The organism is Micromonospora gifhornensis, from assembly GCF_016863515.1.
Classification (GTDB): domain Bacteria; phylum Actinomycetota; class Actinomycetes; order Mycobacteriales; family Micromonosporaceae; genus Micromonospora; species Micromonospora gifhornensis.
This window is the reverse complement of record NZ_BOPA01000023.1, coordinates 56,283-107,543: the sequence shown is the minus strand read 5'-3', so window position 1 is coordinate 107,543 and position 51,261 is coordinate 56,283. Positions and strand designations below refer to the sequence as shown.

The following is a 51,261-nucleotide window of genomic DNA, read 5'->3' as shown; positions in this document are numbered from 1 at the left end:
GTGCGCTTGACCACATCGCCACGTTCGCCAATACAGTGGTGAAACCACCGCTGGAAGGTCCGACCGCCGAGACGATGGAGCGCTATCTGTCGGTGGTCGTGTTCTATTCAGTGCCGGTGGTTCTGGCCGCTGTACTGGTGTGCTGTTTGAAGGTCGGGCGGTGGCGACCGTTCATCGTGAGCGTGCCGGCGCTTGTGCTGGGGCTGCTGGCGATACCTGGGCTCAGCTGGGCGGTAGAGGCGCTGGTGGGCCTGGTTCGGCTTGGGGTCTGGCTGTACCGGATCTGCGTTCGGGTCATCGACTGGCTGATCCCGTTTCTCACCGTGATTCTCGTGATCGTAGTCGGCATTGTCGTCATCTTCGGACTGTACGTGCTCGTCGAGAAGCTGCGAGCTGGGCGTTGGCTCACTGTGGGTATATGGGCAGGCGGCATGGTGCTGCTGGTGCTGGCCTACTTGTTTGGTGTCTTCGCGTTTCTCGGCGAGGTGTTGGCCCGGTACGTTGCGCCGGTCCTTGCCTTCATCTTCGTCGCGTTCTTAGTGGTGATGCTGGTCCTGCTGATAGCAGGTCTGGTGGTGGCGTTTTTCGGCCACCTTGGCCGGCTGATCGTGGTATCGGTGAAAGGTGCCGGCAGCGCTGGACGGGATCAGGCCAGTTGCGCGGACGCCGCCGCCGGCCTAGGTGTGGCGCTTTCGACGGTCCTGACCGCAGCGGCGGTAGATGCACCCTATGGCCACCAACTCATAAGGGCCTGGAACATGGATCCTTGGCTGAGTAGGTTACCGGATCCGGTCGGGGCGTACGAGTTGCTGATGCGCGACTGGGGTGAGCGTTTCCTGGCACCCGGATTCGCCGGCTTCAACCCGACGGTTGATCTGGCAATAGCGTCAGTAGTCGCTGTCTTGATGATCTTCGCGCTGCTGTTCAACAGTCGACGCTGGGTGACAGACCGCGTGCCAGGTATGGCAAGTCTGGTGATGTTTCGGGTCGGTCTGGCCATCGCATTAGCAATTCCCGCGTTGCTGATCACGGCGGCGGCGAAACACCTTACGGCAGACAGCGATAGCTGAGAATTTCCTCCTATCGGTCCGGCATACGTGGCCGCAGGGGCCGCAGGCCAGGGGCGACGGTCGTCCGTCTCGGACGACAGCGTCCCAGGCCACCGGGCCGAAGCTCAGCCGTCCGGTAGTAGGTCCCTTGGAATCGCGTACGCCGACCTCGCTGCCTCGGTCGCGGACCCCGACGCACCGGCCGTTGCTGCCGGAATGGCTCGACGTGCGCCAGACGTTACGCTCCATGCGCGCTCAGATCCTCATCCCGAGGTCGCCTGGCTCGCCGCCGACTGCGGATCACGGTGCCATGCCCGCCGCGACCGGCGCCATCGCCATCGCCATCGCCATCGCCGAGGCCCTCCGCGCCCTCGGTCACCACCGGCTCGCGCTCTCGGCCGCCCTCACCGCCGCGGACACCACCGACGACGTGCATACCCTCTTCGATCAGGTCATCTAGCGCGGACCCGCACCGGCCGATGTACGCGACTGGCCACCACCGTCGGCCTGATCCGCGCTTCCCGGAGTTGACCAAGAGGTGTCCGGTCATCTGCGCCGACTCCTGGACCCCGCGCGAGACCATCAAGATCCGCGCAACTGCGGTGATGTTGCTGCCTCGGAGGTACCTGGAGACAGCAACATCGGTGAAGCTGCGCGGATCTTACGCCGGGCAGTTGTGAGCGGGCGACCTCAGCGCCGCGCCCGCACCGTGCTAGACGAGTAAGTCCTAACGCCCCGGGCTGGAGTTAGACGAAGGGTGTTGAGGATCCGGCTGTGGCTCAGGCCCTAATCGCCTACGACCCTTTACTACTCGTCTAGGGGCGGTGGCGTTGGGTGCGGTAGCGGTGGATGAGGGTGGCGGTGGAGGAGTCGAGGGTGGTCAGGTCGGCCTCGTCGCCGGTGAGGAGGGGGGCCAGTTGGTTGGCCATGACCTTGCCTAGTTCCACGCCCCACTGGTCGAAGGGGTTGATGTCCCAGATCGCGCCCTCGGTGAGGACGATGTGTTCGTAGAGGGCTACCAGTTGGCCGAGGGTGGCGGGGGTGAGGCGGGCGGCGACGATCGAGGTGGTGGGGTGGTTGCCGGGCATCACGCGGTGCGGCACGAGCTCGGGCGGGGTGCCTTCGGCGGCGACCTGCTCGGCGGTGCGGCCGAAGGCCAGCGCGGCGGTCTGGGCGAAGAAGTTCGACATGAACAGGTCGTGCATGTCGCCGATGTCGTGGTGGGGCTCGCTGAACGCGATGAAGTCCGCCGGGATCAGCCGGGTGCCCTGGTGGATGAGCTGGTAGAAGGCGTGCTGGCCGTTGGTGCCGGGCTCGCCCCAGAAGATCTCCCCGGTGTCGTACGACACCTGCTGGCCGTCGGTGCGTACCGACTTGCCGTTGCTCTCCATGGTCAGCTGTTGCAGGTACGCGGGGAACCGGTGCAGGTACTGCGAGTAGGGCAGTACGGCGTGGGTCTGCGCGCCGAGGAAGTTGGTGTACCAGACGTTGAGCAGCCCGAGCAGCACCGGCGCGTTGCGGGCCAGCGGCGTGGTGCGGAAGTGCTCGTCGACGGCGTGGTAGCCGGCGAGCATCTCGTCGAAGCGGGCCGGCCCGATGGAGAGCATCACCGACAGGCCGACCGCCGAGGGCAGCGAGTACCGGCCACCGACCCAGTCCCAGAAGCCGAACATGTTCGCCGGGTCGATGCCGAAGTCGGCGACCCGCTGGGCGTTGGTGCTGACCGCGACGAAGTGCTTGGCCACCGCCTGCTCGTCGCCGCCGAGCCCGGCCAGCAGCCAGCGTCGGGCCTGATGGGCGTTGGCCAGGGTCTCCTGGGTGGAGAAGGTCTTCGACACCACCACGAACAGGGTGGTCGCCGGGTCCAGGTCGGCGGTGGCCTCGGCGATGTCGGTCGGGTCGATGTTCGACACGAAGCGGCAGCTGATGCCGGCGTCGCGGTACGCCTTCAGGGCCTCGTACGCCATCACCGGCCCCAGGTCGGAGCCGCCGATGCCGATGTTGACCACGGTGCGGATCCGCTCGCCGGTGTGCCCGCGCCACTGCCCGCCGCGTACCTGCTCGGCGAACTGCGCCATCCGCTGCCGTACGGCGTGCACGTCGCCGACCACGTCCTGACCGTCCACGGTCAGCGCGGCGTCGGCGGGCAGTCGCAGCGCGGTGTGCAGCACCGCCCGGTCCTCGGTGCCGTTGATGTGCTCACCGGCGAACATCGCGGCGATCCGGTCGGCGAGCCCGACCCGCTCGGCCAGCGCGGTCAGCAGCCCGAGGGTCTCGTCGGTGACCAGGTTCTTGCTGTAGTCGACATAGAGGTCGGCCACCTCGACGGTCAACCGTGCGCCCCGCTCGGGGTCGGCGGCGAACAGGTCCCGCAGGTGCGTCGCGCGGATCTCGTCGGCGTGCTTGCGCAGGGCCTGCCACTCGTCGGTGGTGGTGACGTCCGCAGCCATCGGATCGATCGTCTCCTCGCTGTGTCGGCACACCGCCGGGGTCCGACCGACGGCTGAGACCAGCCTGCCACATGAAGATCGCCGTGCCAGCCCGACGCCCGCGAGTGGTCACGATCCGCAGGTGAGCGGCGACCGGGCGGGTCCGCCGAAGGCGAGGTCAGAGGCCGCGGTACGACCTGGGCCGGGGACAGGGCATCGTAAGGACATGACGACGTCGGCCCCGATCGCCTCCCCAGCCGCTCCCGCGATGCCCACCACCACCCGCATACCGCAGACCCTGCTGGTGCTCGGCGCCAGCGGTGACCTGACCGGTCGGCTGCTCCTGCCCGGCCTGGGTCGGCTGGTGGCCAGCGGCGCGTTGCCGGGGCTGCGGCTGATCGGCAGCGGCATGGACGACTGGGACGACGAGCGGTGGCGTCGCCGGGTCACCGAGTCCTTCGCCACCGTCGGCGCGGACGGCCCCCGCGAGACCGAACTGATCGGCCGGAGCTGGTACGTGCCGGCCGACGTGACCCGCGAGGAGGATCTGCGGCGGCTGCTGGGCGACTGCACCGGCCCGTTGGTGATCTTCTTCGCGCTGCCGCCGATGGTGGCCGCCCGCTCGGCCGCCGCGCTGGCCCGCATCGGCGTACCGCCCGGCACCCGGCTGATGCTGGAGAAGCCGTTCGGTGTCGACCGGATCTCGGCCCGGTCGCTGAACAACCTGCTGGCCACCCTGGTGCCCGAGGAGCAGGTGCACCGCATCGACCACTTCCTCGGCAAGTCGACGGTGCTGAACCTGCTCGGGCTGCGGTTCGCCAACCGGATCTTCGAGCCGGTGCTCAACTCCACGCACGTGGCCTGCGTGGACATCGTCTTCGACGAGACCCTCGGCCTGGAGGGTCGGGCCGGCTACTACGACGGCGCGGGCGCGCTTGTGGACATGGTGCAGAGCCACCTGCTCCAGGTGCTCGCCCTGCTCACCATGGAACCGCCGCCCAGCCTGGAGGCCCGGGAGTTGCGGGGCCGCCTGGCCCAGGTGTTGCGGGCCACCCGGCTGTGGGGTGACGACCCGGTGATGTCCAGCCGCCGGGGCCGGTACACCGCGGGCGAGATCGCCGGTCGGCGGCTGCCGAGCTACGTCGACGAGCCGGGCGTCGACCCGGCCCGGGGCACGGAGACGCTTGCCGAACTGGTGTTGACCGTGGACACCTGGCGCTGGGCGGGAGTGCCCTTCCGGTTGCGGTCGGGAAAGGCCATGGCCGGCGTACGCAAGGAAGCGGTCATCACCTTCAAGCAGCCGGACCGGGTGCCCGACGGGCTGACCGGGTACGAGCGTCCGGACCGGCTGCGGATCGGGTTCGGCCCGGACCGGCTCGGCCTGGATCTCAACATCAACGGTCCGGGCAACCCCTTCGACCTGGACCAGGTGGACCTGCTGGCGGAGTTCGGCCCCGGTGACCTGCCGGCGTACGGCGAGGTGCTGCGCGGCGCGTTCGACGGGGACCCGACCCTGTCGGTGCGCGGCGACGTGGCCGAGGAGTGCTGGCGCATCGTCGAGCCGGTGCTGGCCGCCTGGAAGGCGGGCGCGGTGCCGCTGCGGGATTACCCGGCCGGCTCCGCCGGACCCGCCGACTCGTTGCTGGGCCCGGCGAGCGGCTGGCGTCTCCCGCGCCCGGCAGAGCGAAGCTCTCACTGAGTGTGACATGCTGACCCCTCTCAGCTATCTCTCAGCCGGCGGTGTTAGCTTGCCGACCCGACGGGATCCATCGTGGATGGCGCTGATCCCGTTGCGGCACAACGGATCTGCGTAAGAATCTCGCGTCCGCGCCGCGCCCGCCGCTGTCGAGGGAGATGCTCGTGGTGTTCAAGAAGATGCTGGGTGCCTTCGGGATCGGCGCGCCCAGCGTCGACACGGTCCTGTCGAATCCGAGCACCCGCCCCGGGCTGATGCTCGGTGGGCAGGTGAACCTGACCGGCGGCAGCCACGACGTGGACATCGACCAGATCGTCGTGGGGCTGGTCACCCGGGTCGAGATCGACGGCGAGGAGGGGGACCACGACGCCACCGTCGAGTTCCACCGCACCCCGGTCGCCGGTGGGCTGCGCCTGGCGCAGGGGCAGCAGTTGTCCCTGCCGTTCCAGGTCCAGATGCCGATCCAGACCCCGGTGACCGACGTGTACGGCCAGCGCCTGCCCGGCATGACCATGGGGCTGCGCACGGAGGTGGTCATCCGCGGCGCGGTCGACAAGGGCGACCTGGACCCGGTGCACGTGCACCCGCTGCCCGTGCAGGAGCGCATCCTCGAGGCCTTCGGTCGGCTCGGCTTCCAGTTCAAGGGCGCCGACCTGGAGCGGGGGCAGATCGCCGGGGTGCACCAGACGCTGCCGTTCTACCAGGAGATCGAGTACTTCGCCGCGCCGCAGTACGCCCACGGGGTCACCGAGGTCGAGGTGACCTTCCTCGCCGACGAGCAGGGCATGGACATCGTCCTGGAGTTCGACAGGCGAGGCGGCCTCTTCACCGGCGGCCACGACTCCTACGGCCGTTACCGGGTCGCGCACGCCGACGCCGAGCGACTCGACTGGGCCGCCGTGGTGGACGGCTGGTTCCGCGAGGCCCTGGAGCAGTACCGCGCCACCCAGCCCGGCTACGGCCAGCCGGGGTACGGGTATCCGCCGCATCAGCCCGCCTACGGCCACGACCACGACCACGACCATCATGGGCGGAGTGGGCCCGGAATGGGCGCGGTGGCTGCCGGTGTGGTGGGCGGTGCGGCGCTCGGGTTCGCCGGCGGCATGGTGGCCGAGGAGGTCTTCGACGCCTTCGGCGACGACGGTGGGGACGAGGGCGCAGACGACGGCGGCGACGAGTGACCGGAGATGTCGCACCGGCGCGTGAGCTGGGCACCAGGGGCGTGTGAGCTGGGCTTTCATCGGGTGGTGGGCTGCGGTTAACCCGGGCGTGAGCTGCGGTTTTCCGGGGCTTGGATGATGCAGGACGGCCGGGTCTGACCCCTGGTCGGCGCGGGTGGAGCGAACGTGGCAATGGCCACAGCGCGCTTTCTTGCCATGAGTTTGCAACTACGCAAGTATGGCGGTGTGGCGATCCAAGATCCCTACCCATTGGGCGGCTCACCGGCCGGTCACCTCGGGTCGGACGCCGCACCCATCGTCGCCACCCGCGAGGAGCGGTAACAGTCATGTCCCGAACGACAGGTGTCCGGCTGGCCGCCGGCACCGCACTGCTACTCGCCCTGGTCGCCTGCTCGTCACCGACCAACCCGTCGGGCGCTCCGGCCGACGCCCCCCTGATCGTGGCGACCGCCGGAGAGCCGGACACCCTCAACCCCGTACTCAACTACGGGGTCGACGGCGCAGCGCTGATCTTCGACGGTCTGGTCAGCCGGGACGAGCGTAACCACCTCGTCCCGGCCCTGGCCCGGGAGTTGCCCACGGTCTCCGACGACGGCAAGAGCATCACCGCTCGGCTCCGGGACGGAGTGCTCTTCCACGACGGCACCCCGCTGACCGCGCGGGACGTCGTCTTCACCTACCAGGCGGTGCTCGACGAGAAGGTCGACTCGACGCTGCGCAGCGACCTGGACATGCTCGCCTCGGTCACCGCGCCGGACGACACCACAGTGGTCTTCACCCTCCGGTACGCCTACGCGCCGTTCCTGCAGCGGCTGACGCTGGGCATCGTGCCGGCCGCCGCGTTCGACGGGCAGGACGTCAACAAGGCCGCCTTCAACCGGCAGCCGATCGGCACCGGGCCGTACCGGGTCACCTCGTGGACTCCGGGTGACCGGCTGGTGCTGGCCGCCAACGACCGCTACTGGGGTGGCCGCCCCACCAACAGCGGCGTCGTGGTCGCCTTCGTACCCGACGACAACGTCCGCGCCCAGCGCACCCGCGCGGGCGAGTTCGACGCCGCCGAACTGCCACCCAAGCTGGCCAGCGGCTTCGACACTCAGGCCGGCTACCGGGTGCACAAGACGCCCACCGCCGACTACCGGGGCGTCATGCTGCCGATGGGCAACCCGGTCACCGGTGACGTGGCGGTGCGGCGTGCGCTAAACGTCGCCGTCGACCGCGCCGCGATGGTCAACGGCGTCCTCGGCGGGGCCGGCGAGCCGGCGTACGGTCCGGTGCCGCCGTCGTCGGAGTTCGCCGAGCCGGCCGTGGCCGGCGCACCGACCGCCGACCCGGCCGCCGCCACCGCGCTGCTGGACGCCGCCGGCTGGCGGCCCGGCCCGGACGGCATCCGGGTCAAAAACGGCACCCGGGCCGCCTTCAGCCTGATGTACCCGGCCGCCGACAGCCTGCGCAAGGAACTCGCCCTGGCCGTCACCGCGGACGCGAAGAAGATCGGCATCGCGGTCACGCCCGAGGGCCTCACCTGGGACGCCATCACTCCCCGGATGGGCTCCGACGCCCTGATCATGGGGTACGGCACCCCGTACGACCCGGACTTCGTCTCCTACAAGCTGTTCCACTCCGACTTCGCCGGGCAGGGCTTCTTCAACCCCGGCTCGTACGCCTCGGAGGTGACCGACCGGGCGTTGCGCGACGGCCGGGCCGAGGCCGACCCCGCGCGGCGCAAGGCCGCCTACGCCACCTTCCAGCGGCAGTTGGCCACCGACGTGCCGTGGGTGTTCCTCACCTATCTGGAGCACACCTACGTGGTGCGGGACTCGGTGAACGGTGTGGTGCCCCGGGTCGAGCCGCACGAGCACGACGTCGCCAACAGCATCTGGTGGAACATCAACACCTGGACCCGACGCTCGTGACCGCCCCGACCCGGGCCCGGCGTCGACGGCGCACCGGCGCCGGCCGCATGATCCGCAACCGGCTGCTGGTGGCCGTCCCGGTGCTCTTCGCCACCAGCGCCGGCATGTTCGCCCTCGGCGCGGCCTCACCGATCGACCCCGCCCAGCAGTACGCCGGTGCGGCGGCCTTCACCACAAGCGAGGAGAACCTCGCCCAGATCCGGGCCAACTGGGGCATCGACGACCCGCTGCCGGTGCAGTACCTGCGCTGGCTGGGCAACCTGCTCCGGGGCGACCTGGGCTGGTCGACCAGCCGACACGAGCCGGTGGCCGACGTGCTGGCCGCCCGCGCCGGCTGGACCCTGCTGCTTGTCGGTGCCGCCCTGGTCGTGGTGCTGTTGGCCAGCCTGCTGCTCGGCACGCTGGCCGCGTACCGCCGGGGTGGCTGGTTCGACCGGGCGCTGCGCACGACCGCGTACGCGATCCAGTCCGTGCCGTCGTTCTGGCTCGGCCTGGCCGCGATCGCGTTGTTCGCGCTCAGCCTCGGCTGGCTGCCGGCCGGTGGCCTGACCGACATCACCGCCACCAGCACCGACGTGGCCGACGTCGCCCGGCACCTGATCCTGCCGGTCGGCGTGCTGGCAGTGTCCCAGTTGCCGTGGTTCGTGCTGTTCATCCGTGACTCGGTCGCCGACAGCCTGCGCGACGACCACGTGCTTGCCGCCCGCGCCCGTGGCCTACCGGGGCGTACCGTCCTGTTCGGTCACGCCCTGCGTACCGGGCTGCTGCCCTTCCTCACCCTGATCGGCACCCACCTGCCCGAACTCGTCGGCGGGGCGGTGCTGGTGGAGACCGTGTTCTCGCTGCCCGGCCTGGGCGCGGTGACCGTGCAGGCCGCGCTGGGCAGCGACTTCCCGCTGCTGGCGGCGACCACCCTGGCGACCACCGTCGTGGTGCTGGCCGCGAACCTCGGCACCGACCTCGCCTACGCCGCCGCCGACCCACGGGTACGGCTCGAATGACCGCCGCCGTCCTCACCCGGGTACGCCGACTGCCCCGACTCCGGCCGGGCCGCCTCGGCGCGACCGTCGCCGGCACGGTGCTCGCCGTCGCCGTGCTCGCCTGCCTGCTCGCCCCGGTGCTCTGGCCGCTGGACCAGAGCGCGATCGACCTGTCGCAGACCCGGCTGGCACCGTCGGCGGCACACCCGGCCGGCACCGACGATCTCGGCCGCGACGTGCTGCTGCGCAGCATCTACGGGCTGCGCGTCTCGCTGCTGGTCGGAGTCTTCGCAGCCCTGGTCGCCGCCGTCATCGGCGGTGCCGTCGGTGCGCTCGCCGGCACCCTCGGCGGCTGGGTCGACCGGATCCTGATGCGGCTGGTGGACACCATCGCGGCGATGCCGCACCTGCTGCTGGGCATCTTCATCGTGGCGATGCTGCGACCCAGCCTGGGCGCGGTGGTGCTCTCCGTCGGGCTCACCCACTGGCTGTCCACCGCCCGGATCGTCCGGTCCGAGCTGCTGAGCCTGCGGCACCGGCCGTTCATCGACGCGGCCGTCTCCGGTGGGGCCGGGCGGATGCGGGTGCTCACCCGGCACCTGCTGCCGCACGTGCTGCCTCGGCTCGCACTGGCCACCACCCTGATGATCCCGCACGCGGTGTGGCACGAGACCGCCCTGTCCTTCCTCGGTCTCGGCCTGCCCCCGCACCTGGCCTCCCTCGGCAACATGATCAACGACGGTCGGGGATCCCTGCTCGCCGGCGCCTGGTGGGCCAGCCTCACCCCGGGCCTGGTGCTGATCGTGGTCACGCTCGCGCTGGCCGCCCTCACCGCCCACTGGCGGGACCACCTCGACCCCCGGGTACGTGCGGAGTTGCAACTGTGACCACCACCGACCCGCTGCTGGCCGTCGCCGGGCTCACGGTCCGTTTCCGGCTGCCGGACGCCGTCGTCCACGCCGTCACCGACCTGCACCTGGACATCCGACCCGGTGAACTCGTCGCCGTCGTCGGCGAGTCCGGCTGCGGCAAGTCGGTCCTCGCCCACGCCCTGCTCGGCCTGCTGCCCCGCAACGCCACGGTCACCGGCCGCGCCCTGCTGCGCACCGACAGCGCCGGCTCGCGCAGCGGTAGCGCCGGATCGCGCGGCGGTAGCGCCCTGGCGCGCGGTGGCGACGGGGCAGCGCCGGTCGACCTGCTCGCCTGCCCGCCACGACAACTGGCCCGGCAGGTACGCGGACGGGTCGTCGGGCTGGTGCCGCAGAGCCCGGCGACCTCGCTGACACCGGTGCGTACCGGTCGTCGGCTGCTGGTGGAGACGCTGCGGGCACACGGTCACACCGGCGCCGACGCCCCTGTCGCCGCCGACCGCCTCGCCGTCGACGTCGGCCTGGACCCGGCCGACCTCGACCGCTACCCGCACGAGTTGTCCGGCGGCATGGCCCAGCGGCTGGCCACCGCTCTGGCGCTCGCGCCCGACCCGCCGCTGCTGCTTGCCGACGAGCCGACCACCGGCCTGGACCGCCCGCTTGTCGACCACACACTCGACCTGCTGCGCCGACGCTGCGACGCCGGCGCCGCCGTCCTGCTGATCACCCACGACCTGGCTGCCGCACAGCGGGTGGCCGACACCGTGGCGGTCATGTACGCCAGCCGCATCGTCGAGCACGCCCCCACCGAGGCGCTGTTCGAGGCACCCGGGCACCCGTACAGCGCGGCGCTGCTCGACGCGCTGCCGCAGCGGGCGTTCCGGCCCGTGCCGGGGCACCCGCCGATGCTTACCGACCTGCCGGCCGGCTGCGCGTTCGCCGCCCGCTGCGACCGGGCCACCCCGGCCTGCCGGGTGCAGCCCGCGTTCACCGGCATCCGCGCCGGTCAGGTCGCCTGCCATCACCCGCTGGAGCGCGCCGAACTCTGCGCCGAGGTGCCGGCGTGACCGGCCGCGCCCTGGCCGCCTGCCAGGTCAGCGCGAGCTACGGCTCGCAGCGGGTGCTCGATCGCGTCGACCTGCACATCGCCGCCGGTGAGACGGTGGGGCTCAGCGGCCCCTCCGGCAGCGGCAAGTCCACCCTGGCCCGGTTGCTGGCGCTGCTGCACCGGCCGGACTCCGGTCACGTCAGCCTCGACGGCGCCGCGGTGACCGGCACCCGGCATCAGGTGCCGGTCGCGATGCGTACCCGGGTGGCGATCCTGTTCCAGAGCCCGCGCGCCGCCACCGACCCTCGGCTCACGCTGGCGGAGATCATCGCCGAGCCGTTGCGCGCCACCGGCACCCCGGCCGAGCAGGCCCGCGAGCGTACGGCCGAACTCGCCGACACCGTCGGGCTCACCACCGACCTGTTGACCCGCCGCCCGCACGCGGTGAGCGACGGCCAACTGCAACGCGCCTGCCTGGCCCGGGCGCTGGTGCACCGGCCCGCGTACCTGCTCTGCGACGAGGCGACTGCCATGCTGGACGCCTCCACCCAGGCCCACGTGGCGGCGGTGATCGGGGAGTACCAGCGCCGGCACTCCGCCGGCGTGCTGGTGATCAGCCACGATGCCGCGCTGCTGGCCCGGTGGGCCGACCGTGTCGTCGACCTGTCCTGACGAACCGGTGCTCACGTACGACGGCGGCCCCGGGGGAAGATCCCCAGGGGCCGCCGTGGCGTGGCACTGATCAGCTGGTCGGGAAGTTGTCCGGGGTACGGATGCGCTCCCGCATGAAGACACCGGACGGCGTCAGCACCGAGGTGCCTGTGTAGTTGCTGCCGTTGCAGGTGCCCGGTCGCAGCGCGGCGCTGCCCTCGGCCTTGTCGGAGAAGGTCCAGTTGGCGTAACCGATCTTCAGCCGGTCCAGCAGGTCCAGCCACTGGGTGCTGCTGGCCAGGTCGACACCGCCGTCACCGGTGTAGTCCACCGTGCCGAACTCGGTGACGAACAGCGGCAGCCGGGCCGCCGCCCGCTCCACCTCGGCCCGGTAGTTGTCCCGGTGCGAGGCGGCGTAGAAGTGGAAGGCGTACATGACGTTGCTGGCGTTGACCGGGTTGTTGACGATCTCGGTGTGGTTGGCACCCTCGGAGACGCCAAGCGAGGACCAGCCCCGGGTGCCCACGATGACCACCGCGTCCGGGTCGTTGGCCCGGATCACCGGGATGACCTGGTCGGCGTAGTTCTTGATGGTCGACCAGCTCACCCCGTTGGGCTCGTTGGCGATCTCGTAGATCACGTTGTTCTTCGACGCGTGCCGGGCGGAGACCGCGGCGAAGAAGGTCTTCGCCCGCTCCAGGTTGAACATCGGGTCACCCGGAGTGAGCAGGTGGAAGTCGATCATCGCGTACATGCCGCGCCGGGTGGCCTCCTCGACCAGGGTGTTCACCCGATTGGTGAACCTGGCCGGGTCGGTCTCGTAACCCTGCTCCTGCACGTACATCGCGATCCGGAACAGGTCCGCCCGCCAGTCGGTGGCAAGAGCGTCCAGGGAGGCGTTGTTGTAGCAGTTGTCGAACCACTGGATGCCGTGGGTGCTCATGCCGCGCAGCTGGATCGGCCGGCCGTACTGGTTGCACAGGTTGACCCCGCAGACCCGCAGCTGACCGTTGATCTGCACCGGGGTCTGCCCGGTCGGCGGGGGAGTGGTCGGCGGAGGGCTGGTCGGTGGCGGGGTGGTGGGCGGGGGAGTGGTGGTGGAACCGGTGCAGGGCACCCCGTTGAGGGTGAAGGCGGTCGGCGACGGGTTGCTGCCGGTGAAGCTGCCGTTGAACCCGATGCTGGTGCTGGCCCCGGTGGCCAGGTTGCCGTTCCAACTCTCGCTGCGCGCGGTGACGGCGTTGCCGCTCTGGCTCCAGGTCGCCGACCAACCCTGGGTGACCCGCTGCCCGCTGTCCGGGAAGCTGAACCCCAGGGTCCAGTTCCCGATCGCGTCGCCCAGGTTGGTGACGGTGACGTTGGCGGTGAAGCCGTTGGACCAACTGTTCGTCGTGTAGGTCACGGAGCAGCCGGTCGCGGCCATCGCGTTGGAGGCGGGCAACGCCGCGAGCGCGCCGAGGGTCAGCGCGCCGACGGCGCCGGCCGCGACCAGGAGACGTCGTGGACGGGACGGGGGATGCTTCATGGTGGACCGTCACAATCTGGTCGTGGTGGGTGCGACCTGCTGGGCGGGTACGGCTCGGTGTGCGGGTGTGGCTCGGTGGTGGTACGGCTTGGTGGTGGTACGGCGACTCCGGCCACATAGGACGGTGGCCGGGAGCGCTCCCACGAGAGCCTACGTGGGGTCGAAACAATGACGCAATATTTGGATGCATCGAAGTCTCGGCAACGGTCGACGCCCCGGGAAGCGTTTCCCGGGGCGTCGTGTTCGGCGTACCCGCTCAGCTCTGGTCGGCCGCGCGTCGCCGATCGGCCTCGGCGTCGGCGGCACCCACCGGAGTCGGGTCGGTGTCGCGCCGCGCCGCGCTGAGGTCGATGTCCGCGCCCGCCCGGGCGGCATCTGCCGCCGCGTCGTCCGCGCCCACCACCTCGCCGCCGTCGGAGTCCCCGCCGTCGGCGACCAACTTGCCCGCCGCGGCCAACGCGATCGGGGTGTACCTGGGATCGGTGGTCATCTCGTCCTCCCTCGTGCAGGTGAGGGTCAGGTACCCGCCGGTGGCTCAGGCCACACGGGACGGCGCGCCAATCGGTTCGAATACGCGGCTGGTTGTCCTATGGCAAATGCCACACCTCGCTCCGACGGTCTGCCCCATTAGTTCGCATCGTCGGACCGCGTCGTCGCAGCCTGCATGGGAGCCGACACCAACGGTGGTGAATGTGTGGCCCTGGCCTGCTCACGTTACGGAATCGTCGCAGCGTGACCGTGCGCGAGTTTGCACCGGTAACTACCCTGACCCTGATCATGTGCCAGCGAACCTCTCGACTTGACAAGGGCCACGCATGAGTGACAGTTACCCGCCGTACGGGGGGCAGCCGGATCCCAACGCCGGGGGCTGGGGCACCCCGCCCGGATCCCCGGTCGGACCGATGCCGCCCGGCTCCCCTGTCGGTCAGCCGATGCCGCACGGTTCCCCGGCCGGTCAGTCCGGCTACCCGTCGCCGTACGGCACGCCGGTCCCACCGCCCCCGCCGCCGTACGGTGCCCCCCCGCCGCAGAAGTCGAAGAACGGCCTCTGGCTGGGGCTGGGCATCGGTGCCGCGGTGATGGCCGTGCTCGTCGCCTGCGGCGGCACCATCGGCTACTTCATGCTCTCCGCGGACGACGAGGACAACCCCACGCCGGTGGCCAGCGGCTCGAGCAGCCCGTCGGCCGCCGCTCCGCAAACCTCCGAATCCCCCTCGGCGGCACCGCCGCCCGTGGACGAGGAGCAGCCGGACAACAACAACGCGATCACCGCCCGCAGTTCCAGCGACCTGTCGGCGGTGTGTGACGGCAACCCCGTCCTCAACGCCGCGCCGTACACCAGCGCGAAGAGCGCCAAGATCTACACCTTCGCCAACTCCCCGGACCGCCCGGAATCCTGGCTGAGCAAGTCGGTCGGCTACAACAAGCCGTACTACGCCAAGGTCGCCGACTGGTCCAAGGTCTCGGTCGTCGGCTGCCTCACCTTCGAAGAGGGCAGCGAGGGCGAGCCGCGCAAGTGTGACTACAAGGACAGCGACGACAAGAAGATCACTGTCGACTATGTCTCCGCGCGCTACACCCTGACCTTCCACAACGCCAAGACCGGCGAGAAGATCGGTGACGGCGGCCGGATCAACGCCCCGGCGATCCGCTGCCCGAGCTTCATCTCCTACAACAAGTCGACGATGAAGGCGTACGCCTCGCCGGACGACGGCGCCATCGAGCTGGCGCTGGACAAGTTCACCTCCTGATTCGTACGCGATGACGGCGGGGACCCGAACCGGGTCCCCGCCGTGTCGTTGCACGGCTCGATCGGCCTGGTGTGGCGCGGGCGTCGGACCGTGTCCATGAGTTGCCGCGTCGTCGGCATAGGGCAGACTGCGTTGCGTGAGTCCCGTGAGTCGTCGCCGTAAGCCGAAGAGTCGATCCGTCCGTAGCGGTGCGCCGCTCGTCGTGATGGACCCGCCGGACCAGTGTGACTGCCCGCACTGTGCCGGGGATCAGCCCACGCCGGAGCAACTCGACAGCCTGATGCCGCTGGTCGACCTGGACGCGATGCAGGACCCGACGGAAATCGAAGTTGCCGCCGCGATGTTCCTGGCGGTCGGTGCCCTCGTCGGGGAGGACTTCGACCGGGCGTTGCCGGAGCTGTTCGTACCGACGCTGGAGACGACGGCCACGGCATCGGCGCGCGCCATGCTCGCCGGCATCGCCGCAATCTGCGACGGCGACACGAGTTGCCTCGCAGCGCAGGCGGCCGGTCGGCTCGCCGAGGCAGGCGTCGACGCGCCGGCCTGGCTCGCCGAGTTGGAGATCCCGGTCGTGGCACAGGAGTGCCGCCAGTTCCTCAACCCGATGGGGGAGACCTTCCTGCTGGCCGGCATGTTCCAGCGGGCCGGCCGGTCGCTGGCCGTGTTCGTGGTGGTCGATCCCCTCGACTGTGGCGCTGCGCAGGAGATTCTCCTGATCGACCCCGACCAGTGGGATGCCGCGCGCCGGTCGCTCCGATCCGACCTGCGGGCCGGTGGCGTCTCCATCCGGGACGAGAGGATTCAGCCGGCAGACTTCCGCCGCGCCGTGCAGGAGGCGCTGGAGGTCCGTGCCGACCACGACCATGACCGCGACGTGGACGACCTCCTCGACGACGAGGAAGGCCCCGGCTACCCGGCGTTCGCCCTGCTCCTGCGCAGTTGGCTACGGGCGCTGCCGGAGCCGGCCAGCCGGCCACGGCACCGGCACGACGGCGAACTGGACATCGCCTCGATATCCGCGCTGCTGGACCGCCTACCGGGGCGTGGACGGAGAGGTGCCGTACCGAGACCCCGCAGCGCCACTCTGCCGCCCAAGCGGAAGAAGTCCGCCGGGCCGGCCCCCATCTACCGGATCAAAGTCGGCCTGAGGGGAGCCCGCCCGCCGATCTGGCGCCGCCTCGACGTTCCCGGGGACGTCACGCTGGCCCGGCTGCACACGCTGATTCAGGTCGCCTTCGACTGGGACGACAGTCACCTGCACGTCTTCGAAACCCCGTACGGCAGCTTCGGTCGTCCGGACGCAGAACTCGCTCACCGGGCCGAGTCGCGGGTCACCCTGGAACAGGTCGCGACCGCCGTGAACGACAAGCTCCACTACACCTACGACTTCGGTGACAGCTGGGAGCACGACATCCTGGTGGAACAGATCCTCGACCGTGATCCGGCCGTGACGTACCCGCGCTGTGTCGGTGGCCGGCGGGCCGCCCCGCCGGAGGACTGCGGAGGCGTGTGGGGTTACGCGGAGTTGGTGGACATCCTCGCCGACCCCACGCACCCCGAACACCAGGACCGCCGCGACTGGCTGGGCCTTGCCGAATCCACCCCCTTCGACCCGGCCCACTTCGACGCGAAGGCGATCACTGCCGCGCTGCAACGGTTGCGCTGACGCCACCAGCCGCCGGGTTGCCGGCGGTTGGCAGGCTGTGCGCCATGGGGAGCCTCGTCACACAGTTGCCCGCCCTGATCGGTGTGCTGGTCGGCACCATCGGCACGATCGTGGCCACGTCGCTCGCCGACCGCGCCCGCTGGCGTCGCCGCCAGGGCGTGCGATGGGACGAGCGGCGACTCGACGCGTACGCCGAGTTCGCCCGCGCGCTCAAGGAGGTGCACACCATCGCCAGCCGGCTGATCGGCGGCTACCTCGACCGCGAGCAGGAACTCGCCCTGCTGACCGAGGCCAACTTCCGGCACACCATCGCCTGGGAGAACGTCCTGCTGCTCGGCGACGCCCCGACGGTGACCGCCGCCCGGGCGTGGCGCGACGCGGTCTGGGAGGTCGAGAGCCTGGCCCGCGACGGCTCCGCCACCGACGGGCTGCCCGACCTGCTGCACCGTGCCAACGAGGCGCGGGACCAGTTCTACGACGCGGCCCGCGGTGGCCTCGGCGTCAGCGGCGGCTCGGTGGCCCAGGCCGCCCTGCTGGTCGACCGGCTCTACCCACGCCACAGCCGCCCGCCCGCGCAACGCTGAGCTCAGTGAGCTGATGCCCTGATCACCCGGCGGCGCTCAGCCGCGCTGTGTTCAGCCGCGCTGTGTTCAGGCGTGGTGCGCGGGTTGGTCGAGGATGGCGCTGAACCGCTCCTCGGCCAGGTCGAGCTGGTCGAGGATGTGTTGGCGCACCGGCGCGGACAGGGGAGTGTCGGCGCGGGTGACCAGATCGCGGAAGACCGACACCAGTGGGCGGTACTTGCGCGCCAACGCTTCCACCTTCGGCCCGACAGAGTGGATGACGCCGACACCGTTGTCGGTGAAGTCGGAGACCTTGATGACCCGGGCCCACGGCTCACCCTCGAGACTGTGCACGAGATGCTCGCGGTACTGCTCGTTGCGGTCCCGCTCCGGATCCCACGGCGGATTGGTGACCGCCGCGACCAGTCGCGCCACCCGCGTACCGAACCGGTCGGCGAGCACCGCCAACGCCGCACTGGTCGGATCACCCCCGGTGTACGCCTCACCGGCCAGTTCCGCCGGATGGTCCTCCACCGCGTCGTGCAGCAGACCGGCGACGATCACGTCCGGTTCGCGTACCTGGTAGTGGTGCATCAACCGGATCGCCACCCGCAGCAGATGATTGACGTACGGCTCCCGGGACCGCCGGTCGTCGCGGTGCAGCCGGGCAGCCAACTCCAACGCCTCACCGAACCGACGCCGGGCGTCGGCGTCGAACGCCGCACACTCCAGCCGGAACCTCTCCCGCAGGCCCGGCTCGCCGTGCATCTCGGTGATGGCGTGCATCGGCATGGTGGCCAGATACGGCGGTAGATCCATCCGTCTCTTATATCCGATCACCAGCCCAGCGGTCACCCATGGGCTTCCGCCGAGCGACCCGGTGCGCCGACTCGCCACAGCCTGCCCTGGGGTAGCACATCCGGCGGCTCGGCGGGGGATTTCCACAGGAGAGTGGGCGTCCACAGGATGGGGTGGGGGTGGTTGCGGCCTTCGACGGCAGGTGGGCAGGGTCGCGGCGTGAACGGGGTGCTTCGGAAGTTGGTGGCGCGCAGCGGTGGGCTGGTGACCCGGAGGGCAGCCGAGCAGGCGGTGCCGGAGTGGATACTGCAGCGGGCCTGCCGCAAGGGTGAGCTGGTGCGGGTGCTGCCCGAGGTGTTCGTCGCGGCGCACCTGTTCGATGACCCATCTCCGAGCACCCCGACGTTGAGCCGCCTCGACCCTGCTCTGCGGAACCGTGCGGCGTACGCCTGGGCGGAGGGCCGCGCCGCGTTGAGCCATCTCACCGCGCCCGATGTGTGGGGACTGCGTCGCCAGCCTTCCGGTGACCTTGTGCATCTGAGCGCGCCGTTCGGCGGGGGACTGCGTAGCCGTCCCGGTGTGCGGGTGCACCGACGGCGGGACTTCACCCCGGAGCCACCGCAGGTGGTGGTCCGCCAGGCTCTGGCGGTGACACGCATCGAGCAGGCCCTGGTGGATTCCTGGCCGTTGTTGCCGTCCGCCGAGCGACGCGCACCGATGATCAGGGCGGTCAACGACCGACTGACCCCCGCCCGCCTGGCGGCGGCCCTGCGGGGCGCCTCGAATGTGCCGGACCGGGCAGCGCTGGGCACACTGGTGACCCGGCTGGCCGAGGGTTGCCGTAGCCCCGTTGGAGATCTGGGGACACAAGCGGGTGTTCACCGGCCCCGGAATGCCGGCGTTCCAGCGGCAGAAGCGGATCATGGTAGGGCGACGCACCATGTACCTGAACCTGTTCGCCGAGGAGGAACAGGTCAACATCGAACTCGACGGGGCCACCACCCACGGCGACCCCAGCCAACGCGAGATCGACCTGCGCCGCGACGCCCTGTTGGCCACCCTCGGCATCCTGGTGGTCCGCTTCGCCCACCGCCGCCTGTTCCACGAGCCCGACCAGGTACGCCGGGAAACCCTAGCCATCCTCGCCACCCGCCGGTGACCCCGACCCACACCTGGGCTGTGGCAGTTCAGCTGTCGAAATTAACGTTTGAGCCAGCTGAACTGCCACAACTCGACGCGGCCATCGCTACCAGTGGCCGTCGTTCGGTGGGCGGCATTCCCGGGCGTGCATGGTCTGCCAGTCGCGCAGCGCCCGCTTGAGCCGCTCGTTCTCCTCAGCGAGCGTACGAATCTGCCGGTGCAGGTCGGCCAGGTCATCGGCGACCCGGGCCTGGAACTCGCGTACCTGATCGGGGTCGACGCCACGGCGACGCGGGTCGAAGGTGCGGGTGCGTACCTCGTGCGGGGTCATCCGGGCCGGCAGTCCGGTCCCGTAGAGCTGGCCGGATCGATACACCTGGGCCACGTCGGTCCTCTCCTGGGCGAGCGGAAGCGCGAAAGGTCGGTGCGGTGGGTCTGGAAGGGCAGGCCGTGCGTGGCCGGCGTCCGCACGGCCCGCCCGCTCGGCCGCCGCAGCCCAGTTCGGCGGTACGACGACAGAGCAGCCGGTATGGGTCGGGACGGGCACGCGCACCCGCCCCGACCAGGGGGAACACCTCAGTCCCTTGTTGCCACGCAAGGTGAGAGGCGCTTCCCAACTTAGCTGTCCCAGTCACCTGAGTCAAACAATGAGTTGTTGTGGAGTGTCGTTGCGTGATCGAATTGGCGTGCCACGCAAGGGGAAGGTCATGCCGATCACCGCCGACTACATCCGCATTGCCGACGAGATCGTCGCCGACATCAGAGCCGACAAGCTCAAGCCGGGAGACAGGCTGCCCTCGATCACGCAGCTCGCGGCCAAGCACAAGGTCAGCCCGTCAACGGTCAAGCAGGTCTATGTGCGGCTGGAAGCGCTCCGGGTGATCTGGCGGCATCAGGGCAAGGGTGTCTTTGTGAACGATCCCAGCCTCTGGATGCGGGAGCCGTAGGTAGCGAGTTGGCGGCGAATACGGGCCTTACGGGTGCCGTCGTCCCATAGGCGCGCCTGAGCCCGGTTGGTGGGCTGTGTTGCTGGTGCCGAAGGGGCACCTCACGCTGGATAGCGTTCCACCGGGTGAGGGCCAGTCAGGACCAAGCACGCGAGGTGCATCACGCGTTCGCTGATCTGGGGTTCGACGCCTTGTCAGCGTCGCGGATGCGGGCGGCCAGGTCGAGGGCGGCTCGGATCGGGTCGGCGTTCCAGTGGCTGGCGAAGGCGTCGTACAGGTGCCATCCGGCGCGGGTCAGGGTCCGTTGCCGCTCGACGTGGGCGGTCACGCCGTCGGGATGGACCCCGCAGATCACCCCGACCGCCTCGGTGTCCTCGCCGACACACAGGTCGATCTGCCAGCGGCCGACGGGGTAGTCGACCCGTACCGGCAGTCCCAGCTTTTCGAGTTCGAGGGCCAGGGCCCGGGCCCAGGGGTCCGAGGCGGAGGTGACCGGGCCGGTCGGGGGTGTCGGGGGTTGTTCGGCGTAGCGCAGGTAGTCGCCGATGATGCCCTCGGGGGAGCGCAGCGAGGTGACCACGGTCAGATGCTTCCTGGCCCTAGTGATCAGGACGTTGAGCAGGCCGGGATCGGTCAGGAAGCGGTGCCGGGCCGGTGGGTCCTCGTCGACCAGCCCGAGTGAGGCGATCACCACGTCCGCCTCGCTGCCCTGGAAGGCGTGCACCGTCCCGGTACGCAGACCGAGCCGCTGGATCGCCTCGAGGTCGTACGCCGACAGCAGGGCCGCCTCCACCGCGTCCGCCTGGGCCCGGAACGGGCTGATCACCGCGATCCCGCCGGCCCGGGGATGGGTGGACAGGGCCCGGACCAGGTCCAGTACGGCGTCCACCTCGGCCTGGTTGACGCCGTCGACCACGGTGGCCTGGTCGACCGTCACCACGTCGATGGCGTCGGCCTGTTCGTTGCGCGGGTGCCGGGTGACCAGTTCCAGTCTGCCGTCGTAGAACCGTTCACCGGAGAACCCGATCAGGTGTGGCGCGGACCGGTAGTGCTCGGCCAGCCAGGTGACCCGGGCGGCACCGGCCGCCAGGTCGTAGACGCTGGACCGTCGGACGTCGAGCCGGTTGGCCAGCCGGTCCAGCCCGTGCCGGTGCAGGGTGGCGGTCACCTCGACATCGGCGACGAAGGAGACGAACCGCAGTTGCCGGGGGTCACCGGCGACCAGCGCGTTCCGGGCGCGGGCCAGCACCGGGGCGGCCCGTACCTGGTCGATGTGGGCGGCCTCGTCCAGCACCACCAGGTCGAACATGCCGGCCACCGGCGGCAGCAGATCCTCGACGTCGGTCACCGTGCCCACCCACAGGGGCAGGGCCCGCACCAGCGCCTCGGCGTCCAGCCCGGCGAGCAGTTCCCGGCGCCGGTTGCGCCCGGCCCGCAGGGCGGTACCCAGACCGTTGGCGGCCCGCCGGGCCTGCGGGGTCCACCGTCGGGCGCTGGTGGTGTGGTGCCGCAGGGCGGTGCCGACCGCCTCGGCCAGTACGGTGTCCGCCTCCGCCAAAGCCTGCCAGGCGGCGGAGAGTTCGGTGCCGCCCTGGGCGGGGAGTCGAGCCGCCGCCTGGACGGCCTCGGCCGCCTCCACCGCCGCGTCCAGCCGTTCCCGGGGCAGGCCGGGACCGGCTCCGGTCAGCTGTCGCAGCCGCCGTTGGGCGTACGACCGTCGCAGTCGCGGCCACCAGCCCGCGCCCTGGCGGCTGGTGTCCCTCAGGGCGTGCCGGATGGCGGTGAGGTCGGCGTCCGGGTCGAAGACCCGTGGCGCGTCCTGACTCAGCGCGGGCAGCAGGGGCTGCCAGCCCGGGAGCGTGGCGGCGCGGCGCTCCTGCTCCAGGGCGGCGGCGATCCCGGCTTGGATGGTGGTGACCCGGTGCCGGGCCGCCGCCACCGCTGCGGCGTCCTCGCGCAGTTGGTCGTCGCGCACCCCACCGGCGGCGCCGTCGGCCAGGTCGGCGGCGACCGCCTCGCGTCGCTCCGCGTCTCCGAAGAGCACCGGGGGTGGGCCGGGATGCCGGCGCAGCAGCGCGCCCAGGGCCTGCGCAGCCGCCACGGACTGGGTGGCCACCAGCACCGACTTACCCCGGTCGACCGCGTCCAGCGCGGCGGCGACCAGGGCGTGACTCTTGCCGTTGCCGGGGGCTCCGGAGACCACCACCACCGCTTCGGTACGGGTGCGCCGGACCACCTCCAATTGGGTGCCGCTCAGCGGCAGGGGAGACAGCACCTCCTCGTTGTCCCGGCTGGCCGGGTCGGCGTTCTCGTCAGCGCCACCGAAATAGAGCCGGCGCAGGGCGGTGTCCGCCAACCCGGGACGACCCGCCCAGTTCAGCAGGGTGTCGCGGAGTCGACCGGCGAACACGTCCCGGGTCACGAAGATCGCCGCCGCGGCGACCCCGGTGAGGCAGGTGTCGTCGAAGCGGCGCGGTGGCCGGGGCACGACCTGCTCCACCTTCAGACCGGCCGCCTCGGCCGCCGCGGTGATCCAGGCGGCCGTGCCGGGCGCGGTCAGCCAACCCGGCCCGGCGAGCCCCGGTGCGGCCTCCAACCGGGCGGCGAGATCCCGATCCTCGATCAGCGAGGTCATCTCCAGGTCACCGGCAGGGACCACCCGGTAGCCGCCTCGACCACGCTCCAGCCGTACCGGTTGGGCCAGCAGCGGCAGCCGGATCCGCCGCCGTACCCCGTCGATGTCCGCCCCGCCGACCAGGAATGCCAGGCCACGGCGCAGGATGCGTTCGTCGCGGTGCAGGGCGTCCTGCGCCGCCAGCCGGTCCAGGTGGCCGTTGAGGGGGCCGCGGTGCGGCTCCGGCAACCAGACCAGCGGCCGGCTGCCTGCGGCCATGTCGAGGACCCGCTCGGCCCCGGTCGGAGCCAGGTCGGCGAGCGCGGTGAGGATGACGGCCGCGTCCATCGCCCGCACATTCTGCCGTACGCCCCCTACACCGCCGGCATGCCGCAACAACCCCCGGAACAACCCCCTCGGCCTGGGGCTTCTGGTGTCTCCCGCACCCCTTTGCTCTGCTTCAACCCGCGCAACGATCCGGCGGCGGAACCGCTGCGTGGGTTGAAGCAGAGCAAAGGGCGCTCGGGGGAATGAGGGTGGGGGCCGTCGTCATCGACGGCCCCCACCGGCTTGATGCTCAGGTGCCGGCGTGGCCGGCACGTCAGGTGTTATCCGGCGTACGTCTCGAACTCGGCGATTCGCGGGGTGCCGGAGGAGCCGGTGATGTCGAAGGTGATCTTCCGCAGCGAGGTGGCTGGGAAGGTGATCACGCCGGCCGTGCTGCCGGTGGCCAGGACCGCGCCGGTGTCGTGGTTGAGCAGTCGCCACGACCGGACGTTGCCGACCGCACCGGAGGCCTCGCGGATGTTGACGCGGGAGACCCGGGTGGCGGTGTCCCACTTGATGGAGATCTGGCCGGTCGATCCGGACGGCGACCAGGCGGTGCTCATGTTGCCGTCGCGGACGTCGCCGTAGCTGGTGCCACTGGCCTTGCTGGAGCCGTCGGAACCGGCCCCGATGCTCAGGTTGGTGCCGCTGGGCTGGCTCGGCGTCGGGGTCGGACTGGTCGGGCCCGGCGTCGGGGTGGTCGGGCCCGGGGTGGGCGTGGTCGGGTTGCTCGTCGGGTTCGTCGGCGTGCAGCTGCCGTTCGACGTACGGATGCCCTTGTTGGCGCCGGCGGTCTGGCGGACGATGTCCGGCACGCAGTTGGCCGGGTCGAGGCGGTACGAGTACGGGATGCTGACGCTGGTGTTGGAGGTCGGGTTGGGGCCGGCCGGGTTGGTGTCGCCGCTACGGCTGGACCAGGTCACGTTGTCGAAGATGTTGCCGCTGACCTGCCAGTAGCCGGCCGCGTCGGTGTAGAAGGTGCCCAGCACGTCCTTGGCGTTCTGGAAGTAGTTGTTCTCCACCTTGGCCTGGGCGCCGGCCCGGGAGTTGATGCCGGACTCGTTGATCCGGGAGAAGTGGCTGTTGAAGATGTGCGCGACACCGCCGCGCAGCAGGGGAGCGCGGGAGTCGATGTTCTCGTACAGGTTGTGGTGGAAGGTGACGAAACCGTTCGACAGGTCGCTCTCGCTGGAGCCGATCAGGCCACCGCGACCGGAGTTGCGCAGGATGCTGTAGGACAGCGTCACGTACTGCGTGTTGTTCTTCATGTCGAACAGCCCGTCGAAGCCCTGCGACTCGCCGCCCGAGGCCTCCAGGGTGACGTGGTCGACCCAGACGTTGCGGACGTTGGCCTCCATGCCGATGGCGTCGCCGCCGTTGGAGGTGGGGGAGCCCGACTTCTTGACGTTCCGGACGGTCACGTTCTGGATGATGATGTTGCTGGCCTCACGGATGTGGATGCCGATCTGGTCGAAAGTGGCGCCGTTGCCCACTCCGAGGATCGTGACGTTGCTGATCTGCTTGAGCTCGATCACGTCGGCGGCGGTGTTGCAGCTCGACCCCGACACCTTCGTGGTGTTGCCGTGGTTGATGGTCCCCTCGACCTGGATGGTGATCGGGGTGCTGCTGCTGGCCCGGTTGCACAGGGCCGCGTGAATCTGGGTGCCGGTGGTGGCGCGTACGGTCTGGCCGCCGGCCCCGCCGGTGGTGCCGCCGTTGCGGGTCGCGAAGCCGGTGGCGCTACCGACGGCCGCCGACGCCTGTGGCGTCATGACGGCCATACAGACGGCGGCTCCGGTGGCCGTGGTGGCCAGCGCCGCCAGGATTCGTAGCGCGACTGTGCGTCTCATCCTTGCCTCACCTTCCTTGGTGGTGGTGAAAGGAAGGGCCCCTTGTTAACGCCTCCGGTATAGGAAGGGCCCCCTTTTAACAGCGGTGTGTGCCGCTACAGCGGCAGCCGGTCGGCGCCGGCGAGCGGGCCGACGACCAGCGGCACCAGCGGTGCCGGCAGCACTGGGCCGTGCCGCATCGTCGGCGTCCATCCGGCGTCCGGGGACAGGTCCGGGTCGTGTCCGGCGTTGTACGCGGCCACCAGGTCGACCGGACGCGGCAGCCCGCCTGCCGGCGTGATCCAGTTGCCCCGGGTGGTGATGGCGGTGCCACCCCAGTCGTAGAGCAGGTCGGCGGCGGTGATGCCGGTGCCGAGGGTGAAGTGGTTGTTCTCCGCGTACACCGCGGACTGCACGCCCACGCCGATGGCGTACTCGAAGTCGTCGCCGGCGAGCCGGTAGGCGTTGTTGTAGAGGTCGACCTGGCCGAAGCGCACCCGGGGCAGCCGTTGCAGCGACCCGTCGAACAGGTTGTGGTGCAGGGTGACGTTGAGCCGCCCGACGTCCGGGCCGACGGTGTTGGACGAGCCGATCAGCATCAGCTTGTCCCGCCCGTCGAACCGGTTCCAGGCGGCGGTGACCAGGCTGGCGGTGTGCGTGATGTCAAGCGCGCCGTCGTGCACCTGGTACGGGCGACCGAAGTGGACCGGTTGGGCGCTGTCCGGGCTGTCGCCGTCGGTGAAGGTGTTGTGTTCGATCCAGACGTTCTCGCTGCGGCGCACCGAGATCTGGTCGTACTGGGAGTTCCAGTTGCCGGTTTCGCCGTCGGTAGGGGACCAGGCGGGGAAGCAGTCCCGGGCGTCGTCGAAGGTGATGTTGCGGACGATCACGTTCGTGACCCGGTCGATCATCAGGGTGAGGCCGGCCAGCCGCGCCCCCCGCAGCCCGATGACCGTGGTGTTCGCGCCGACGTTGATCTGCGTGTGCCGGGTCTGGTTGGTCACCGACCGCACCCGGGCTTCCTCGACCGGCCCGCTCGGCGCCACCCGACCCCAGACCGCCGGGTCGTACGCGGCCAGGTACGCCTGGAGCGAGTAGCCGGGATCGGCCAGATCCGTGCAGTCCAGCAGTGTGCCGTCGGGGCCCTCGAACCCGTCGATGGTGCCCTTGACGTACACGATCTTTGGGGTGTTGTTCGTGGCGTTTGTGGCGTTGTCGCCGCCGAGCGCGGCGACCAGCTCGGCTCGGGTGGTGACCACGTGCACCTGGTCGGCGGTCGCGGTCGAGCCGCCGGTGGTGCCCGGCCCGGCGGACGCCCAGCCGTCACCGGCCGGCAGCGTCTGCCGCCCGAGCTGGCGAGCCAGCGGAGACAGGGCCAGCGGAGACAGGGCCGGTGCAGACCGGGCCGACGGGGACAGGGCGGCGGTGACGCTGGTCCCGGCCGGTACGTGGGCGGCGGCGGGAGCGGGTGCGACGGTCAGGGTGAGTGTGATCAGTGCCGCGCTGGCGGCGATTCTGCGCATGGGGTGGGTCCGTTCCTTCGTTGTGTTTCTCGTATGTAACGAAGGCTACGGATAGAGTTTTATGAGGGTCAATATTATTGTTATGCAGGTTTGTTGCATTAATTGTGATCGGCCGGAATTGACCCGGCCTGTCCTGGTCGGGAAGTGCTGGTCAACGCATTGAGTCGATCCATTTCGGATCGTCGATTTGCAGTCCGGTTGCCGTTACCTCCTATTTCGGTGCGGTGACCCGCCACGGCGTGACAGCCCACGGCACGCCCGATTCCGACGGCAGTTCGCCACGCTCGGCGGCGCGACGCAACACCGCGTTGACGCCGCGGATGCGCAGCACCCGCTGGGCGCCCTCGCCGACCGGGTCGACCAGTTCCCCGCCGAGCAGCGTGGGCTCGGGTGCCTCCTGCAACGTGGTCAGCAACGAGGTGAAGGCGGCGGTCCTGGCCAGCGGCGCGATCAGCGGCACCCGGCGGTCGGCCCGATGCGCGAGCAGGTTCTCCAGCAGTCCCTGCCGGCCGGGCACCACCCGCGGACCCGCCTCGCCGGGCAACCACAGCCGGTCGGTCGGGTACTCCAGCACCGCCCGGCCACCGGTGCCGGTGACGATCACCTCGCCGGCGATGAAGTCCTCCCCGGCGAGGGTGACCGCGGCGACGATCGGCGGACCGACCACCTGTCGCAGCCGCAGCACCGCCGTGTCGTCGACCTCGATCGGCCGTACCCGGTACCGCTCCACCTCGACGGTGGCCGGCTCCACCGGCTGCCCGGTGACCGCCTCGGCGACGGCCAGGCACTGCATGACCGCGTGCGCGAGCGGGTTGGCCAGCGCGCCGTCGAGCACCGGCCGGCCGTCGAGCAGCCGCCGTCCGGCCCACGGGGCGCGGGCGTAGTACGCGTCCGGCCGTTGCCAGGCCGCGACCGTCGCGATGCCGGTGACCGTACCGAGCCGGCCGGTGCTCGCCGCGTCGGTCAGTGCGGTCAGCGCCGTCGAGCCGAGCGCCTGGAACCCGACCTGCGCCACCCGGCCGGTGGTCGCCAGGGCACCGGCCAACTCCTCGTGTTCCCCGCTGGTGAGCACCGGTGGCTTTTCCAGCAGCAGGTCGGCGCCGGCGGTCACCGCGTCCCGGGCGATCGGCAGATGGGTGTGCGGCGGGGTGCAGATCACCACCACCTCCGGGGCCACCTCGGCCAGCATCGCCCGATGGTCGGTGAAGATCCGGGTACCCGCCGGCACCGGCGCGGCCGGTTCCTCCTCGATCGGCCTCGGGTCGACCAGGGCGACCAGCCGCAGCCGCCCCGCGTCGTGCAGCGGGCCGATCACCCGCCGGTGCCAGCGACCATGCCCGTTCGCTCCGATCAGCGCGACCCGTGGCGTGTTAACCGCGACCCGTGGCGCGTTAACAGGGGGCCCTTCCTCTACACCAGGCGTTAACAAGGTGCCCTTCCTTTCCCTCAGGCGGCGGTGAGGGTGGTGCGGACGCCGTGGGTGGTGAGGTCGGTGAGCCAGGTGGTCACGTCGGCGCGTACCTGCGCGTCGGCGGCCACGTCGGGCGGGACGATCTCGTCGAGGGCGAGCACCGCGTCGACCGCCCCGGCCGGGGTCTGCGGCGCGTCGGCCAGGGCGGCCCGGATGCGGTCCGCGAGCGGATCGTCAAGCGGCAGCGTACGACCGTCGTCGGCGGTGCCCTGGGCGAACCGGATCCAGGCGGCGAGCACCAGTGTCGCCCAACGTGCCGACCGGCCCTGCGCCCGCAGGTCGGCGATGGTGTGCAGGATCCGCTGCGGCAGCTTCTGCGAGCCGTCCATCGCCACCTGAAGGGTGCGGTGCCGGATCGCCGGGTTGCCGAACCGGGCCAGCACCTGCTCGCCGTAGTCGACCACGTCGACGCCCTGCGGCGGAGTGAAGCTGGCGGCCACGTCCTCGGCGATCAGCCGGCGCAGCACCGTCGCCAGGTGCGGCAGCGCGAGCGCGTCCGCGATCGTCTCGCAGCCGGCCAACGCGCCGAGGTACGCGGCGGCCGAGTGCACCCCGTTGAGCGTACGCAGCTTCAACCGCTCCCACGGCCCGGCGTCGGCGCAGAGCACCGCGCCGGCCCGCTCCCAGGCCGGCCGCCCGCCGGGGAAGTCGTCCTCGATGACCCACTGGGTGTACGGCTCAGCCGCCACCGCCGCCAGATCCTCCACCCCGAGCGCCCGCCGCGCCGCCGCGAGGGTCTCCGCCGTACTCGCCGGCACGATCCGGTCCACCATCGTGCCGGGGAACCCGACCTGCGTACCGACCCAGTCGACAGCGTGTCGTGGTGCCTGCGCGTACGCCAGGGCCTGCTGGACCAGGCCGCGGAGCCGGCGGCCGTTGGCGGGCAGGTTGTCGCAGCTGACCAGCGCGATCGGCCCGGCGTCGGCGGCGGCCCGGGCCAGCAGCCCACGCACCAGCAGACCGGGCACGGTCACCGGCGGCCGGTCGCTTGTCAGGTCGGCCACCAGCGCCGGATCCGGGCGCAGCGTCCCACCGGCCGGATCGAGCTGGTACGCCTTCTCGGTCACCGTCAGCGTGACCACCCGGATCGCCGGGTCGGCCAGCAGCGCCACCACCGCCTGCGGGTCGGCGGCGGCCAGCCGCACCCCGGCCAGCGCCCCGATCACCCGGGTGTGCCGGTCGTCGGCGGACAGCGTGCTGACGCTGAACAGGCTGTCCTGCGCGGTCAGTACCCGCACCAGGTCGGCGTTGCGCGGCGCCACCCCGACGATGCCCCAGTCACCACCGGCCGCCGCCACCGCCTGTTCGGTGTAGACCGCCTGGTGGGCCCGGTGGAACGCGCCGAGCCCCAGGTGCAGTACCCCGGCCGGCACGGTGCCGGGCTGGACCAGCGGACGCGCGTCGGCGGGCAGTCGACGCAGCGCCCCCAGGTCGAGTCGGGAGGCGCCCACGGTCACCGCCACGTCGGGCCGTCCGGGAAGCGGAAGGTGGCGATCGAGGACGGGTGCATGGTGGCGCTGTAGCCGGGTTCGGTCGGCAGCAGGTACCGCCCGTCGCGGGTACGTACCGGGTCGACGAAGTGTTCGTGCAGGTGGTCGACGTACTCGACCATCCGGCCGTCCAGGCTGGTGCCGACCCGCAGGTAGTCGAAGATCGCCAGGTGCTGGACGTACTCGCAGAGGCCGACCCCACCGGCGTGCGGGCAGATCGGCACCCCGAACTTGGCGGCCAGCAGGATCTCGGCGAGCACCTCGTTGACCCCGGCGACCCGGCAAGCGTCGATCTGCATCACACCGATCGCCTCGGCCTGCAACAACTGCTTGAAGATCACCTTGTTGGCGGCCACCTCGCCGGTGGCCACCCGGCACCGCCCGCCGGTCAGCTCGGCCATCGCCCGGGCGATGCGGGCATGGCCGAGGATGTCGTCGGCGTGCGTCGGCTCCTCGATCCAGTACGGGTCCACCTCGGCCAGCGCGGTCATGTTGGTGATCGCCTCGTCGACGTCCCACACCTGGTTGGCGTCCATCATCAGCAGCGCGTCCGGGCCGATCTCCGACCGGATGATCCGGGCCCGCCGCAGGTCGTCGGCGGGCGGTCCGCCGACCTTCATCTTCATCGCCCGCCACCCGGCCGCGTACGCCTCCCGGGTCAGGGCGCGCACCTTGTCGTCGGGGTAGCCCAGCCAGCCGACCGAGGTGGTGTACGACGGGAAACCGTCGCGCTCCAGCACGGCCAGCCGATCACCGAGCCCGTCACGGCCCTTGTCCAGGATGGCCGCGGCCTCGTCGGGAGTGAGCGCGTCGGTGATGTGGCCGAAGTCCACGTTGGCGACCAGTTCGTCGGTGGGCATCTCGGCCAGGTAACGCCACATCGGCTTGCCGGCGAGCTTGGCCCGCAGGTCCCACACCGCGTTGACGAGCGCCCCGGCGGCCATGTGGATGACCCCCTTCTCCGGGCCCAGCCAGCGCAACTGCACATCGGCGACCAGCGAGCGCCAGAACGCCACCGGCTCGGCGGTGATCTCCTGCACCGTCCGCCCCCGCACGTGATGGGCCAGGGCGTTCACCGCCGCGCAGGTGATCTCGTTGCCACGACCGTTGGTGAAGGTGAACCCGGCCCCGGTCGGCCCGTCGTCGGTGCTCAGCTCGACATAGGTGGCCGAGTAGTCACCCCGGTTGATGGCATCGGAGCCGTCGCCGGTGGCGGCGGTGGGAAACCGCACATCGTGCACATTGACATCAGTGATGGTGGTCATTGTTGCCCCTCCCCGAATTTGTAGACCTGCTTCGGCAGCCGGTACGCCAGGTCGACGATGGTCTCGGCGGCCTCGTCCATGGGCAGCCGGTGCTCGGCGACCAGCCGGGCCAGGAAACCCGCGTCGATGCGGCGGGCCACGTCGTGGCGTACCGGAATGGAGCAGAAGGCACGGGTGTCGTCGACGAACCCGGCGGTGTTGTAGAAGCCCGCGGTCTCGGTGACGGTCTCCCGGAACCGGCGCAGCACCTCGGGGGAGTCCAGGAACCACCAGGGCGCACCGAGCAGCAGAGCGGCGTACCCGCCGGCCAGCGGCGCGAGTTCCCGGGTGAAGGTGTCCTCGTCGAGGGTGTAGAGCACCACCCGCAGCCGGGGGTCGTTGCCGTAGGCGTCCAGCAGCGGGGCGAGCGCGTGCACGTACTCGGTGACCTGCGGGATGTCGCCGCCGACGTCGCGGCCGTGCCGGGCGTACAGCCAGCGGTTGTGGTTGCGGACCGCGCCGGGGTGCAGCTGCATGACCAGCCCGTCGTCGAGCGACATCCGGGCGAACTCCAGCAGCATGTGCGCAGCGAACGCCTCGGCGTCGCCGGGCTCGGCCCGGCCCCGCCGGGCCCGGTCGAACAGCGTCGCCGCGTCCGCACCGAGGTCGAGGGTGCGGGCGGTGCGGTGACCGTGGTCGGACGAGGTGGCCCCGGCGTCGATGAACGCCACCCGGCGGGCCCGCAACGCCGCCAGATAACCGGCGTACGTGCCGGTGTCCTCGCCGGTGATCTCGCCGAGCCGGTCGACGTTTGCCGACCAGTCCTCGAATTCCAGGTCGACCACGTTGTCCGGGCGGAACGTGGTGACCACCCGCCCACCCGGCCCGCCCCAGCCGTCGGCGGCCAGTTTGGCGTGCCGACCCAGGTCGTCCAGGGGCGACTCGGTGGTGGCCAGCACCTCGATGTTGAACCGTTCGAACAGCGCCCGGGGTCGGAAGTCCGGCTCGGCGAGCTTGGCGGCGAGGGCGTCGTACACCTCGTCGGCGGTGGCCGGGGAGAGTCGGGTGTCGACGCCGAAGACCTCGGTGAAGGTCTGTTCCAGCCACAGCCGTGACGGGGTGCCCCGGAACAGGTGCCAGTGCTCGGCGAAGCGACGCCAGATCCGTCGCCCGTCGGTCTCCACCGGGGTGCCGTCGCGGCTGGGCACACCCAGCTCGGACGGAGGTACGCCCTGGCTGAGCAGCATCCGGGTCAGGTAGTGGTCGGGCACGATGAGCAGCTGCGCCGGGTCACCGAACGGCTCATCCTCGGCCAGCAGCGCCGGGTCGACGTGCCCGTGCGGGGAGATGATCGGCAACCTTGCCACAAGCGCGTACAGCTCCCGGGCCAGTGCGCGTTGGCCCGGGTCGGCGGGGAGGAGCAGGTCTGGTCGGGTCGAGGTGGGCACGGGGTGCGACTCCTGGGGTAGAGGTCAGTCGAGGGTGAGCAGGTCGGCGACGCGTACCGGGGCGCCGGTGTCGAAGGACCGGTTGGCGGCCAACCCGGTGAGCAGGGCCAGCGCGCCGTCGCGGGCGCTTGCCGCGCGGTGCAGCGGGTCGGTCGCCCCGCCGAAGAGGACCTGGGTCATCCGGGCGTCCGCGCCACCGTGCCCGTGGCGGGTGTACCCGTCGACCTCGATGCGTTGCGGTGGGGACCAGAAGGGACGCAGGGTCAGCGTGGCCGCGCCACCCTCGGCGGCGGCCTGGTCGCCGTGCAGCGCCGCACCCTTGAGCGCGCCGGCTGCGGCCGGGCTGACGTAGTCGCTCTCGGTGACCTCCAGTTCGAGGCGGCCCCGACTGCCGTTGACCATCACCCGGTAGCCCTCCCAGGGGGCGTACGCGGTGAGGTGGTAGGTCATGGTCGCGCCGGTGGAGTAGGTGGCCAGCACCGCCATGTCGTCCTCGATGCTCACCCCGGGGGCGAAGACGTTGCGGTCCCGGTGGTAGCCGTCGGATGCCTCGGCGTCGAGGTACAGCTCGCGGAGTCGGGGGTGCTCGGCCAGGCGCAGCGCGAACGGGTCGTCGTCGGCGGCGGGGCTGGCGTGTGCCCGGTCGTAGTCGCGGGCGTAGCCGTGCCGGCGACCGTTCTCGCCGTAGAAGAACAGCCGTCCGGCCGCGTACACCTGCACGGGTGTGGCGTTCAGCCACCAGTTGACCAGGTCGAAGTGGTGGCTGGCCTTGTGCACCATCAGCCCGCCGGAGCTGGCCTTGTCGCGGTGCCAGCGGCGGAAGTAGTCGGCGCCGTGGCGTACGTCGAGCAGCCACTCGAAGTGCACCGAGCCGATCTCGCCGACCGCACCCTCGGTGAGCAGCCGGCGCATCTGCTCGTGCAGCGGGTTGTAGCGGTAGTTGAAGGCGACGGTGACCCGCCGGCCGGTGCGGCGTACCGCGTCGAGGATGCGTTGGCAGCGCGGCGCGTCGGTGGTCATCGGCTTCTCGGTGACCACGTCGCAACCGGCCTCCACGGCGGCGACCACGTACTCGTCGTGGGTGACGTCCACGGAGGTGACAAGCACGACGTCGACCCGCTCCTTGGCCAGCATCGCGGTGAAGTCCCCGGCGTGGTAGGTGGGCACCCGTGGGTGGCCGAGTTCGGTGAGCCACCGGTTGTGGGCGTCCATCCGGGCCTGGTTGACGTCGGCGAAGGCGACCAGTTCGGCGGTGTCGGCGTGGTCGCGGACCAACGCGCGGACGAACATCTCGGCGCGGGCGCCGGTGCCGACCACGGCGTACCGGGCCCGCCCGCCGGAGTGCGGAGACACGAACTGATCCTCCTCGATCTCTCTGCAAACCTTTGCAGCGAAGTAATCATGTTCGATCCCTTGGCGTCAACGGTGTATCAGCAATCAGCGGCCTTTGTGCTGATTCATGAGTATTGGAGGGCATGGCAAGTGCGGCTGTGAAACCTAGCTGTAATCATCGACCGTTGACACTGGCGCAACCGTTTGCATTAATTGGCGGCACCCGTGACCGCCGACACACGAAGGGGGCCGCAGTGCCTGTCACGATCCGGGACGTCGCGCGGGCCTCCGGGGTGCACATCTCCACCGTCTCCCGCACCTTCTCCGCACCCCACCTGGTCAACCCGGAGACGCGGGTACGGGTGCTCGCCTGCGCCGAGGACCTGGGCTACCGCCCCAACCGGGCCGCACGTGCCCTGATCACCGGCCGTACGCACAACATCGGGCTGATCATCGCGGACATCGCGAACCCGTTCTTCCCGCCCCTGATCAAGGCGGCGGAGAGCCAGGCCCGGCACCGCGACTACCACGTCTTCGTGGCCGACACCAATGAGGACGCCGCCGCCGAGGAAGAGCTGGTCCACGCCCTGGCCAAGCAGGTCGACGGGGTGCTGCTGTGCAGCCCACGGATGAGCAACAGCCTGATCGAGCAGCTCAGCCGGGAGGTCCCGCTGGTGGTGGTCAACCGCCAGTTGGCCGGGCTGCCGTGCGTGCTGATGGACGTCGGTCAGGGCGCCCGGTCGGCCATCGAACACCTGGCCGGCCTCGGCCACCGGGAGATCGCCCTGCTCGGTGGGCCGCGCGGTTCGTGGACCAGCCGGGAGATCCGCCGTGCGGCCGGCGCGGCGGCCCGGACGGCCGGCGCGGAGCTGACCGTGCTCGGCCCCAACCCACCTACCGAGCACGGTGGACTGGCCCAGGCGGAGCAGGTCCGCCGGGCCGGGGTCAGCGCCGTGCTCGCCTACAACGACCTGATGGCGATCGGCCTCCTGGAGGGGCTCGACGCACTGGGGGTGGCGGTGCCGCAGGAGGTGAGTGTCGTCGGGGTCGACGACATCTCACTGAGCCGGCTCACCCGCCCCAAGCTGACGACGGTGGCCACCCCGACCGCGGCCGCCGGCCGGACGGCCGTCGACATGTTGCTGCAACACGACACCGACCTTCCGCGCACCGGGCGGGCCGGCGGTGCCGGGACCACAGTCGGCGTCCGTCGCACCACCGCACAGGTAATGCTCCAGACCGAGTTGGTCATCCGCGACTCCACCGGACCGGGCCCGTATGCCGGCCGGGAGCGTCCCGGTGCCACTGCCGAAGGCCCGGGCCCGCATCGCCGTGCGGACCCGGGCGGCCCGAGAGTGGCCGCCGGTGACGTCGTCGCCTCCTAACGCCAAGGAGTGAGCGCACATGCACCCCGCAACGCACCCCACCAGCGCGCCCGACGGGCGCACTTACCGTACCCCCCTGCTGCGTCGCCGACTGCTGCGCGGCCTGCTCGCCGCGGTCGTGGCCCTGCCCCTGGTCGGGGCTGCCGCGGCCTGCGGCGGCGACGACGCCTCCGACGGCAAGACCAAGGTCTCCATCTTCTGGTGGGGCGGTGACGCCCGCAACGAGCTGACCGTGCAGGCGCTGGACCTCTACACCAAGAAGAACCCGGACGTCGTCTTCGAGACCACCTGGCAGGCCAACCAGGGCTACTTCGACAAGCTGGCCACCCTCACCGCCGGCGGCAACCCGCCGGACATCTTCCAGATCGACGACAACTACCTGACCGAGTACGCGGCCCGCAACGCCACCCTGGACCTGAAGAAGTACCAGGACGCAGGCGACCTGGACACCAGCAAGTTCCCGCCCAGCCTGCTCCAGTACGGCGAGGTCGACGGCAAGCTCGCCGGTCTGGCCGCCGGGGAGAACACCCAGGGCCTGGTCTACAACAAGACCCTGCTGGACAAGAACGGGCTGCCCGAGCCGACCACCGGGATGAGCTGGGAGGAGCACATCGCCTGGGCCGAGCAGGTCAGCAAGAAGACCGGAGTGCCCGGCACCCAGGACCCCAGCGCCGACTACAAGGCCTTCTGGGTGTGGCTGCGCCAGCAGGGCAAGGACCTTTACTCCGGCAGCGACCTGGGCTTCACCGCCGAGGACGTGACCAGGTGGTTCGAGCTGTGGAAGGGGGCCCGGGACGCCGGCGCCACCCCGACCCCGGACGTCATTCACGAGGGCAACGCCACCGACATCACCAAGCAGCTCGTGGTCACCGGCAAGTCGGCCACCTCCTGGGTCTGGGTCAACCAGATGCCGGAGCTGAAGAAGAACACCGCCGACGAGCTGGGGGTCATCGCCTACCCCGGTGACCCGAGCGCCCAGTGGGCCCGCGCCTCGATGTACTGGTCGGTCTTCCGGGGCAGCAAGAACGCCGACATCGCGGTCGACGTGATCAACTTCCTGGTCAACGACCCGGAAGCGGTCAAGCTGCTCGGCACCGACCGGGGTCTGCCGTCCAACCTGGACCTGCGTCGGGTGGTCAGCGACGACACCACCGACCCGGCGATGAAGCAGTCCATCGAGGTGGAGACCAAGCTGGCCGAGACCTTCGGCGAGGCCCCGCAGGTGCCGATCAAGGGCCACAGCAAGGTACGCGCCGAGCTGACCAAGGCCGCCGAGAACGCCCAGTACGGCCGGGTCACCCCCGCCGAGGCCGCCGCCCAGTTCGTCGCGGCCTGCAAAGCGGCAATCGCCTCCTGACCGCACCGCGTCACCCGGAGAGGAGCAGTTCGTGGCTCTGACCACGGCGCCCGACCCGACTCGCCGCGGCACCGGATCCGTCCGACCCCCCGCCACCCGGCGCGGGACCGGACGGATCCGGCACGGGGAAGGTCTGGCCGGCTACGTCTTCCTGTCGCCCTGGCTCATCGGTCTGATGGGCATCACGGCGCTACCCATGCTGTTGTCGCTGTACCTCAGCTTCACCAACTACGACATCCTCACCCCGTGGTCCGAGGTGGAATGGGTGGGGCTGGCCAACTACGAACGGATGTTCACCGCCGACCCGTCGTGGTGGCACTCGGTGCGGGTCACGCTGCGCTTCGCGCTGATCGCCGTACCGCTGAAGCTGGCCGCGGCGCTCGGGGTGGCCCTGCTGCTCAACCGTGCCTGGCGCGGGGTCGGGTTGTTCCGTGGTCTGTTCTACCTGCCGTCGCTGCTCGGCGGCAGCGTGGCGCTGGCCATCGTCTGGGTGAACATGTTCAACCGCGATGGCGCGTTCAACTCGTTCCTCGCCCTGTTCGGCATCGAGGGCAAGCCCTGGGTCAACGACCCGGACTGGGCCCTGGAGACCCTGATGGTGCTGGCCATCTGGCAGTTCGGCGCCCCGATGGTGATCTTCCTGGCCGGGCTCAAGCAGGTGCCGACCGAGCTGTACGAGGCCGCCTCGGTGGACGGGGCCGGTAGGTTCCGGCAGTTCGTCAGCGTCACCCTGCCGATGCTCTCCCCGGTGATCTTCTTCAACCTGGTGCTGGAGACCATCAACGGCTTCCAGGGCTTCACCGCCGCGTTCGTGCTCAGCAACGGCACCGGCGGACCGATCGACTCGACCCTGATGTACACCCTCAACCTGTACATCGCCGGGTTCACCGACCTGGAGATGGGCTACGCCTCCGCGATGGCCTGGGTCTTCCTGATCGCCATCGCGCTCATCACCGCCGTCTTCTTCAGCACCGGCCGGTTCTGGGTGCACTACTCCGACGGGGAGGACCGCTGATGGTGGCGAACACCCTGGCCCCGCCCGTGGCGGCCCGCCCGCAGCGCTCACGCAGCCGATCCTGGCTGCGGCTGATCATCCTGCTGGCCATCGTGGCGGTCGTGCTGTACCCGCTGATCTGGATGATCGGCACCTCGGTCAAGTCGCAGCAGGAGATCGTCAGCAACATCGGTCTGCTGCCCGAGCGCTTCACCCCGGGCAACTACACCGACGGGTGGAGCAACTTCGACGTCAGCTTCGGCCGGTTCTTCCTCAACAGCGCGATGGTCAGCCTGCTGACCGTCGTCGGCAACGCGGTGAGCTGCCTGCTGGCCGCGTACGCCTTCGCCCGGTTGAGGTTCCGGCTGCGGCGGCTGTGGTTCGCCATCATGATCGGCACCCTGCTGCTGCCGGCGCACGTGCTGATCGTGCCGCAGTACATCCTGTTCCGCACCCTCGGCCTGGTCGGCGGGGACTGGCCGTACCTGCCGCTGCTGATCCCGCAGTTCCTGGCCACGGAGGCGTTCTTCGTCTTCCTGATGGTGCAGTTCATGCGGGGCATCCCACGCGAGTTGGACGAGGCCGCCCGGATCGACGGTGCCGGGGCCTTCGGCATCTTCCGGCACGTCATCCTGCCGCTGAGCCGACCCGCCCTGGTCACCACGGCGATCTTCTCGTTCATCTGGACCTGGAACGAGTTCTTCCGGCAACTGGTCTTCCTGTCCGAGCTGAGCGACTACACCGTGCCGGTGGCGTTGACCCTGTTCATCGACTCGACGAGCCAGAGCGCCATCGGCCCGATGTTCGCCATGGCGGTGCTGTCCCTGCTGCCGGTCTTCGTGTTCTTCGTCGCCTTCCAACGGATGCTCGTCGAGGGGATCAACACAAGTGGAATCAAGGGCTGAGCAGCCGCCGCGCCGCGACTGGCGGGACACCGTACGCGACGGGGCCGATCTGGCGCTGCTGGGCATCCTGACGGTGCTCGCCTCGGCCCCGGTGCTGACCGCCGGCGCGGCGATCGGCACCGCCAGCGCCGCGGTGCACGACTGGCTGGCTACCGGCAGCTGGCCCACCGCCCGGCAGATCATCTCCCGGTTCGGTCGGGGACTGCTGCCCGGCGTGCCGGCCACCCTGCTCGGGCTGGCCGCCGTCGGGCTGCTCGCCACAAACCTGACGGCACTGGCCACCGGCCGGGTGCCGGGCGGCGGCGTGGGGTTGGCCGTCACCGTCGTGGTGGCGGCGGCCCTGCTCGGGTACGCCGCCGCGATCGTGGTCGAGGTCGGCCGCACCGGCGGCACCGGGTGGGCCGCGGCGGTTCCCCGGGCCGCCCGCACCTGCCTCGACCACCCCGCGACCTGCGCCGCGCTGGCCGGCACCAGCCTCGTCGCCGTGCTGCTCGGGGTGCTTGTCACCCCGGTCGCGGTGCCGATCCTCGCCGGGTACGCGTTGGCCGCCGTGCACGCGGTCGCCCGCCGCCGCCCGCTCACCCGGGCGGAGCTGTCATGACCGCCGACGATCAGGAGTTGCTTGTCGACGGTACGCCGGTGGCCCGGTACGTGCTCGCCCCCGACCTGGACGCCACCCACGGCCCGCGGCCCTACCTGCACCCGGTGCGTACCCTGGCCGGCACCCGGGTCACCGACGCCCTCCCCGCCGACCACGTCTGGCACCTCGGGGCCTCCCTGGCGGTGCAGGACGTCAACGGCACCAACCTCTGGGGTGGGCGCACCTACGTCCGCGACCTCGGCTACACCTGGCGTGCCGACCATGGCCGGATCGTCCACACCGGATGGAACCACCGCTCGACGGACCGGCTCGACCACCTGCTGCACTGGTGCGACCCGACCGGCGCGGTCCTGCTCACCGAGCGGCGCACTCTGACCGCGACAGCGGTACCGGAGCACGTCGATGTACCTGGTCCGGACAGCGCATGGAGTCCGGCGTCCGGGCGAGCCGGTGCCTGGCGGCTCGATGTCGACAGCGTGCTCACCGCTCCCGCCGACCGGGACGTCGTGCTGGGCAGCCCGGCCACCAACGGTCGGCCGGGTGGGGCCGGCTACGGCGGGTTCTTCTGGCGGGCGGTGGCCGGCGAACCACCCGAGGTGTTCACCGCCACCCGCGTCGGCGAGGAGAGGGTCAACGGATGTGCCGATCCGTGGCTGGCGATGACCGGCCGGTCACCGGAGGGCGGCGCGTACACCCTGGTCTTCAGCGGTCTGGGTGCGGGCGACAGGTGGTTCGTCCGGACCACCATGTATCCCGGGGTGTGCGTCGCCTTCGCCTTCGCGCGGACCGCGACGATCCCGGCCGGCACCAGTCGCCGCAACCACCACCGGGTGGTGATAGCCGACGGCATCCTCACCGTCGACACCGCCGCCGCCCTCGCCGACCTGCGGTGAGCTGTGGCAGTGGAGCTGGTCGACACGCCGTCCATCCGCTTGTGCGCTGCCACAGTCCGACAGTGCCGCCCAGTTCGACGGCGCGTCGTGGTCAGCCGGCGCCGAGGCAGACGAAGGCCGCCGCGGTGGCCGAGGCGGTGTGATCGCCGGTGGACACGAAGGCCCGCTGGGCGGCGGCGAGGGCCTGCGCCGGTTCGGCACCGGCGTGCATCCGCAGGTGCAGGTCCACCATGAGTTCGGTGGTGGGTTCCGCCGGCACCGGCAGCACGGTGGCGATCAGGCATCGGGTGCCCAGCGCCAGCAGTACCGCCGCGAAACCGGTGATCTCGTCGCCGGGGCGTACCCCGGACAGGCCCGATTCGCAGGCGGAGAGCACCACGCAGCCGGGCGGCCGGGCGATGCGTTCCCACTCGTAGGCGAACAGCGGCCCGTCGGCCAACTCCAGGGTGGAGAACTGGGGGTTGTCGGCGCGGAACGTGCCGTGCGCGGCGATGTGCACCATCGGGGCGCCGTCCAGGGCGGCGGTCAGCGCCTCGGCGGTGGCGTTCGCCCCGGTGAGCAGGCGGGCGGTGGGCAGCACGTCGGCGAGCCGCTTGACCTCGACCGTCCCGGCGGGCAGTCGTGGGCCGCTGGCCAGCGTCGGCGTACCCGCCCAGGTCTGCTGCTGCGCGGCGGTGAGCCAGGCGGTCGCCGACGGTGCGACAGTCACCGCCCGGCCGGCGCAGGTGGGCAGCCCCGCCCAGCCGACCGCATGCAGGGCGCCGACCGGCACGATCACCAGCGGCCGGTCGGCCAGCCGCCGCCGCAGCGGGTCGAACAGTTGCCGGTCCAACGCCGTCGCGGCGTGCGCCGCGCCGGTTCGGGCGGCTGTCGAGTCCCCGGTGACGATCAGCCGACGTAGCCCGAAGCGGTGCCAGCGGGCCAGCCGGGTCGCCTCGGCCGACGGGCCGAGATCGTGCAGGCTGGCCCGTCCGTCGGCGACCACCACCGCCCCGAGCCGGTCACCGTGCACGAACAGTTCGACGAGCACCCGGGGGCCGAGCCGGTCGGCCAGTTCACCCACCCGGGGCGGGGCCGGCGTGGTCGTCGCGCCGGTCGCCAGCCGGGTCAGGTCGCGGATGCGATGCTCCAGCCGGGCCTGCCGCCCGCGCAGCACGCGTACCGGCCGGCCGGTCAGCACCGCGTCCTCCAGCAGGCCACTGACCAGCCTGAGTTCGGCAAGCGCCGCGACGAGTTCGGCGTCGTCGGGTGGCAACGCCGGCCGGTTGCGCAGCGCGGTGGCGCGCCACCGCTCCGCCCAGGCCAGCACCCGCGCCGGTGCGCCGGCCCGCACGGCGATGTCCAGCCCCTCGGCCGCCAGTTCCTGCCCGTACGCCCCGCTGTTGGCCCGCAGTTCGGTGGCGCCGAGCGAGGTCCGGTGCCGGTCGAGGACGGCCAACCCGCGACGCAGGGCACGGGCGGCGGCGGATTCGTCGCCGCGCAGCCGGTGCCACAGCGCCTGGGCGTACCAGCCCTGGGCGCGCCGGGGCGCCGTACCCTGACCCCGCGTGCGGGCGACCGTGCCGAACAACTCCGCGGCGCGGTCGACGCGACCCAGCGCCGACGCCAGCAGGCCGGCGTCGATCAGGGTGAGCTGCGCGGGATCCGGCCAGCCGGTCGCGTCGAGTTGATCGGCGGTACGCACCATCGCGGTGAGCAGGGCGGCGGTGCGGGTTCCGCGACGGAACTCGGCACGCAACTCGACGTGTCGGGCGAAGGCGGTCCAGATGCGGCGACCCTGTCGGCGGAATCGGGTCCGTGCCGCGGCGGCGGCCTCGGTCGCGGTGTCCAGGTCACCGGCGAGCAGCGCGGCGCGTGCCTGGGCCAGCAGCGCCTCGGCGAGGTCGGAGGCCATGCCCCGACGCCGCAGTTCGTCGACCGCTGCGGCGGCGACCTCGGTCGCCTCGTCGACCAGGGGCACCGACAGCAGCAGTTCGAAACGGTCCAGCAGCAACGCCGGTCGAGGTACGGCGAGACGCTGGTACTCCTCGCCGACGGCGGCGAACCGGCGCAGGGCACCCACGATGTCGCCGCGCCGGCCGGCCGCGATGCCGCCGTTCCAGCGGGCGTCGGCGGCGGCGAGGTCCAGCCCGAGTTCACCGAAGATGGCCGCCGCTCGGGCGAGGTCGTCGACGTCGCCGTTGCCGCCCCGGTGGGCGTTGAGCAGTCCCCGGTTGTTGCGGGCCCGCGCCTCCAGCAGCAGATCGCCCGCACGCTGGGCGATGTCGATGGCCAGCCCGTAGTCGCTGACCGCCTCGTCGTACCGGCCCCGGTAGTGCAGCACCACCCCGCGCTGCATCCGGGCCCGCCCGGCGTCGGCGCCGGTGAGTTCCGGCAGCGCGGCGGTCACCGCCCGCAGGGCCGCCGAAGTGCGGCCGGCGGTGGCCAGGACGTAGCCGAGGCTCATCCGGGCCAGCGCGCGGGTCCGGGCCGACTCGGCGGCGCGGACCGCCCGGCGCAGGTGGTGCAGCGCGCCGGTCAGGTCGTTGAGTTCCCGCAGCGCCAGGCCGATGGCCCGCTCCGCAGTGGAGCGTTCGTCGTCGTCGACGTGCCCGGTGGCGAGTACCCGCTGGGCGATTGTGATCGCCTCACGTGGGCGGCGCTGGACGGTGTCGAGCGCCAGCGCAGCGATGCCGGCACCGGCAGCGGTGCTGTCGGTGCCGGCAGCGGTGCTGTCGGACATGAGAGAAGGCTTCACCAGCTATCGCCGTACTGTCAATGCCCGGGAATCGTCTCACGGGTGTGGCCGTATTGCGGTCACCCGGACGGGCCATTGACATACGCCGATTGCTTGGAAGAATTGGCGAGGCCTGCGGAATTCGACTTGCCCGCCACCAGTGACTTGCCGTTTCCTGGGCTATCTGGGAGGACTCTTGCTTCCTGACTATCCCCGAACGGGCAATTCCCATCGGCTGTCCCGACGGCGACTGTTGACCGCCTCCGCGCTGGCCGCCGTGGCCACTCCACTGGGCATCGGGTCGACGGCGGCCGCATCGCGCGCCGAGCAGGACCCCGACGACACCGCATACCAACTCGCCTTCGCCCGGGTGCTGGACGCGGACCGCAATGTGCGGCGGCACATCGTCGCCGGACGGGAATTCCTTTACCGTCCCCGGCAACTGCTCGCCGCCGCCGCAGATGCCGGTCGGGTCGCCGCCTGGCTGAGAAGCCGCGGGCATTCGGTCACCATTGGCAACGGATTCGCCGGAGTCACCCGACTGCTGTTCGCCACGGAGACCGATATTCCCGCAATCGTGGGGATGCTGCGCGATCCTCGGCAGTGGTCCGGCCAACCCGTACCGCGGGTCCAACCCCACCACGTGCTGCTCGGCCTGGGCAACATCATGGGCAACCCGTCCGGGCCGCCTCGGGCGGTCGCCGCGCTGCCGCCGCCGGATCCGACCCGGCTCGCCGAGGGCGCGGGGGTGACGGTCGGGATCTGCGACACCGGCATCTGGCGGTACGCCGGTCAGCAGCACCCGCACTGGCTCGACGGCGCCTACCTGCCCGAGCCCGACGACGAGGACCCGCTCTACGCGTACGCCGACGTGCTCGCCCCGCAGGGCGGTCACGGCACGTTCGTCGCCGGGGTGGTGCGTCAGGCCGCACCCGGCGTACGTGTCGATCCCGAGACGGCCCTGGACCAGAACGGCATCGGTGACGAGTCGATGGTGGTGGCCGCCCTGAGCCGGCTGTCGCCCGAGGTCAACGTGATCAACCTGTCCCTGGGCGGCTACACCCTCGACGATCAGCCTTCGCTGCCACTGGCCAACGCCCTGGCCGCGCTGCCGCCGACGACCGCGGTGGTGGCGGCGGCGGGCAACGCCGGCCTCCGCCGGCCACTGTGGCCGGCCGCGCTGGAGCGGGTGGTGGCGGTCGCGGCGGTCAGCCTGGGCCCGGCGGGACTGGTACCGGCCGACTACAGCGGGCACGGGGCGTGGGTGGACGCCTGCGCGCTCGGTCGACACGACAGCACCTACGTCGCGGGCACCCTGCCGTTGCCCGGACGACCGACCCGTGTGTTCCACCGCTACGCCAGTTGGGCCGGCACGTCGTTCGCCACCGCACACGTCAGCGGTCGCCTGGCCGCCCTGATGACCGCCGGCGGCCTGAGCGCCGACGCGGCCCGGCTGACGCTGCTCGCGCAACCCCGCTGGCACCCCGACTACGGAGTGCTGGTCGGGTGAACACCAGGGAGCTGGTCGCCGCCGCCGCGGACGGGGACGAATCGGCCTGGGCGCAGCTGGTGCACCGGTACACCCCGCTCGTGTATTCGGTGATCCGCTCCCACGACCTGACCGGCGCCGACGCGGCCGACGTCAACCAGACCGTCTGGCTGCGGCTGGTGGAGCAACTCGGCCGGCTGCGCGACCCGGAGGCGTTGGCCGGATGGCTGGCCGTCACCACCCGGCGCGAGTGTTACCGGATGACGCGGCTGGGCCGGCGTACCCGACCCGTCGACCCGTCTGACGACGCGCTGGAGGGGTACCACGGGAGCTGGGCGAACGTAGCGGCGCCGGACGAGGACCTGTTGCGCGCGGAGCGTCGGCAGGCGTTGCGGGAGAGCTTCGCCCAGCTTCCGCCGCGCTGTCAGGAGCTGCTCGCGCTGTTGACGGCCGATCCGCCGCTGAGCTACCGGCAGATCGCCGACCGGCTGGGCGTACCGGTCGGCAGCATCGGGCCGACCCAGGCCCGTTGTCTGCGCAGGTTGCGCGACTGTCCGGCCCTCGCGCCGTACCTTGTTCCTGGTCGGTCCGCATCGTCGAAGGCGGGTGAACGCGATGGAGCCGTGGCCGCCGGTCGATGACGACCGGTTGACTGTGGAGTTGGGCGCGGCGCTGTGGAACGCCGGGGGAGTGCCCGAGGAATATCTGACCGCGGCGCGGGCGGCATTCGCCTGGCGGACGGTCGACGCCGAGCTGACCCTCGCCGAGCTGACCTTCGACTCGGCATGTGAGCCGGCGGGGCAGACCCGGTCGGGTGCCTCCGTGCGGACCCTGTCCTTCCGGGGCGGACCGATCGTGTTGGAGATCGAGGTCAGCGACGCGGGAGTCGTCGGTCAGCTCTGCCCGGCCGAGGGCGGCCGGGTCAGTGCCCGAACCGCCGACGGCACCTACGACGAGACCTCCGTCGACGCCGTGGGCCTGTTCTCCCTCGGCGTCCCGCCGCCCGGTCCGGTGCAGTTGCTCGCCGAGGCCGGCGGTTTCACCGTCGCCACCGACTGGGTCTGCCTGCGCTGACGGGGGTTGCGGCCCGGTCGGGCCGCAACCCCCTCGCACTACCGCTTGACGGAGCTGATCAGGTACTGCACGCCGCCGAGGTCGGTCCGTTTGGCCCCGGAGGCGTCCGGGCCGAACTGGGTCACGTTGAACGCGATCTCCCGGTCCGACGCGGTCGTCGCGCTGAACAGCAGCGAGAACTCCACCCGCTCACCGGGGTTCAGCCGCAGATTGCCCAGGCTGGCCCGGGTGGGCTCGACGATCTCCACCTGGGTGCGGCCCACGGCGCGTACGCCCGTGCCGACCGCGCCGCCGGCCCGCCAGCGCTCGAACAGCTCCGGACCGAGGTCGACGACGACCCGCCCGCCGATGCCCTGCAACGGTTGCGTCGCCTCGAAGACCAGGTCGTTGGCGGACGGCACCCGCAGCGAGTTGCCGATGGCGAAGGGTCGCACGGCCGGGTTCGTCTCACCGGCGCTGAGTCGCACCGAGTCGACGTTGCGCCACGCGATGTTGTTGTTGTTCCTGGTGTTGGTGCTGATGTCCGGGCCCTCGGCGACCATCGGGTCGGTGTCGGACACCCAGCGCGCGAGCAGGCAGAAGTGACCCGGCCCGGGCACTCCCGTCCACGGGATGGTGACCGTCGTGACGCCCGCGTTGGCGGCGACGGTGGCCGCGCCGATGTGCGTCCAGTGGGCCGGCCAGGTCGCGCCGCCACCGGGGGTCGTCCGGTAGACGTGCAGCGTTCCGAAGCTGGTGCCCGCGCCGTACGGCCCGGGATTGCGCAGCTTGACGAAGATGTAGTTGGTGATTCCGACGATCGGGTTCTGGCTGGTGGCACACTCCACGGGAGTCGGGCAGACCTTGATGTCGGGGCTGGCCCACAGCGGGTTCAGCGGGTGCGGCTGGAGCCCGACATCGCCGTCGACATCCTTGATGTAGATGTCGGTGCGGGCGGTCGGGGCGGCCCGGTCGGCGGCCGCGAGGGGCGCGGCGACGGCTGCGGTGACCGACAGCAGCCCGGCCAGCGCGGCGCCCGCGACGACGCCCAGGACCGCCCTGCGGACACGTCTTCCTGCACTGCTCATGACAGCGTTTCTCCCATCGACGGAGACTGGCCGACCCGGCGTTTCCGTTCCGTGTCGGCGCGGTTACGCCTTTCTGGAGCCGGTGGCGAGCCGGAAAATACCGTCGTGGTGTCGTCGTGCTGTCAGATGGCGCGAAGAGCGGCAAACTCCTTCTGCGGGCGACCGGGGTCAGTCTGGCTGCGGGTGACCGGGGTCAGTCCGGCACGGCGCGGCAGGAGGCGCGGACGACCAGCTCGGTAGGAAGCCGGATGTGAATGTCGCGTTGCACCCCCGCGATCAGGTCGACCAGCAGGCGCAACGCCTCGGCGCCCATCCGTTGTATCGGTTGCATGATCGTGGTCAGCGGTGGGTTGACAAGCGCCGACTCCGGAACGTTGTCGAAGCCGATCACGGACAGGTCGTCGGGCACCGACAGGCCCATGTTCCGGGCGACGTTGATCGTGGAGATCGCGGACAGGTCGTTACCCGCGAAGACCGCGGTCGGCCGGTCGGGGAGGGCGAGCAGTTCCGCGGCCGTGCCGGCGGCGCTCTCGATGCGGAACCCGCCGACGCGTACCAGTTGCTCGTCCACGGTCACACCCGCGTCGGCCATGGCCTGCCGGAAGCCCGCCTCACGCAGCCGCGACGACTCCAGGTCGGCGCGGCCACTGATGTGGCCGATCCGGCGGTGGCCGAGCGAGAGCAGGTAGTTGGTCGCCAGCACGGCGCCGGCGAAGTTGTCGGAGTCGACGGTGGGCAGACCCGAGGGACCGGTGTGCGGGTCGACGGCGACGACGTGGAAGCCCTGTTTGGTCTCGACCACCGTCGGCGTGACGATGACGGCGCCGTCGATGAGCGTTCCGGACAGCCGGGCCAGGGATCGTCGTTCCCAGCCGACGGCCGTACCTGCCACGTCGCCGCTGGAGTAGGCGAGCAACTGGTAGCCGGTGCCGGTGACCCCCGCCGAGGCGCCCTTGAGCAACTCGGTGGAGAAGGGTTCGAACTCGGCCACGAGGATGCCCAGGACGTTCGTGCGGTGACTACGTAAGCTCTGCGCGCCCAGGCTGGCCTCGTAGCCGAGCTGGTGAATGACCTGCTGGACCCGCTGGACGGTCGCCTGTGCCACGCCGTACCTGCCATTAACCACCTTGGATACAGTTGCCACGGAGACGCCGGCCGCGCGGGCCACGTCCGACATGTTGACACGCTGCGGGAACGCCACGCCGACGATGATAGAGGGCCGACGGGGCTCGATGAGCGGCGTATCGAAAACGTTATCGACACCGATTGACACTCGGTTACACGGCTGTAAAACTCCCCCGCAGGCCGAGCACCGCGACTGACTAGTCGAGGAGATACCGATGGCTATAAAGCGCCGCGTACGAACCGTCCTAGCGCTGTCCATCACCACCGCACTACTTGCCACCGGATGCAGCGGCGGCGAGTCCGAAGAGCCCGCCGAGAGCGAGCTGTACAAGAACCCGGTGACCCTGACCTGGTGGCACAACGCCAGCCAGGATGGGCCTGGAAAGGAGTACTGGCAGAAGGTTGCCAAGGACTTCAACGCCCTGCACCCCACGGTCACCATCGAGATCGAGGGCATCGAGACCAACCAGCTCCAGCGCACCCGGCTGCCTGCCGCGCTGCTGAGCAACGATCCGCCAGACATCTTCCCGACCTGGGGTGGCGGCGAGATCCGCGAGCAGGTCGAGGCCGACTACCTCAAGGACCTCACCGACCTGGCGAAGGACGAGATCGCCAACGTCGGCAGCTCCGCCGAGATCTGGGCGGTGAACGGCAGGCAGTACGGTCTGCCGTTCCGGATGGGCATTGAGGGTATCTGGTACAACAAGGACATGTTCGAGCGGGCCGGCATCGCGGCGCCGCCGAGCACGTTCGAGGAGCTCAACGAGGCCGTCACCAAGCTCAAGGCGATCAACGTCGTGCCGATCGCCGTCGGCGCCGGTGACAAGTGGCCGGCCGCGCACTGGTGGTACAACTTCGCGCTGCGGGCCTGCTCCGTCGACACCCTGAAGAAGGCCTCCAAGGACCTGGACTTCGAGGACCCGTGCTTCCTCAAGGCCGGCGAGGACCTGAAGGCCTTCATCGACACCAAGCCGTTCCAGAACAACTTCATCGCGACCCCGGGTCAGAACGACCCGACCAGCGCCAACGGCCTGCTCGCCAACGGCAAGGCCGCGATGGAGCTGATGGGCGACTGGAACAAGGGCACCCTGGACAACGTTGCCGAGGATGCCGAGGCGATGAACAAGTTCATCGGTTGGTTCCCGGTCCCGGCGATCAGTGGTTCGAACGGTGACCCCAAGGCGGCCCTCGGCGGTGGCGACGGATTCTCCTGCGCCAAGAACGCCCCGGCGGAGTGCGTCGAGTTCCTGAAGTACATCGTCAGCCCCGAGGTGCAGAAGGGCTACGCCGAGACCGGCACCGGTCTGCCCGTCGCCAAGGGTTCGGAGTCCGGTGTCTCGGACCCGGCGCTGCGCTCCATCCTGGAGGCCACCACCAGCGCGACCTACGTCCAGCTCTGGCTGGACACCGCCTTCGGCAGCACCGTCGGTAACGCGATGAACGACGCGATCGTCGCCATCTTCGCGGGCAACGGGACGCCGCAGCAGGTCGTCGACGCGATGAAGTCGGCCGCCCGCAAGTGAGCTCCGTGAACCAGACCCTGAACCCCGCCGGCGGCGTGTCCGCGCCGCCGGCGGGGCTCCGGCCCGCCGATCGGAAAGCCGGCCGGGCCCGCGAGACGCGACGCAAGTGGTACGAGATCATCGGGCTCACCACGCCGGCGATCGTCGTGTACGTGATGTTCGTCCTGGTGCCGATCGGCTTCGCCTTCTACTACAGCCTGTTCCGCTGGCGTGGAGTCGGACCGCCCACCGATTACATCGGCTTCGACAACTACGTCATGGCCTTCCAGGACCCGATCTTCCTGGACGCGCTGCGTAACAACGCGATCATTGTGTTCGGATCGCTGCTGATCCAGGGCCCCATCGCGCTGGGCGTCGCCCTGCTGCTCAACCGCCACTTCCGCGGCCGCACGGTGTTCCGCCTGCTGGCGTTCGTGCCGTACGTGCTGGCCGAGGTCACCGTCGGCATCATGTGGAAGCTGATCCTGACCGAGAACGGCACGTTCGACGCGTTGCTGCGCTCGATCGGGTTGGGCGGCCTGATCCAGGCGTGGCTCGCCGATCTCGATATCGTTATCTGGACGCTGCTGTTCGTCCTCACCTGGAAGTACGTCGGGTTCGCCATCATCCTGCTGCTGGCCGGACTGTCAAACGTGCCGCAGGAGTTGAACGAGGCGGCACAGATCGACGGGGCAAGCTGGTGGCAGATCCAGCGCCACGTCACGCTGCCGTTGTTGGGCCCGACGATCCGGATCTGGATGTTCCTGTCCATGATCGGCTCGTTGCAGGTCTTCGACGTGATCTGGGTGACCTCGGTGCCGGCGGTACGCTCGCTCGGCGCGTCGGCCACCATGGCGACATACATGGTGGACAACGGTTTCTTCGCCCGTCTGTGGGGCTACGGCAACGCGATCGCGGTGATCCTGTTCGTCATCTCGTTCGTGGCGGCGATCCTGTTCCAGCGCTTCCTGCTCCGTCGCGACATCGAGGGCGCCATCACCAGAAAGGCAAAATGACGTGACGACCGCGAACACCGTTCTGTCGCCCGCCAAGCGCCGCCCGGTGTCCTGGGGAAACCCCCTGACCTACGCCTTGGCGCTCGCGGTCGCGGCTGTGTCGATCACGCCGGTGATCTACGTGGTCATCGGTGGTTTCCGTACCACCCCACAGATCGTCGCGAACCCGGCCGCCCTGCCCGACCCGTGGGTCTTCGACAACTACATCCGAGTGCTGACCGAGAGTAACTTCTGGCGGCAGGCGTTCAACAGCGCAGTGGTCTCCCTGGGCACCACCCTCGGTGTGGTGGCCCTCGGGGTCTCCGCCGCGTTCGTGCTCGCCCGGTACACCTTCCGCGGGCGTGAGGTGCTCTACACCTTCTTCACCCTCGGACTGCTGTTCCCGGCCGGTGCGGCGATCCTGCCGCTGTACCTCATGCTGCGCGACCTCAGCCTGATCAACTCGTACTATGCGGTAATCCTTCCGCAGGTCGCGTTCTCGTTGCCGCTGACGATCGTCATCCTACGACCGTTCCTGTCGGCCATCCCCCGTGAACTGGAGGACGCCGCGGCGATCGACGGCACCGGCCGGCTCGGCTTCCTCTGGCGCATCATGCTGCCGCTGGCGCGGCCGGCACTGGTCACCGTCGGGATCCTCGCGTTCGTCACGAGCTGGAACGCCTTCCTCCTGCCGTTGCTCGTCCTCGGTGACGCCAGCCTGCATACCCTGCCGCTGGGCGTGCAGCAGTTCTCCAGTCAGTACAGCTCCGACACGGCCGGCATCCTCGCCTTCACCTCGCTGGCGATGCTGCCCGCCCTACTGTTCTTCACCTTCGCCGAGAAACAGATCGTCGGAGGCCTGCAAGGTGCGGTCAAGGGCTGAGCGGCAGCCGCACGAGCACCAGAAATGGAAGGCACAGCATGATTGAGGTCCGTCAAGGGGTGGGCGCGTCGGCGCCGGCTCAAACAGGTCCGCGCCCCGACCGGCCGGACGGGCCAGACGGCGAGTCGCGCGTACGTGAGCTGCTCGGTCGGATGACGATCGAGGAGAAGGTCGCGCAGCTCGTCGGGTTCTGGGAGAAGGAGGACGGCGAGGCAGTCGCCCCGCTGCAGGGCGAGTTCGGCGACATCGGCGGGTTGGAGGCCTTCTCCCGGCACGGTCTGGGTCACCTCACCCGACCGTACGGCACGCGTCCGGTCGACCCCGCCGCCCGCGCCTCCTGGCTACGGAAGTTCCAGTCGGAACTGGTCACCGGCACCCGGCTCGGCATTCCGGCGATCGTGCACGAGGAGTGCCTGACCGGACTGTCGGCCTGGAAGGCCGCCACATTCCCCACGCCGTTGGCCTGGGGAGCCGCCTTCGATTCCGACCTGGTCACCGAGATGGCCGCAGCGATCGGGACCGTGATGCGTGCCCTCGGCATCCATCAGGGACTCTCCCCGGTGCTGGACGTGATCCGGGACCCGCGCTGGGGCCGGGTCGACGAGTGCATCGCCGAGGACCCGTACCTGGTCGGCACCCTCGGCACGGCGTACGTGCGCGGCCTGCAGTCCCAGGGCGTGCATGCCACGCTGAAGCATTTCGTCGGCTACTCCGCCTCCCGGGCCGGGCGCAACTTCGCCCCGGTGCACGCCGGCCCCCGGGAGATCGCCGACGTGCTGCTCCCACCG

Annotated in this window: 44 protein-coding genes (1 of these 44 cut by a window edge); 27 read left to right on the top strand and 17 right to left on the bottom strand. The window is 70.6% G+C overall.

Annotated elements, in window-relative coordinates; translation table 11 throughout:
- Nucleotides 1-1,070, top strand: a 1,070-nt coding sequence (locus Vgi01_RS17665) for a hypothetical protein (protein WP_204291732.1), incomplete at its 5' end; no start/stop codon positions are given.
- Here Vgi01_RS17665 and Vgi01_RS31425 read toward each other — a convergent pair.
- A complete protein-coding gene (locus Vgi01_RS31425) occupies nucleotides 1,005-1,298 on the bottom strand; it encodes a DUF397 domain-containing protein (protein WP_204291731.1) in 294 nt (97 codons plus the stop codon). The two genes, Vgi01_RS17665 and Vgi01_RS31425, sit on opposite strands and share 66 nt — an antisense overlap.
- Before the next feature lie 61 nt (nucleotides 1,299-1,359).
- On the opposite strand from Vgi01_RS31425, the gene Vgi01_RS17655 reads away from it, so the two are divergent.
- Nucleotides 1,360-1,509 (top strand): hypothetical protein, encoded by a 150-nt coding sequence (locus Vgi01_RS17655; protein ID WP_204291730.1) that lies wholly within the window; start codon nucleotides 1,360-1,362, stop codon nucleotides 1,507-1,509.
- A 355-nt stretch (nucleotides 1,510-1,864) separates the two neighbouring features.
- On the opposite strand, the gene pgi is transcribed toward Vgi01_RS17655, so the two are convergent.
- Complete coding sequence (gene pgi, locus Vgi01_RS17650) at nucleotides 1,865-3,499, bottom strand: glucose-6-phosphate isomerase (RefSeq protein WP_204291729.1); 1,635 nt, start codon at nucleotides 3,497-3,499, stop codon at nucleotides 1,865-1,867.
- A 205-nt stretch (nucleotides 3,500-3,704) separates the two neighbouring features.
- On the opposite strand from pgi, the gene Vgi01_RS17645 reads away from it, so the two are divergent.
- From Vgi01_RS17645 to Vgi01_RS17615, 7 genes are all read left to right on the top strand, one after another.
- The gene (locus tag Vgi01_RS17645; RefSeq protein ID WP_373306985.1) at nucleotides 3,705-5,177 is read left to right on the top strand and encodes a glucose-6-phosphate dehydrogenase; all 1,473 of its coding nucleotides are present in this window, start codon (nucleotides 3,705-3,707) and stop codon (nucleotides 5,175-5,177) included.
- Between the two features lie 161 nt (nucleotides 5,178-5,338).
- Nucleotides 5,339-6,355 (top strand): sporulation protein, encoded by a 1,017-nt coding sequence (locus tag Vgi01_RS17640; RefSeq protein ID WP_204291728.1) that lies wholly within the window; start codon nucleotides 5,339-5,341, stop codon nucleotides 6,353-6,355.
- Nucleotides 6,356-6,681: 326 nt separating this feature from the next.
- Nucleotides 6,682-8,271, top strand: coding sequence for an ABC transporter substrate-binding protein (locus tag Vgi01_RS17635; protein WP_204291727.1), 1,590 nt, complete (start codon nucleotides 6,682-6,684; stop codon nucleotides 8,269-8,271).
- Nucleotides 8,238-9,272: an ABC transporter permease gene (locus tag Vgi01_RS17630; protein ID WP_239089026.1), complete on the top strand. Its 1,035-nt coding sequence runs from the start codon at nucleotides 8,238-8,240 to the stop codon at nucleotides 9,270-9,272. The genes Vgi01_RS17635 and Vgi01_RS17630 overlap by 34 nt, the downstream gene beginning before the upstream one ends.
- Nucleotides 9,269-10,138 carry an ABC transporter permease gene (locus tag Vgi01_RS17625; RefSeq protein WP_204291726.1) on the top strand — a complete coding sequence of 290 codons (870 nt, stop codon included), beginning with the start codon at nucleotides 9,269-9,271 and terminating at the stop codon, nucleotides 10,136-10,138. The genes Vgi01_RS17630 and Vgi01_RS17625 overlap by 4 nt, the downstream gene beginning before the upstream one ends.
- Nucleotides 10,135-11,187 carry an ABC transporter ATP-binding protein gene (locus tag Vgi01_RS17620; protein WP_204291725.1) on the top strand — a complete coding sequence of 351 codons (1,053 nt, stop codon included), beginning with the start codon at nucleotides 10,135-10,137 and terminating at the stop codon, nucleotides 11,185-11,187. The genes Vgi01_RS17625 and Vgi01_RS17620 overlap by 4 nt, the downstream gene beginning before the upstream one ends.
- Nucleotides 11,184-11,840 (top strand): ABC transporter ATP-binding protein, encoded by a 657-nt coding sequence (locus Vgi01_RS17615; protein WP_204291724.1) that lies wholly within the window; start codon nucleotides 11,184-11,186, stop codon nucleotides 11,838-11,840. The genes Vgi01_RS17620 and Vgi01_RS17615 overlap by 4 nt, the downstream gene beginning before the upstream one ends.
- 70 nt (nucleotides 11,841-11,910) lie before the next feature.
- On the opposite strand, the gene Vgi01_RS17610 is transcribed toward Vgi01_RS17615, so the two are convergent.
- Nucleotides 11,911-13,344, bottom strand: coding sequence for a cellulase family glycosylhydrolase (locus tag Vgi01_RS17610; RefSeq protein ID WP_102655826.1), 1,434 nt, complete (start codon nucleotides 13,342-13,344; stop codon nucleotides 11,911-11,913).
- Between the two features lie 256 nt (nucleotides 13,345-13,600).
- Complete coding sequence (locus tag Vgi01_RS17605) at nucleotides 13,601-13,834, bottom strand: hypothetical protein (protein ID WP_204291723.1); 234 nt, start codon at nucleotides 13,832-13,834, stop codon at nucleotides 13,601-13,603.
- A gap of 325 nt (nucleotides 13,835-14,159) precedes the next feature.
- Here Vgi01_RS17605 and Vgi01_RS17600 point away from each other — a divergent pair, with 325 nt between their 5' ends.
- The 3 genes from Vgi01_RS17600 (at nucleotide 14,160) to Vgi01_RS17590 (ending at nucleotide 17,345) form a co-directional block, all read left to right on the top strand.
- Nucleotides 14,160-15,095, top strand: coding sequence for a hypothetical protein (locus Vgi01_RS17600; protein ID WP_102655827.1), 936 nt, complete (start codon nucleotides 14,160-14,162; stop codon nucleotides 15,093-15,095).
- A 136-nt stretch (nucleotides 15,096-15,231) separates the two neighbouring features.
- Entirely contained in the window at nucleotides 15,232-16,761 is a 1,530-nt protein-coding gene (locus Vgi01_RS17595; protein ID WP_239089025.1) for a plasmid pRiA4b ORF-3 family protein, read from the top strand.
- Nucleotides 16,762-16,805: 44 nt separating this feature from the next.
- Nucleotides 16,806-17,345, top strand: a complete 540-nt coding sequence (locus Vgi01_RS17590; RefSeq protein ID WP_102655829.1) for a hypothetical protein — start codon at nucleotides 16,806-16,808, stop codon at nucleotides 17,343-17,345.
- Between the two features lie 66 nt (nucleotides 17,346-17,411).
- Here the strand turns inward: Vgi01_RS17590 and Vgi01_RS17585 are convergent, their stop codons facing one another.
- Nucleotides 17,412-18,143, bottom strand: a complete 732-nt coding sequence (locus Vgi01_RS17585) for an HD domain-containing protein (protein WP_102655830.1) — start codon at nucleotides 18,141-18,143, stop codon at nucleotides 17,412-17,414.
- A gap of 829 nt (nucleotides 18,144-18,972) precedes the next feature.
- Here Vgi01_RS17585 and Vgi01_RS30715 point away from each other — a divergent pair.
- On the top strand, nucleotides 18,973-19,281 hold the full coding sequence (locus tag Vgi01_RS30715; protein WP_239089024.1) for a DUF559 domain-containing protein: 309 nt from the start codon (nucleotides 18,973-18,975) through the stop codon (nucleotides 19,279-19,281).
- Nucleotides 19,282-19,368: 87 nt separating this feature from the next.
- Here Vgi01_RS30715 and Vgi01_RS17575 read toward each other — a convergent pair whose 3' ends face one another.
- Nucleotides 19,369-19,647 carry a DivIVA domain-containing protein gene (locus tag Vgi01_RS17575; RefSeq protein WP_239089023.1) on the bottom strand — a complete coding sequence of 93 codons (279 nt, stop codon included), beginning with the start codon at nucleotides 19,645-19,647 and terminating at the stop codon, nucleotides 19,369-19,371.
- 322 nt (nucleotides 19,648-19,969) lie between these two features.
- Here Vgi01_RS17575 and Vgi01_RS17570 point away from each other — a divergent pair, with 322 nt between their 5' ends.
- On the top strand, nucleotides 19,970-20,209 hold the full coding sequence (locus Vgi01_RS17570; protein ID WP_204291722.1) for a winged helix-turn-helix domain-containing protein: 240 nt from the start codon (nucleotides 19,970-19,972) through the stop codon (nucleotides 20,207-20,209).
- Between the two features lie 160 nt (nucleotides 20,210-20,369).
- Here Vgi01_RS17570 and Vgi01_RS17565 read toward each other — a convergent pair whose 3' ends face one another.
- The 8 genes from Vgi01_RS17565 to Vgi01_RS17530 all read right to left on the bottom strand — a co-directional run bounded on the left by Vgi01_RS17565 (nucleotide 20,370) and on the right by Vgi01_RS17530 (nucleotide 33,508).
- Entirely contained in the window at nucleotides 20,370-23,171 is a 2,802-nt protein-coding gene (locus Vgi01_RS17565) for an AAA domain-containing protein (protein ID WP_204291721.1), read from the bottom strand.
- Between the two features lie 260 nt (nucleotides 23,172-23,431).
- Nucleotides 23,432-25,000 (bottom strand): pectate lyase family protein, encoded by a 1,569-nt coding sequence (locus Vgi01_RS17560; RefSeq protein WP_102655847.1) that lies wholly within the window; start codon nucleotides 24,998-25,000, stop codon nucleotides 23,432-23,434.
- A gap of 95 nt (nucleotides 25,001-25,095) precedes the next feature.
- Nucleotides 25,096-26,502, bottom strand: coding sequence for a pectate lyase family protein (locus Vgi01_RS17555; RefSeq protein WP_204291720.1), 1,407 nt, complete (start codon nucleotides 26,500-26,502; stop codon nucleotides 25,096-25,098).
- A gap of 211 nt (nucleotides 26,503-26,713) precedes the next feature.
- Nucleotides 26,714-27,856: a Gfo/Idh/MocA family protein gene (locus tag Vgi01_RS17550; RefSeq protein ID WP_199180032.1), complete on the bottom strand. Its 1,143-nt coding sequence runs from the start codon at nucleotides 27,854-27,856 to the stop codon at nucleotides 26,714-26,716.
- 92 nt (nucleotides 27,857-27,948) lie between these two features.
- Nucleotides 27,949-29,436, bottom strand: a complete 1,488-nt coding sequence (locus tag Vgi01_RS17545; protein WP_204291719.1) for a mannitol dehydrogenase family protein — start codon at nucleotides 29,434-29,436, stop codon at nucleotides 27,949-27,951.
- Nucleotides 29,427-30,728 (bottom strand): enolase C-terminal domain-like protein, encoded by a 1,302-nt coding sequence (locus Vgi01_RS17540; RefSeq protein WP_204291718.1) that lies wholly within the window; start codon nucleotides 30,726-30,728, stop codon nucleotides 29,427-29,429. Before Vgi01_RS17540 ends, Vgi01_RS17545 begins: the two co-directional genes overlap by 10 nt.
- Nucleotides 30,725-32,155: a glucuronate isomerase gene (gene uxaC, locus Vgi01_RS17535; RefSeq protein ID WP_102655851.1), complete on the bottom strand. Its 1,431-nt coding sequence runs from the start codon at nucleotides 32,153-32,155 to the stop codon at nucleotides 30,725-30,727. Before uxaC ends, Vgi01_RS17540 begins: the two co-directional genes overlap by 4 nt.
- 24 nt (nucleotides 32,156-32,179) lie before the next feature.
- Nucleotides 32,180-33,508, bottom strand: coding sequence for a Gfo/Idh/MocA family protein (locus Vgi01_RS17530; RefSeq protein ID WP_204291717.1), 1,329 nt, complete (start codon nucleotides 33,506-33,508; stop codon nucleotides 32,180-32,182).
- Between the two features lie 233 nt (nucleotides 33,509-33,741).
- On the opposite strand from Vgi01_RS17530, the gene Vgi01_RS17525 reads away from it, so the two are divergent.
- The 6 genes from Vgi01_RS17525 to Vgi01_RS17500 are packed head-to-tail and all read left to right on the top strand — an operon-like array spanning nucleotide 33,742 to nucleotide 39,622.
- Nucleotides 33,742-34,872 (top strand): LacI family DNA-binding transcriptional regulator, encoded by a 1,131-nt coding sequence (locus tag Vgi01_RS17525; RefSeq protein WP_204291716.1) that lies wholly within the window; start codon nucleotides 33,742-33,744, stop codon nucleotides 34,870-34,872.
- A 19-nt stretch (nucleotides 34,873-34,891) separates the two neighbouring features.
- On the top strand, nucleotides 34,892-36,229 hold the full coding sequence (locus Vgi01_RS17520) for an ABC transporter substrate-binding protein (RefSeq protein ID WP_013734552.1): 1,338 nt from the start codon (nucleotides 34,892-34,894) through the stop codon (nucleotides 36,227-36,229).
- 31 nt (nucleotides 36,230-36,260) lie between these two features.
- Complete coding sequence (locus Vgi01_RS17515) at nucleotides 36,261-37,244, top strand: carbohydrate ABC transporter permease (RefSeq protein WP_013734551.1); 984 nt, start codon at nucleotides 36,261-36,263, stop codon at nucleotides 37,242-37,244.
- Nucleotides 37,244-38,128, top strand: coding sequence for a carbohydrate ABC transporter permease (locus Vgi01_RS17510; RefSeq protein WP_013734550.1), 885 nt, complete (start codon nucleotides 37,244-37,246; stop codon nucleotides 38,126-38,128). The genes Vgi01_RS17515 and Vgi01_RS17510 overlap by 1 nt, the downstream gene beginning before the upstream one ends.
- Nucleotides 38,112-38,729 (top strand): hypothetical protein, encoded by a 618-nt coding sequence (locus Vgi01_RS17505; protein WP_204291715.1) that lies wholly within the window; start codon nucleotides 38,112-38,114, stop codon nucleotides 38,727-38,729. The genes Vgi01_RS17510 and Vgi01_RS17505 overlap by 17 nt, the downstream gene beginning before the upstream one ends.
- Complete coding sequence (locus Vgi01_RS17500; protein WP_204291714.1) at nucleotides 38,726-39,622, top strand: DUF6807 domain-containing protein; 897 nt, start codon at nucleotides 38,726-38,728, stop codon at nucleotides 39,620-39,622. The genes Vgi01_RS17505 and Vgi01_RS17500 overlap by 4 nt, the downstream gene beginning before the upstream one ends.
- A 91-nt stretch (nucleotides 39,623-39,713) precedes the next feature.
- Here Vgi01_RS17500 and Vgi01_RS17495 read toward each other — a convergent pair whose 3' ends face one another.
- Nucleotides 39,714-42,344, bottom strand: coding sequence for a CHAT domain-containing protein (locus Vgi01_RS17495; protein ID WP_204291713.1), 2,631 nt, complete (start codon nucleotides 42,342-42,344; stop codon nucleotides 39,714-39,716).
- 247 nt (nucleotides 42,345-42,591) lie between these two features.
- On the opposite strand from Vgi01_RS17495, the gene Vgi01_RS17490 reads away from it, so the two are divergent.
- Genes Vgi01_RS17490 through Vgi01_RS17480 form a run of 3 tightly spaced genes read left to right on the top strand, consistent with a single transcriptional unit; the run spans nucleotide 42,592 to nucleotide 44,901 of the window.
- Nucleotides 42,592-43,848: a S8/S53 family peptidase gene (locus tag Vgi01_RS17490; protein WP_239089022.1), complete on the top strand. Its 1,257-nt coding sequence runs from the start codon at nucleotides 42,592-42,594 to the stop codon at nucleotides 43,846-43,848.
- The gene (locus Vgi01_RS17485; RefSeq protein ID WP_204291711.1) at nucleotides 43,845-44,468 is read left to right on the top strand and encodes an RNA polymerase sigma factor; all 624 of its coding nucleotides are present in this window, start codon (nucleotides 43,845-43,847) and stop codon (nucleotides 44,466-44,468) included. Before Vgi01_RS17490 ends, Vgi01_RS17485 begins: the two co-directional genes overlap by 4 nt.
- Nucleotides 44,443-44,901 carry a hypothetical protein gene (locus Vgi01_RS17480; RefSeq protein ID WP_204291710.1) on the top strand — a complete coding sequence of 153 codons (459 nt, stop codon included), beginning with the start codon at nucleotides 44,443-44,445 and terminating at the stop codon, nucleotides 44,899-44,901. Before Vgi01_RS17485 ends, Vgi01_RS17480 begins: the two co-directional genes overlap by 26 nt.
- A 38-nt stretch (nucleotides 44,902-44,939) precedes the next feature.
- On the opposite strand, the gene Vgi01_RS17475 is transcribed toward Vgi01_RS17480, so the two are convergent.
- Together Vgi01_RS17475 and Vgi01_RS17470 are read right to left on the bottom strand one after the other, a co-directional pair.
- Nucleotides 44,940-45,968, bottom strand: a complete 1,029-nt coding sequence (locus Vgi01_RS17475; protein WP_102655861.1) for a hypothetical protein — start codon at nucleotides 45,966-45,968, stop codon at nucleotides 44,940-44,942.
- 193 nt (nucleotides 45,969-46,161) lie between these two features.
- Nucleotides 46,162-47,169, bottom strand: a complete 1,008-nt coding sequence (locus Vgi01_RS17470; protein ID WP_204291709.1) for a LacI family DNA-binding transcriptional regulator — start codon at nucleotides 47,167-47,169, stop codon at nucleotides 46,162-46,164.
- Nucleotides 47,170-47,308: 139 nt separating this feature from the next.
- Between Vgi01_RS17470 and Vgi01_RS17465 the strand changes: the two genes are divergently transcribed.
- The 4 genes in view from Vgi01_RS17465 to Vgi01_RS17450 are tightly spaced (at most 38 nt apart) and all read left to right on the top strand, a layout consistent with a single transcriptional unit that may run on beyond the window.
- The gene (locus tag Vgi01_RS17465) at nucleotides 47,309-48,616 is read left to right on the top strand and encodes an ABC transporter substrate-binding protein (RefSeq protein ID WP_102655863.1); all 1,308 of its coding nucleotides are present in this window, start codon (nucleotides 47,309-47,311) and stop codon (nucleotides 48,614-48,616) included.
- Complete coding sequence (locus tag Vgi01_RS17460; protein ID WP_102655864.1) at nucleotides 48,613-49,611, top strand: carbohydrate ABC transporter permease; 999 nt, start codon at nucleotides 48,613-48,615, stop codon at nucleotides 49,609-49,611. The genes Vgi01_RS17465 and Vgi01_RS17460 overlap by 4 nt, the downstream gene beginning before the upstream one ends.
- 1 nt (nucleotide 49,612) lies before the next feature.
- Nucleotides 49,613-50,473 carry a carbohydrate ABC transporter permease gene (locus Vgi01_RS17455; protein ID WP_204291708.1) on the top strand — a complete coding sequence of 287 codons (861 nt, stop codon included), beginning with the start codon at nucleotides 49,613-49,615 and terminating at the stop codon, nucleotides 50,471-50,473.
- A gap of 38 nt (nucleotides 50,474-50,511) precedes the next feature.
- On the top strand, nucleotides 50,512-51,261 hold the 5' end (the start) of the coding sequence (locus tag Vgi01_RS17450) for a beta-xylosidase/alpha-l-arabinosidase (protein ID WP_102655866.1). It continues 1,575 nt past the right edge of the window; the window shows 750 of its 2,325 coding nt (coding positions 1-750); the start codon lies at nucleotides 50,512-50,514; the stop codon falls past the right edge of the window.

Excerpts from the sequence above, each read along its gene's own strand:
- Vgi01_RS17565 (WP_204291721.1), bottom strand. The coding sequence starts at position 23,171 with ATGGACGCGGCCGTCATCCTCACCGCGCTCGCCGACCTGGCTCCGACC.
- Vgi01_RS17645 (WP_373306985.1), top strand. The coding sequence starts at position 3,705 with ATGACGACGTCGGCCCCGATCGCCTCCCCAGCCGCTCCCGCGATGCCC.
- Vgi01_RS17610 (WP_102655826.1), bottom strand. The coding sequence starts at position 13,344 with ATGAAGCATCCCCCGTCCCGTCCACGACGTCTCCTGGTCGCGGCCGGC.
- Vgi01_RS17495 (WP_204291713.1), bottom strand. The coding sequence starts at position 42,344 with ATGTCCGACAGCACCGCTGCCGGCACCGACAGCACCGCTGCCGGTGCC.
- Vgi01_RS17655 (WP_204291730.1), top strand. The coding sequence starts at position 1,360 with ATGCCCGCCGCGACCGGCGCCATCGCCATCGCCATCGCCATCGCCGAG.
- Vgi01_RS17480 (WP_204291710.1), top strand. The coding sequence starts at position 44,443 with ATGGAGCCGTGGCCGCCGGTCGATGACGACCGGTTGACTGTGGAGTTG.
- Vgi01_RS17540 (WP_204291718.1), bottom strand. The coding sequence starts at position 30,728 with ATGACCACCATCACTGATGTCAATGTGCACGATGTGCGGTTTCCCACC.
- Vgi01_RS17635 (WP_204291727.1), top strand. The coding sequence starts at position 6,682 with ATGTCCCGAACGACAGGTGTCCGGCTGGCCGCCGGCACCGCACTGCTA.
- Vgi01_RS17560 (WP_102655847.1), bottom strand. The coding sequence starts at position 25,000 with ATGAGACGCACAGTCGCGCTACGAATCCTGGCGGCGCTGGCCACCACG.
- Vgi01_RS17600 (WP_102655827.1), top strand. The coding sequence starts at position 14,160 with ATGAGTGACAGTTACCCGCCGTACGGGGGGCAGCCGGATCCCAACGCC.
- Vgi01_RS17555 (WP_204291720.1), bottom strand. The coding sequence starts at position 26,502 with ATGCGCAGAATCGCCGCCAGCGCGGCACTGATCACACTCACCCTGACC.
- pgi (WP_204291729.1), bottom strand. The coding sequence starts at position 3,499 with ATGGCTGCGGACGTCACCACCACCGACGAGTGGCAGGCCCTGCGCAAG.
- Vgi01_RS17475 (WP_102655861.1), bottom strand. The coding sequence starts at position 45,968 with ATGAGCAGTGCAGGAAGACGTGTCCGCAGGGCGGTCCTGGGCGTCGTC.
- Vgi01_RS17605 (WP_204291723.1), bottom strand. The coding sequence starts at position 13,834 with ATGACCACCGATCCCAGGTACACCCCGATCGCGTTGGCCGCGGCGGGC.
- Vgi01_RS17510 (WP_013734550.1), top strand. The coding sequence starts at position 37,244 with ATGGTGGCGAACACCCTGGCCCCGCCCGTGGCGGCCCGCCCGCAGCGC.
- Vgi01_RS17625 (WP_204291726.1), top strand. The coding sequence starts at position 9,269 with ATGACCGCCGCCGTCCTCACCCGGGTACGCCGACTGCCCCGACTCCGG.
- Vgi01_RS17590 (WP_102655829.1), top strand. The coding sequence starts at position 16,806 with ATGGGGAGCCTCGTCACACAGTTGCCCGCCCTGATCGGTGTGCTGGTC.
- Vgi01_RS31425 (WP_204291731.1), bottom strand. The coding sequence starts at position 1,298 with ATGGAGCGTAACGTCTGGCGCACGTCGAGCCATTCCGGCAGCAACGGC.
- Vgi01_RS17570 (WP_204291722.1), top strand. The coding sequence starts at position 19,970 with ATGCCGATCACCGCCGACTACATCCGCATTGCCGACGAGATCGTCGCC.
- Vgi01_RS17585 (WP_102655830.1), bottom strand. The coding sequence starts at position 18,143 with ATGGATCTACCGCCGTATCTGGCCACCATGCCGATGCACGCCATCACC.
- Vgi01_RS17520 (WP_013734552.1), top strand. The coding sequence starts at position 34,892 with ATGCACCCCGCAACGCACCCCACCAGCGCGCCCGACGGGCGCACTTAC.
- Vgi01_RS17500 (WP_204291714.1), top strand. The coding sequence starts at position 38,726 with ATGACCGCCGACGATCAGGAGTTGCTTGTCGACGGTACGCCGGTGGCC.
- Vgi01_RS17465 (WP_102655863.1), top strand. The coding sequence starts at position 47,309 with ATGGCTATAAAGCGCCGCGTACGAACCGTCCTAGCGCTGTCCATCACC.